The following is a 44,835-nucleotide window of genomic DNA, read 5'->3' on the forward strand; positions in this document are numbered from 1 at the left end:
TCGCAGATAAACGCGATGGCTGGGGCCGATGAGTACGATGCGACGAATCTGCCTACGCTGATGTGCGACCTGTGCGTACGCAGCCGCGGCGATGACGCCCGAATAGATGTAGCCCGCGTGCGGCACGATCAGCGCCTTGGGGGCGGGACCCGCCACGGTGGGCGCCTGTGCTAAATACTCCGATACCGAGTCGCGCAACTCGGCCGGATCGCCCGGATAGAACAGGCCGGCCACGGCCGGCGATCGAACCTTGGTGCTCACTTTTTCCGCGTTCCCCCGGTTAGCGATCGGGCGCATGATGTGAAACGCACGTATGTATACGCCGGTCGCCAGTTCGATGAAAGTTCGCCTGCCGGCCGCTCGACTCTGAATGTCCGCTTATGAAAATTCATCCTACGAAGTACTGGCATGTGTTGGAGGACGGCCGCGTTCAATGCGACGTCTGTCCGCGTGAGTGCCGCATGCACGAGGGGCAGCGCGGTCTTTGTTTCGTCCGCGGTGTCGAACGCGGCGAGGTCAAACTCTATACGTACGGACGATCCAGCGGGTTCTGTGTGGACCCGATCGAGAAAAAGCCGTTGAATCATTTTCTGCCGGGGACCTCGGTGCTGTCGTTCGGCACCGCCGGCTGCAATCTCGCCTGCAAGTTCTGCCAGAACTGGGACATGAGTAAATCGCGCGAGATGGACACGCTGGCCGACCAGGCATCGCCGGAGATGCTGGCGGCGGCTGCAAACAGGCTCGGATGCTCCAGCGTCGCCTATACCTACAACGATCCGGTGGTGTTCATGGAGTATGCGATGGACGTTGCCGACGCTTGCCGCGCGCTCGGGGTGAAGAGTGTCGCCGTGACTGCGGGTTACATGAGTGCCGCGCCACGTGCCGAGTTCTACAAGCACATGGATGCCGCCAACGTCGACCTCAAAGGCTTCACCGAGCGCTTCTACAAAAAGATCTGTGGCGCCGAACTGGGCCCGGTGCTCGACACGCTGGAGTATCTGAAACGGGAAACCTCGGTCTGGTTCGAGATCACCACGCTGCTGATTCCGGACGAGAACGACTCGGACGCCGAGCTCGATCGAATGACTCGCTGGATCATGGACAAGCTGGGGCCGGACGTGCCGCTGCATTTCACGGCATTCCATCCGGATTGGAAGATGCTGGACAAAACGCGCACGCCGGCTTCCACCCTTACTCGCGCAAGAAACATTGCGCGTGCCAACGGGCTGCACTATGTGTACACGGGCAACGTTCACGACTCCGAGGGGGCGAGCACCTACTGCGCGGGCTGTAACAAACGAGTCATTGAACGCGACTGGTACGAGCTGGGGGAATGGAAGCTCGATGCACGCGGCAAATGTTCGCACTGTGGTGCGCAGCTGCCGGGCGTGTTCGATGGAGCCGCGGGCAAGTGGGGCGCTAAACGTATGCCGGTGCGTCTGGCGGCGGGCGCCCGGTAGCGACAAAAGCCAGCAACAAAAAAACCCGCCGACATCGTCGCCGGCGGGCTGTCGCTCAGCTCTTCAGTTCAGTTCGACACGCGGCCGCTAGAAGCGCCACTGTCCCGTCAGCCAGATCGCGTTGGAATTCTCCGCATCTTCCAGATCGATCTCCTCCCACTCGAGCTTGGCGTGCAGGCGCTCGAAGAACGTAGCACCGACGCCGAAGCCATACATGAGATCCTCGCCGCTGTCGCTCGAATCGAAATCCAGGTCGGTGGGATCGTCGATGTTGGCGGTGATATCGAGATCGTAGAAATAATAGCCCAGCTTGGCCGACAGCTCGACCGGTCCGAGCGGGAACGTGCCGATCACCGACGGCGCGAAACCTGCAAGCTCCGCGCGATAGTTGCCGCTGGTACCGCTGGTGCTGAAGTCGTCTTCAGGACCGCCGTAATCGACATACGCTGCCTGCAAAGCAATATATGGATTGATGCGCCAACCCACGAATGCCTGCCATGCCGTATCGTCGTCGTCGAGACGACCCAAGGCTTCGTCGATGGTGTCCGCGCCGTTGATTTCGATATCGAACTGGCCGACGCCGCCGCCGATATACAAGCCTTCGTCGTTCTCCGGGGACTGCGCGTACGCGGCTCCCGAGCCGAGCGCCAGCAGTGTTGCCGCAATGATTACGCGATTCATGCACACTCTCCTGTGAGTATTAAAAGTACGAGCTGCCCGCCGGCCGGCATAGCAGCGTTCCGCTTTTGCAACTCGCGTGTGCAAAACGCTTTGTCGATGCGGCGGTTCCCTGCGGCGTCCGCGCTACTGACCAAATACCCAACGTATCAGTTCGGCATGCACTGCTTCACCGCTGCCGGTCTGCGCGCCGGGGTGATTGACCATGATCACCACGACGTAAGTTTTGCCTGAAGCCGCGTTCACAAATCCCGCCAGCGCGCTGACGTTGTCCAGATGACCGGTCTTCAACCGGATGCGTCCCTGCATGCCGGGCGACTTGAAACGATTGCGCAATGTTCCATCGGTCGCGGACAGCGGCAGCGAGGCGGCGAACTCGGGCATGAACGGGCTGTGCCAGGCCTGGTCGAGCATTTCGCCCAGACCGCGCGCCGTCACTCGTTCAGCTCGTGACAAGCCTGAACCGTTGTCCAGCACCAGTCCCGGCATGGTGATGCCGTGCTCAGAAAGCCACAAACGGATGGCGTTGCGGCCGCTTTGGACCGTGGCCGGCGGGCCGTACTTCTCTACGCCGAGCGTCAGCATCAAATGCCGCGCCATCACGTTGTTGGAATATTTGTTCACCAGTCGAATCACTTCCGCGAGCGGCGCCGACTCGTGTTCATGAAACAGCTTGGCCTCGGACGGCAATGTTTCGACTCGCATGCCGCCTTCCAGGACGCCGCCCGACTGTGTCCATAGAGTTCGGAACGTGCCGTACGCGTAGTCGGGCGCGGTCATGATGGCGCGGCTGATGGAGTAACTGCCGCATGCTGCCGGCAGCACTCCGCCGACCACGATCAGATTCGGATTGTCGATCGGATCAGGCGAGGCGAACGTGACACCGGAGGTGTAACACTTGCCGCCGATCAGCCGCACCTGATTCTGAATTTGCAAGCCGGCGGGCAGGGGATTGACCAGGATCATCGGTCGCGCCTGCTGCTCCTTGGCGATGAGCGTGAAGCGCGAGGTCTGGAAATTCACCATCAGCGCATCGGGGAGCACGTTGTAGCTGCGGAACGGCTGATCATCGAAATCGCCGCGATTGCCCGCGGCGGGCGCGAAGTAGGCGTTGTCGATGACGAAGTCGCCGGTGATCTTGCCGAGGCCTCGTTCACGCAGACTGTTAACGAAGCGCCACCACTGCTCTGCCGTGATGTACGGGTCACCGCCGCCGACTACGAACAGATCGCCGTCCAGTACGCCGTTGGACATACGGCCGTCGACATAGGCGCGGGTTTTCCACGTGTAGCCCGGACCGAGCGTGTCCAACGCCACATAGGTGGTCAGCACCTTGATCACCGACGCCGGGCTGCGCGGCTGATCGGCGTTCACTTCCAGGATGTCTTCGTTGGTGGCGGCGTCTCGCACATAGATGCTGAGATTCTTGGCCGGGATGCCGACGCGGTTCATTGCGCGCAGCACGGCGGGCGGCACCGATTCGCGCGCCCATGCGAGCGGATGAAAGACAGCAGCGATGAACGCGACCAGCGCGACGAGGGCTTTCAGCATTCCACATGTTCTTCTGTACGGGTACGCCGCATACTGCGCGCTTCCGGGGCTGGAGACCATTGGGCAAACGACGATGCGGCGACTGTGGAACACCTTTCTTAAAGGCCTGGCGGCGGTGCTGCCCGTGGCGCTCACCGTCTACGTCGTGTTCTGGCTGGCGAAGACCGCCGAGTCGGTGCTCGGCGAGCCGCTGCGTGCGCTGCTGCCCGAAGATCGTTACTGGCCGGGTCTGGGCCTGCTAGCCGCGTTCCTGCTGATTCTGATCGTCGGGCTGCTGGTCGACGCATACATCGTGCGGCGCCTGTTCCGCTTCGGCGAGTCGGTGCTCGCGCGCATTCCCATCGTGAAAACCATCTTCGGCGCGTTCAAGGATTTCAGTCGTTTCCTGCCCGCCGGCGGCAAGGCCCGTGATTTGAAACGTGTGGTGCTGTGGCGCTTCGGCAGCGCGCAGCTGATCGGCTTCGTCACCGAGGAGCAGGTGAATCCCAAGCTGTTTGGCGCCGCCGAACAGGACCTCGTCGCGGTGTACTTCCCGATGAGTTATCAGATCGGCGGCTACACCATGTATCTGCACAAAGACGAGCTTCGCGAAACCGAGCTGTCGGTCGAAGAAGCCATGCGCCTGGTGCTGATCGGCGGCGTGACCAGCCACGCCCAAGCCCCGCTCGCCGCCGCCGAGAACTAATGAACGGGCAGTCTTTTACACCCAACTGTGACCGCTCTCTCGGCTTGCCACTTCCTGTACAGCAACTGCCAATTCTTGTCACCCTCGCAGCGTCACTTGAACTGTGCCGGGTTTAACAATTTGAGACTCTGCCTCGCGCGGGTTGAAACCGACTGCTGTTACGATTTCGGACATACTCCTTGGAAGGTCTGCCAGCAACGGTCTGCTCGTGTCGGAAGCCAATCTTCGACAAATTCGCGTGCTGCATATCGTGAGCGCCGGTGGCGTTGCGAACAGTCTGCAGCCCTCGCTATTCATGCCTCTGCTCACGCGCTTGCCGCGTCAGCGCGTGAAGGCGCAGGTCGCGTGCTTGTCGCCGGGCGCCGTGCCTTCGGCGGTGTTGCGACAGAATGGTGTGCCGACCTTCGATCTGGCGCTGTCACGCAAACGTTTCTCGCCCACGGCGTTCGGTGAGCTGGTGCAATCGGCTCGTCACTTCCGCCCCGATGTAATCCAGGCTTGGGGTCACACCGCGCAGATTCTCTCCACCATGCTTCGCAAGCGCTGCGACTGGAAGCCGCGGCTGGTGTGGAGTCTCGCGGATACCGCTCCGCTGACCAAGAATGCGGGCTTCATCGATCGACAGAAACTCAAGTACGCGGCCAAGTTTGCTGCGCGCGCCGATCGCATTGTTTATACGTCCGAGGCCGCAGCCGCTCAGCATCGACGCGTCGGCTTCCCGGACGGCGGTCACGAGACCGTGCCCCCCGGCGTGGACGCCACCCGTTTCAAACCCGACTTCGCTGCTCGTCGCAGGCTGCGCGAGGAGTTGAGTCTGCCGGGTGAAACATTCGTCATCGGCATGGCGGCGCCGTTCCAGCCCGAGTTCGATCACTCCACCTTGCTCAAGGGGATTGGCGAGCTGGTCAAAATCAACCCCAACCTCGCGGTGGTGCTTGCGGGGCACGGCGTGCAGAAGGGCAATGCGCCCCTGATGGCGCTCATCGGCGGCGGCGCGCTGGCGACTCGCGTGCACCTGCTGGGTGAATGGTCCGACGTGAATGCGCTCTATAACGCGTGCGATGTTGTTTGCTCGAGCGCGGTGAACGATCAGTCGCGCATGAATGTCGTCATGGCGATGTTGTGTGGCGTGCCTTGTGTCGCGACTGGCATTGGCGCGCAGGGCGAGGTCATCGGGCAGCACGGTGTGGCGGTGGAGCCGGGCAATCCGGCGGCGTTCGTCAAAGGCATCACACGAGTGATGCAGTTGTCGGCCGAGAAACGGACCCACTTGGCGCAGGGCGCACGCAAGCACGCGCTCGCCAACTATGTGTATGTGCGCTCGCTGCAGAAATATCTGCAGCTTTATTACGATTTGATCGGGCGTCAGTCGCTGGTCAGCAACGATCTGCCGACGCCGGAGATCGATGCCACGCTCACGGTGCCGCCGGCCCTGCCGAGCGAAGCCGAGATGAATGCCAGCAAGCGCAAGCCCATTACAGTGGTCGACCTGTCCGATCCGGATTCGCTCGAATCCAAGGTTGCCGAGCGCGCGCCCGAAGAGTTGCCGAAGTGGCGTATCGAACAGGAAGAGGAACGCAAGAAGCGCGAGGCCGAGTTGGCTGCTCAGGTGGCGGCGAGCAAGTCGGTCGGCGATGTGTTGCAGGTGTTCGAGGTTGAGCAGGCCAAGGCGGCCAGCTCCGAAACGCCCATGACGGAACGGGCGCGCGGTGTCGCCGACGATACCGAGGAGTTGTTGTCGCCCGAGTTGCTGGCGGCCGAGGTTCCCGTTGCGCCTCGCGCTTCGCACAGTGCTGCTTCTTCCAAGAAGGCTTCCTCTTCAGCGCCGGCTCCTGCCGTTTCTGCTCAGGACGCTGCTAAACAGGCCGCTCTCAAAGCGGCTCGCATGGCCGCGCTGCAACCCATCACCCCGCCGTCACGCCCTGTCGCCGCGCCGAAGGCGCCGGCTGCGGTGACGAGGCCGCCTGCTACTAAGGCTTCGCCTGCTACTCGGCCGCCCGCGTCGCCTTCGCCTGCGATCGCCGATGATTTCGACTTCGCACTCGAGACCACCAAGCCCGCCGCAGCCGTGAAGCCCGAGTCGGCGAAGGTTGCCGCGAGCCTCTCAACGTCCGATGTGGCGAAGCCTGCCGCGAATATTTCAGCGCCTGATTTGACGAAGGCTGCTGCGAATATCCCAGCGCCCGATGTCACGAAGGCTGCTGCGAATATCCCAGCGCCCGATGTCACGAAGGCTGCTACGAATATCCCAGCACCCGAGGTCACCAAGGCTGCAGTGGGCATCCCGGCGGCCGATCTGATGATGGCTGCTGCTGCGGCAGTCAGCTCTGACCCGCCGAAGTCTCCCGCCCCTATCTCGGCCGCGGACGCCGAGCCGCTCGACATTGGCAGCACTCAACCGATCGAGATGTTGCCGGAAAGCGCGCTGTTGCAGGCGGCCACGCCAGGTGTTCCGGGCGCGCCCACGGCCGAACAAAAGGCGTCGGGCGATGCTCCGGACATGCTGCCGGACTTTTCGTTGTTGCCTGCGGCTGAGCTGAATGCGTCAACCGCCCCCGTGGACCCGTCGGTCGCCGATCTCGGCGGCACGCCGCCGCTGGACCTGCTCCCGGAAATCACACTGCTGCCACCCATCGAGTCGACTATGTCGCCCGCCCCGGCGGCCGAGCCGGTGCAAGCGGAGGCGGTCGGTTTAGAGCTGCCGGAGATGCTCCCAGAGATTGCGTTGTTCCTCGACCCGCAAGCTCACGCCATCCCTGTATCTAGCTCGGTCTCCACCAGGCAAGACTCCGTCTCGCAGACGCTCGACGAACCATCGAGCGCCCCGTCGTCTCCGCCCGCCGCCTCGTCGGTTGCCGCCGAGCCGGCTAAGAAAGATCTGCTTGCGCCGGCGGCCGAAACGCAAGCGAAGGCCGCGCCGACTTCGGCAGCCGTACCGTCGGTGGTCGCCGAGCAGGGCAAGAAAGATGTGCCTGCGCCGTCGCCTGTCGCTGAGCCGGTCAAGAAGACGGCGTTCGATAGCCCGCAGCCGATGGGAATGTTTTCGCAGGCATTGGCGAATGCAACCTTGCGACTTGCTGCGTTCACAGCGAAGGCGGCGGAGGCTTCGCAGGCTCCGTCGAACGAGCAGCCTGCAAAGGCGACTGCGACGCTCGTGAGTGCGAGACCGGCAGTGGACAAGAACGCAGCCACAAGCCCTGAATCGAGCGTCGCGCACGAGCAGGGCAGGGATAGCGCACAGGTCACAAGCACCGGGCCGACGACGAACAACGAGAGCGTCAGCGAGCTCGCATTGCTGGCGACGGGACAATGGATGACCATGCAGTGGCCCGGAGTGAAATCCGAGCCAACGCATCGGAATGGTGAGGAGCTCAGCGGTGCGGAAGCGCTGTCGTTGATCTCGACCCCGGCCCCGGACACGACGTCCGATGCGTCACGAGATCCAACGGTGAAGCTGGCGCTGCTGCAAGATCCGGCCGCCGAGCCGAAGCGCGCCGCAAACGCCAAATAAGCCCCGAAAAACCCCCAGCATCAATCGATCGTTCCGACCGAAGATGCGGCAGTGATCTATAGGCAAGCCGAGCGGCGGCTCCAACACGAGCACGCCACTCGGAACAAAGAATTACTTGGCCTTCGCCAACCCGGCAGCATCCTTGGCGAGCTGCTCGATCGCAGCCCAATCGCCCGCCCGGATCTTATCCGTCGGCGCCACCCAGGAGCCGCCCACGCACGCCACATTGGGCAGGGCCAAGAAGTCCGGCGCGGTGGCGCGAGTGATGCCGCCGGTGGGGCAGAACACCACTTCGGGGAAAGGTGCGCCGAGGGCCTTGAGCATGCCGATGCCACCGGCTTGCTGAGCAGGAAACAATTTGAATGTGTCGTAACCCCAGCCCAAGCCCGCCAGCAGCTCGGTCGGCGTCATGATCCCGGGCAGCATCGGAAACGACGCCGCCCGCGCGGCCGCCGCCATCTCGGCAGTGAGTCCGGGGCTCACGCCGAACTGAGCGCCGGCACTGCCGGCAGTAACGAAATCGCCAGGACGCGCCAACGTCCCCACGCCGACAACGGCATCCGGCACCGCCTTCCGCATTGCTTCAATGGCCGGCAACGCCGCCGGCGTACGCAACGTAACTTCCAGCACGCGCAAACCACCGGCGCACAGCGCACGTGCCAGAGGCACGGCGTGATCGATGTGCTCGATGGTGAGCACGGGAATGACGGGAGCCAGCGCGAGGATCGATCGGATATTCATGGAGGAGAGGAGTGATTGATGACTATGGAAGAGATCAAGTGCCGCCGAAAATCGAAGCAGCGCCGGCTTCGGCATCGCCGGCCGCCGCGCGGAACGTGGCGAACAACTCGCGGCCTACACCAAAAGCGTTGCGACTCAGATCGGGCTTGGGCACGGAACGGGCGCGCAACACCGCATCGGGCACGCGAACTTCGAGCATGCCGGTGTAGCTGTCCAGCCGGATGACATCGCCATCCTGCACTTTCTCGAGCGGCCCGCCGTTGAGACATTCCGGCGTAACGTGAATCGCCGCGGGAATCGCACCGGACGCACCGGACATGCGCCCGTCGGTCACCAACGCGACCTTGAATCCCTTGCTCTGCAGCGACGTGAGCGTAGGCGTGAGCTGGTGCAACTCCGGCATGCCATTGGCGCGAGGCCCTTGGTAACGAACCACCACCACGCAATCGCGCGACAACTCGCCCGCTTTGAACGCCTTGATCACATCTTCCTGATCGTTGAACACACGCGCCGGCGCCTCGACCACGCGATGCTGAGGCTGAACAGCGGACGTCTTGATGACACCGCGACCCAGATTCCCTCGCAGCACTTTCAGTCCGCCATCAGCGCCAAATGGATCTGTGATCGGCCGCAGCACTTCGGGATCGCCGCTTTGCTCCGGCGCCGGACGCCATCTCAGCCCGTCCGGCGACAGCCATGGCTCCCGCGTGTACGCATCGAGGCCCTGACCGACGACGGTCACCGTATCCTGATGCAACAACCCCGAGCCGATCAGCTGACGAATCAGGAAGCCCATGCCGCCCGCGGCATGAAAGTGGTTCACGTCGGCAGCGCCGTTGGGATAGATGCGCGCGAGCAGCGGCACGATCTCGGACAGATCGCTGAAATCGTCCCAGTTGATATTGATGCCGGCCACTCGCGCCATGGCGACCAGATGCAACGTGTGGTTGGTCGAACCTCCGGTGGCGAGCAATCCAACCATGGCATTGACGATCGCCCGCTCGTCGACGGTGTCACACATCGGCAGGTATTCATCGCCCAGCGAAGTGATCTTCGCCGCCCGACGTGCGGCCGCGCTGGTCAGCGCATCCCGCAGGGGCGTGTTGGGTGTGACGAAAGCGGCGCCTGGCAGATGCAGGCCCATCACTTCCATCATCACCTGATTGCTGTTGGCCGTGCCGTAGAACGTGCACGTGCCCTGCGAGTGATAGCTCTGCGCTTCCGACTCGAGCAACGCGTCGCGGCCCACCTTGCCTTCGGCGAACAGCTGGCGAATGCGCGCCTTCTCTTTGTTTGGAATGCCCGAAGTCATGGGACCACCGGGCACGAAGATGGTGGGCAGATGGCCGAAGGTGAGCGCGCCCATGAACAGCCCGGGAACGATCTTGTCGCACACGCCGAGACACAACGTCGCGTCGAACATGTTGTGAGACAAAGCGACCGCCGTGGCCATGGCGATCACGTCGCGGCTGAACAGCGACAGCTCCATGCCGGGCTGACCTTGTGTCACACCGTCGCACATCGCCGGTACGCCGCCCGCAAACTGCGCGACTGCACCGACTTCGCGCGCAGCCAGCTTGATCAGCTCGGGATAGCGCTCCAGCGGGCGATGCGCAGACAACATATCGTTATAAGAAGAAACGATAGCGACATTAGGCCAGCGCCCGCCGCGCAGGGTGTCCTTGTCCTGCGCGTCCATGCCGGCGAAGCCATGCGCAAGATTGGTACAAGACAGCCCGCCCCGCGTGGGCTTATTTGACCGTGCTTCGCGCATGCGCTGCAGGTAGGCACTGCGGGTCGGATGGCTGCGCTCGCGAATCCTCTCGGTTACGGAGCGCACGCGTTCATGCAAGGGTGCGCTGGTTTTCATGGGGTCTGGCTGGCTTTGGGCGTCGGCTGGGTCATGCTTGGATTCTAACGAGTTCGCTGTCGCATCGCTTCGGGACAAGCGCACACGTTATCATCCGCGCCCTCGCAATCGAATCGGATCCGCGGTGGCCACGCTCGCACCAAACAAATGTCCACAAATGTCTCGTGCCCGTATCGACTACAGCCGGCGGCGGCAGCTGAGAATCGCGCAGCCGTGGTTTGCGGGCGTCGATCCAGGACGCTAAGTTAGCGGGCGCGATCGAGGATTTCCTGCAAGGCGTCAGTATTCATGCAACCTCTCCCGACTTTCGATCTGGTCCTGTTCGGCGGCACTGGCGATCTGGCCATGCGCAAGCTGCTCCCCGCCCTATATCGCCGCAAGGCGTCCGGCCATCTGTCGCCCAAATCGCGCGTGCTCGGTGTGGCGCGCAGCGAGTTGTCGCGCGATGAGTATCTGGCGCAGGTCCAAGCCAGCTGTCAGACGCACCTCGGCAAGGATTACGACGAGAAACGTTGGGCAGAATTTTCACAACACGTGGACTACCTGAAGGTGGACGCGTCCTCGGCCGAGGATTTCGCCGGCCTCGCCACCAAGCTGAAAGGTTGTGACGATCACGTGCGCGCGTTCTTCCTTTCGACCGCGCCGGATTTGTTCGCCCCGATCTGCGAAGGCCTCGCCCAGCACGAGCTGGTGACGTCGTGCTCGCGCGTGGTGCTGGAGAAGCCGCTCGGCCACGATCGCAAGTCGTCCGCCGAGATCAACGAGCGCGTCGGCAGCATCTTCAGCGAAAAGCAAATTTTCCGTATCGACCACTATCTCGGTAAGGAGACAGTGCAGAACCTGCTGGCGCTGCGTTTCGGCAACACGCTGTTCGAGCCGCTGTGGCGGCGGGGTCGCGTCAAGCACGTGCAGATCACGGTGGCCGAAGAGCTCGGCGTGGAGCGCCGTGCGCAGTTCTACGATGAGACCGGCGCGTTGCGCGACATGGTCCAGAACCATCTTCTGCAGCTCCTTTGCATCATCGCGATGGAGCCGCCCGCCACTTCCGATCCGGATGCGATGCGCGACGAGAAACTCAAGGTGCTGCGCGCGTTGCGTCCGCTGCGCGGTCGCGACGTTTTGCATCGAACGGTGCGCGGTCAGTACAAGGCCGGTGCGGCGGGCGGCAAGCCGGTGGTCGGTTATCTGGACGAGAAAGACGTGCCGGCCAACAGCAAGACCGAAACGTTCGTCGCGTTGCGCGTCGACATCGACTCCTGGCGCTGGGTCGGCGTGCCGTTCTATCTGCGCACCGGCAAACGTCTGCAGGAGAAGCTGTCCGAGATCGTGGTGACGTTCGAAGACGTGCCACTGTCCATCTACGAGCGCCCGGACACGCCGCAGGCCCTGAACCGCCTGGTCATTCAGCTGCAGCCGGACGAGAGCATCGAGCTCACCGTGCTGGCCAAGTTCCCGGGCGAGGTGATGCGGCTGCGGCCGGTCAATCTGAGCCTGGATTTCTCCGAGACCTTCAAGGCGCCGCGCCTGGACGCTTACGAGCGCTTGCTAACCGACGTGCTCAAGGGCAACTTGACGCTGTTCATGCGCCGTGACGAGCTGGATGCCGCCTGGGAGTGGATCGACCCGATCCGCGAAGCCTGGGATCAGGCCGACGAAGCGCCCAAGACCTACACCGCGGGCAGCTGGGGGCCGGCAGCGGCCAGCGCCCTGCTGGGCCGGGACGGGTTCGCCTGGCGCAACGAGCTGTAGAAATGGTCGCAACTGGCGAGCCGTCACCAGAACTGAGATAACTGCAAATAACTGGGCATTCATGCCAATCGGGAATTCGGGACATTCCGGGGGTACCGGCGGTGAGACATCCATGAGCTGGCTTCACGAACACCGCTTTCCGGATTCGCTGGCGCTGGCGCACGCCCTGTCGGGCGAGATCAAGGTGGATCTCGAGGAAGCCATTCAGGAGCGTGGCGCCGCCAGTCTGGTGGTGTCCGGCGGACGCACTCCGGTGAAGCTGTTTGAGCAGCTGCGCACCGAAAAGCTCGACTGGTCCAAGGTGTGGGTGACCCTGGCGGATGAGCGCTGGGTCGAGACCAATCAGCCCGCCAGCAATGAAAAACTGGTGCGGGAAACGCTGCTCACCGGCCCGGCCGCGGCAGCCCATTTCGTGGGACTGAAGAATCCGGCGCCGGCGCCCGAAGCGGGTGCCGATTGGGCCGCTCGCGCGTTGACCAGAGTGCCGCAGCCGTTCGACGTGGTGCTGCTGGGCATGGGCGAAGACGGTCACACCGCATCACTGTTCCCCGGCTCACTGGCGTTGACCAAGGCGCTGGATCGCTCGGCCCCGCCGGGCTGCGTCGCCATCAACGCGCTGACGGCGCCGCATGCGCGGCTGAGCTTGAATCTGTCGGCGTTGCTGGACTCACGCCGGATCATTCTGCACATCGAAGGAGAGTCGAAGTGGCAGGTTTATCAGCGCGCCAAAGCCGCCGGGCCGGTGGCCGAGCTGCCGGTGCGCTCGGTGCTGCAGCAGAAGGAAGCGCCCATCGACATCTACTGGGCGCCGTGATTCTCAACCAAGGCCACTGCACATGATTCAATCGACAGTTCCGCCCCGCATGATCGCGGACATCGGCGGCACCAACGCGCGTTTTGCTTTGCTGGACGGCATGGAGCGACGCGATGAGATCGTGCTCGCCTGCGCCGACTATCCCGATCTGGTCTCGGCCGCCGAGGAATATTTGAAGCGCGTCGGCGCCAGCGTTCGCGGCCGGCCGCTCGAAGCGGCGCTCGCGATCGCAGGTCCCGTGACCGGCGACATCATCCGCATGACCAATCATGTGTGGCAATTTTCAGCCGCTCACACGCGTCAGCAGCTCAAGTTGCGTCGACTCATCGTGCTCAACGATTTCACCGCGCTGGCGCTGGCCGTACGTCATCTCAAAGGCAGCGATCTGGAACAGATCGGCGGCGGCAAGGCGCAGCCCAATGCACCGATCGCGGTCATCGGTCCAGGCACGGGCCTCGGCGTGTCGGGCCTGATTCCCAGCGGCCAGCATTGGATCCCGCTGCAAGGCGAGGGCGGCCATGTGACGTTGTCGGTGATGAACGAACGTGAAGTCGCCGTGCTCCAGCAGCTTCAACAGCGCTTCTCGCATGTCTCGGCGGAGCGCGTGATTTCCGGGCCGGGATTGGTGACGTTGTACGACGCCATTTGCGGCGTCGAAGGCGTCGTGGCCGAAGTGCTCACGCCGCCGGAGATCACCAAGCGCGCGCAGGAAGGCACCTGCCGCTTGTGTTTCGAAACGGTCAGCATGTTCTGCGCCTTGCTCGGCACGATGGCCGGCAATCTGGTGCTTACTCTGGGCGCGCTCGGCGGCGCTTATATCGGCGGCGGCATTGCTCCCGGACTCGGGCCGATGTTTACGAGCTCGCGCTTCCGCGATCGTTTCGAAGACAAGGGCCGCTTCACCGACTATGTGGCGCGCGTGCCGACTTTTCTGATCCGAGCCGAGCTGCCGGCACTGCTCGGCTTGGCCACTGCGTTCACCGATCCGGGGCCGCGGCTCGAAGCGGACTGACCCGCCCTGTCACAAATTGGTCAGACCGCACTGGCACACTCATTGCAACTCGGTAGGCATCGAACCCTACGCAAGAGTGAGCGTGCATCGTGCGTGTGCTCGTTATCGCTGAATCCCCCGATGGTGCGGAGATCTTGAGAGCGGGCGTACAACTCGGCGGCCATGAGTTGACCGACGTTGTGCCCCTCGATAGTGCCTTGTCGCCCGCGCTGGCGCGGAGCAAGCCCGACGTTCTGTTGCTGGAGGCGCGTTCGCCTTCCATCGACCTGCTGGATCGTTTACTCGACGCCATGGGCGACACCGCCGTGCCCTTCGCAGTGTTCGCGCACGAAGCCTCGTCGCAGGCCATAGAAAATGGCGTGCGCGCAGGCGCCGCGGCGTATGTCGTCGATGGTCTCGAAGCGGCGCGTGTGCCTGCCATTCTGCAAGTGACGCTGGCGCGTTTCGATTACATCTCCGGGCTGCGCAGCGAGCTGGGCCAGGCGCAACAGAAACTGGCCGAGCGCAAGTTCGTGGAGCGCGCCAAGGGTTTGTTGATGAAGGCGCGCAATCTGAGCGAAGACGAGGCGTATCACACGCTCCGGCGCATGGCCATGGAGCGCAATCGTCGTATGGGCGATGTGGCCAGGTCGGTGATCGAGATGGCAGAGTTGCTGAACTGACGAGCGCTTCGATCGCGTGCGAGGTCGGTGCAGTCGAAGCGCCGGCTGCACCAGAACAGCACTGCTACAGCTTCACCTGGCTGCTGACTTCGAGCAAGCGATGGCTGGGCACGCCGAAATGGATGGCCGCGAGCTGGCTGTTGCGGCCCATGAAAGCAAACAGGCGTTTGCGCCACAGCGGCATGCCGGAGCCGGTGGTGAACGTCGGATTCTCGCGGCCCACCACATAGACGGTCGACTCGGGTTCATAGGCCAGGCCTTTTTCTTCCGCCCCACGCAGCGCCGTGACCACGTTCGGAGTCTCCATGAATCCGTAACGCGCAGTGACGCGCCACAGACCTTCGCCGAGGTTCTGCACTTCGATGCGTTCCTCGGACTGCACGAACGGCACTTCCGGGCGCACGAACGTGAGCAGCACGTTGCGTTGATGCAGGACGCGATTGAACTTCAGATTGTTCAACAATGCGCGCGGCATGCCGCCGGCCTCGGCGGCCAGATACACCGCTGTGCCTTCCACTCGAAGCGGCGGATCCTTTTCGATCATCGAGAGGAAGTCGCGCACCGGCATCTGCTCGCGCGCAATCAGCCAGGCGAGGGTGCGGCGACCTTCCTGCCAGGTGCTCATCAAGACATAGATGCCGATCGCGACCAGTACCGGCAGCCAGCCGCCATCGTCGAACTTGAGCAGGTTGGAGCAGAAGAACGCCAGCTCTGCGATCAGGATCAGCGTCAACAGCGCGACCATCTTGCGGTTGTGCGGCTCCTGGCGCACGCGTAACAACATCATCACCAGAATGGTGTCGATGAGCATCGTGCTCGAGATGGCGATGCCGTACGCGCCGGCGAGCGCACTGGAGGAGCGGAAGCTGATGATCAACGTCAGCGTGCCGGCGAACAGCAGCCAGTTGACGGTCGGCACATACACCTGGCCGATTTCTTGTTCGGACGAATGTTTGACTCGCAAGCGGGGCAGGTAGCCCAGGTTCAACGCCTGTCGCGTCACCGAGAACACCCCGGAGATCACTGCCTGCGAAGCGATGATCGTGGCGCAGGTTGCGAGCACGATGAGCAATGGCAGCAGCCAGCCCGGCGCGAGCAGATAAAACGGATTGGCAACGGCCAGCGGGTTGTTCATCAACAGGGCGCCCTGGCCGAAATAGTTCAGCACCAGTGCCGGCCATACCACCATGAACCAACCTTTGCGGATCGGCGCGCGCCCGAAGTGGCCCATGTCGGCGTACAGCGCTTCACCGCCGGTCACCGCCAGGAACACGGACGCCAGCGTGACGAAGCCCATGCCACCGTTGTTGATGAAGAAATGCACGGCGTACATGGGATTGATGGCCAACAGCACGCCGGGCGATTCGCCGATGTGCAGCAGGCCCAGCGCTGCGAGCGTGAGAAACCAGGTCAACGTGACCGGCCCGAACAGGCGACCCATCGCGCCCGTGCCGTGCCGTTGCATGAGAAACAACCCGGTGAGAACGGCCACGGCCCCGGGCAACACGAAGCGCTCCAACTGCGGCGACGCGACCTCCAGCCCTTCCATCGCGCTCAAGACCGAAATCGCGGGCGTGACGAAGCCGTCGCCGAAGAACAGCGCCGCTCCGAACAAACCCACTGCGCTCACCGGCCCCCAGAGTTTCCAGTTTGGCGTGGCTGTCGAGACCAGCGTGCTCAGCGCCAGCACGCCGCCTTCGCCGCGGTTGTCGGCGCGAAGCACGATGCCCACGTACTTGATCGAGATGACCAGCACCAGCGACCACAGGATCAGCGACAGCAGGCCGAGAATGTTGGCTTCGTTCACGGCGATGCCGTGATCGGGATTGAAACATTCGCGCAGGGCGTACAGCGGACTGGTGCCGATGTCGCCGAACACGACGCCCAGAGCGACCAGCATCAGCTTGCGATCCGCGCCGTTGCGGTCGGCGACGGCGGAGTCGGACGAACGAATGCCCATGTTGTTGTTACACGCGAGGCATGGCGGCGGGGAGCCGAGGGCGCGGGATTCTAGAGGATTCCGGCGCGAGGGGCAGGAAGAGAGTCGGTTTTCGGCAGTTTACTCGGCGAGGCGGGCGAGCCAGGGCGCGACCAGCATGCCGAAGGCGGCGCCGACCACGGCCGTAATGCCCAGACGGAGATAGTCGATGGAGCTGCCGCCGAGCTCGGCGGCGCCCTGGGCCACCAGGTTGTTGGTGATGCCGGAGCTGTCCAGCCAGCTCATCAGGGCAAAGGCGAGCACAATGCCGCCGATGATGCCGGGGATCACCAGAGCCAGGGTGCGACGCCAGTTACGGGCCAGCGCCTGCGCCTGCTCCTGCCATTCCTGCTCCAGCCGGCGGCGCGCCTCGGCGCGCTGGCTCTCGTCGATGGCGTCGATCCTGGCGAACAATTGCTGATCGAAGGCCGGGTCGAGGGCCATCGGCGGCGCCGCTTCGGTCAACGCGGCGTCCAGCTCCTGGAACTCGCCAAGCTGCTGCTGGCACAGCTCGCAGCGACCCAGATGAGCTTCGAACGCGGCCCGATCGGCGTCGTTCAGCTCATCATCCAGCCAGTCCTGGAGGCTGTCGTGCCACTTGGAATGATCGCTCGGTCGCTGCATGGCTCAACTGGCGGCGGCGGTCGCCTCCGCCTCCTTGGTCAGCTCGATTAGGCGCTTGCGGGCGCGATGAAGCAAGGCTTTGACGGTCCCCAACGGCAGACCCAGGCTGGTGGCGGTCTGTTCGTAGGACTTGTCCTCCATGTAGAACAGCACCACGGCCTGGCGATACCGCTCGGGCAACTGGTCCAGCAACTGGCCGACGCTGACCGTGGCCGAATCGTCGGTTTCAGGCGCGGCCAGGGCGCTGGCGACGGGGTTGTAGCCGTCCTCATCGTCGTGCTGATCCAGCGACACCGTCGGCCGGCGTTTACGCAGCTCGGACAGCGCGCCGTTCTTGGCGATGGCGTAGATCCAGGTCGACAGCTGCGACTGCCCGGCGAACCCGGGCAGCGCGCGCCAGATCCTCAGGAACACTTCCTGAGTCGTATCCTCGGCCATGGCGCGATCGCGTAACATGCTGAATATGAGGCGGAAAACCCTATCCCGATAACGTGGCAACAAGAGCGCGAACGCCTCGCGATATTGCTTGGCCCGCAGCCGCTCCAGCAGGTCGGCGTCGGCAGGTGAAGCTGACGAGGACGTCATTGGCGGTTGGGACGTGCGGGGTGGCCGGAAGGTTGCAGTGGGTGTCACTGTAGCAACGTGAGCGGTTTATTCGTCCTAACACCGCCGCTGTCGGCCGGTTACATCCCGTTGTTGGCCGACCGCGGAGAAGAACGACCCCCGACCCACTCCCAGGACGGGAGGAGGAGCAAAGATTTGTTGTTTTTCCCATGCATGAGAAAGACATGTGCACACCCGCATCCAGTTCCGCTCCGGGCCGGCGAAGCAATTCGAGAGAACACCGCGGTTGCATGAGAATGGACGGCGAAATTTCGGCACGGGGCCGGTGCAACCTTGCACGGGGGCTGCGGCGTCTGAAGCCACAAGTGCTACGCAGTCCGGCTTTTTCGAGGCAGGTATATGGGTGATCTGGTTCCTTTGGTGGCCATCATGTTCGGAGTGGGCGTGCCGCTGTCCATTCCGATCCTGTGGATCGCGCTCAATTACCGTAAGCGGCGCCGCCTGATGGAGCTGAACCATATCGAGCGCATGGCCGCCATCGAGCGCGGCATGGAAGTGCCGCCGTTGCCGCTGGAGTTGATCGACGGCCGCAGCCGCCCCCGCAGCTCGCTGCTGCCCGGCCTGGTGTGGTTTTTCATCGGCCTGGCCATGGTCGCCGGCTCGCTCAGCATCGGCGATGACCTGCCGGTGGTCTTCGGTCTGGTGCCGCTCGGCATCGGCCTCGCTTATCTCATCTATTACGGCGTCGAAGGCCGGCACCTCGAAGCGCGTCAGCAGGAGCAGGAATCGCGCGAGCGGAACAGCCGATATTCGCAAGGCCCTGCAACCTTGTAAGCCCTTCTCGCATCTGTTCGGCAGCACTCGTTCAACAAACTGTCATCGAAAAGGATGCGCTGTCCGCCCGGGCCGGCGCAAAGGAGACGCTCGTGCTCACGATCCGGAACCTGTCCAAGTCCTATGGCAATGTGGCCGCCCTGCGCGATGTTTCTTTGCAGATCCCGGCGGGCATGTTCGGGCTGCTCGGGCCCAACGGCGCGGGCAAATCGTCGCTGATGCGCACCATCGCCACCCTGCAGGATCCCGACACCGGCACCATCACCTTCGATGGCATCGACGTGCTGGCGAACAAGCCGGCGATCCGGCGCACGCTCGGCTATCTGCCGCAGGACTTCGGCGTGTATCCCAAAGTGAGCGCGCTCGGTTTGCTCGACCACCTGGCCGTGTTGAAGGGCTATTTGAATCGCAGCGAGCGCGCCGACGTGGTGGAGGCATTGCTCCGTCAGGTCAATCTCTGGGAGGTGCGCAAGCGCAAGTTGGGTACGTTCTCCGGCGGCATGCGCCAGCGCTTCGGCATCGCTCAGGCGCTGCTCGGCCATCCGAAGCTGGTGATCGTCGATGAGCCCACCGCCGGTCTCGATCCGGAAGAGCGCAATCGTTTCCTGAATCTGCTGGCGGACATCGGCAACGAAGTGGTCGTGATCCTTTCGACTCACATCGTCGAGGATGTGACCGACCTGTGTCCGCGCATGGCCATGATTTGTCGTGGCGAAGTGTTGATGAGCGGCGAGCCGCGCGAGGCCATCGCAGCGATGCGCGATCGCGTTTGGAGCAAACTGGTTAGCAAGTCGGCGCTGCCGGAGTATCAGTCGCGCTACACCGTGCTCTCCACGCGCCTGATCGCCGGCGAGCCGCTGATCCACGTGTATAGCGAAGCGCGACCTGAAGATGGCTTCGCGGCCGTCGATCCCGATCTGGAGGACGTTTATTTCCAGCGCTTGCGCCAGCACGGCGCGATGCGCACCGACGCAGCGGCTGCCTGAGTAGGAGTCGCACATGCTCTGGGAATTTTTCCGCTTCGAGCTGCGTTACCAGCTTCGGTCGCCGCTGCCGTGGGTGATCGCGCTGGTATTCGCGCTACTGGCTTTCGCTGCGACCACCAGCGACATCATCACCATCGGGGAGGGCATCGGCAACGTTCATCGGAACGCGCCGTATGTGATTCTCACGTTTCTCGATGTGTTTTCGACGCTCGGCATGTTCGTGGCCGTGGCGCTGATGGCCCAGCCGCTGTTGCGCGACTTTGAAATGGGTACGGAAGAGCTGTTCTTCAGCAAGCCTGTGCGCAAGTCGAGTTATCTGTGGGGCCGTTTTGCAGCGGGCTGGACCATGGCGGTGATCGTGATGGTCATCACCACGCTCGGCATGATTCTAGGCTCGTTCATGCCTTGGATCGATCCGCAGCGGCTCGGGCCATTCTCGTGGCAGCCGTATCTTTGGGGCTTGGGCGTCATCGTCATTCCCAACCTGCTGTTCGCCGGTGGGTTGCTGGCCTTGCTGGCCGTGACCACGCGGCGGCTGCTGTTGGTGTTTCTGGGCGTGGTGGCCTTTCTGGTGTTGTGGTCCATCGCCGGTTCTCTGGCCGAAGACATTCAATACGACACCATCTCCGCGCTCATCGATCCGCTGGGTGGCGAAGCCATCTCGCAGGTGATGCGTTACTGGTCGGTCGCCGAACGCAATGTGCAGTTGCCGGAGGTCACTGGGCTGGTGCTGCTGAATCGGCTGCTCTGGACGGGTGTGGCCATCGTGCTGCTGGTCGCCACGCAGCTGCTCTTCAAGCCTCAGCGAAAGCGCGCGAAGCAACGTTGGTGGCAACGTTCGCGGCAGCTGGAGGATGGCGCGATCCCGTCTTCGAGCGCCGTCGCTCGATCTGCGGTGGCGCTCCCGGCGGCGCCTCGAAAGTTCGACAGCGCGACCGCGTTCGGCCAGTTCACGCACCTGGTCTGGTTCGATACCAAGGCGGTGCTCAGGAGCATTCCGTTCCTGGTGCTGCTGGCATTCGGGATGTTCAATTATCTGGGCGGCTCGCTCGCCATGGACAACATGTTCGGCACGCCGATCTATCCAGTCACGGCGCTGATGATGGAGTCCATGCAGGGCAGCTATCAGTTTCTGCTGATCATCATCGTGACCTTCTATGCCGGCGACGTGTTGTGGCGCGAGCGCGATGCCAGGATGTCGGAAGTGACCGATGCGCTGCCGGTGCCGAACTGGGTACCGTTGTTGGCCAAGCTTGGCGCGATCACGGCAGTGGTGATCGCGTTCATTTTCTTCGGCGTGCTCGCGGCCATGGGCTTCCAGCTGTGGCACGGCTACACCAATCTCGAGCCGCTGTTGTATCTGCAGGCGGCGGTCATCGACGCCTGGCCGTTCGTGCTGATGGGTGTGCTTGCGTTGTTTCTGCAGATCATCAGCAATCAGAAGTTCCTCGGCTATCTGCTGCTCATCCTGGTGCTGCTGGCGCAGATCGTGCTCAGCCAGATCGGTTACGAGCACAACCTGTATCTCTACGCCGGCGCGCCGTTCATGACGTACTCGGACATGAACGGCTATGGTCATCTGCTCGAGCCGTGGGCCTGGTTCCAAAGCTACTGGACCCTGTTTGCCGCGGTGTTGGTGGTGCTGGCGAATGCATTCTGGGTGCGTGGCACCGCCTCGAAATGGAGCACGCGCTGGCGGCAGGCGCTCAGAGAGATGCGTGGTTCGCAGAGCGCGGTGCTCGCGTCGCTGGTGATTGCGTTGGTGCTCACTGGCGGTTGGATCTTCTATAACACCAACGTAGTGAACGAATATCTGCCCGAAGACGTGGCACTGGATCGACAGGCGCACTTCGAAAAGCAATATCGCCAGTTCAAAGGGCTGCCGCAGCCACGCATCGTCGACGTGCGGGCGGATGTGGACATCTTCCCTGAACAGCGCCGGTACGAGATCCGCGGCCACTATCGGTTGATCAACAAACACGAGGCGCCGATTCCCGAGTTGCACGTTTACACCCAAGTGGGCTCACGGCTGCGAGTTACGGCGCCCGCTGGCTTGGTGGTGAAGCATGAAGACCGTGCAGCCGGCATGAGGATCTATGCGTTGCCTGAGCCGCTGGCTGCCGGCGCTGCGCTCGATTTCCAATTCGTTCTCGAACGAGCAGAGCGCGGCTTCACCAACAACGGCATGCCGGCGTCGACCGGTGCGGGCGACATGCGGTCCACGCTCAACGCCAATGGCACCTTCTTCAACAGCAACGAGCTGCCGCACTTCGGTTACGACGAATCGCGGCAGATCCTGGATCGCAACGAGCGTCGCAAGCGCGGTCTGGGTGAAGTGCCGCGCAAAGCGAAGCTGGAAGACGAGCAGGCGCGCTACAGCATGGGCATGGTCGATTCGGACTGGATCAACTTCGAAGCTACGGTGAGCACCAGCGCGGACCAGATCGCGCTTGCCCCGGGCTACCTGCAGCGCGAATGGGTGGAGAACGGTCGGCGCTATTTCCATTACAGGATGGATCAGCCGATGCTGCCGTTCTATTGTTTCCTGTCGGCTCGCTGGGAGGTGAGGCGCGGCGAGTGGAACGGTCTGCCCATCGAAATCTATCACCATCCCAAACACGCCTATAACGTCGATCGAATGATCGATGCGGCTCGCAAGTCGCTCGACTATTTCACGGTCAATTTCTCGCCGTATCAGCACAAGCAGGTGCGCATTCTGGAGTTTCCGCGCTATGCGAAGTTTGCGCAGAGCTTTGCGAACACGATTCCGTTCTCGGAGAGCATCGGCTTTATTGCCGATCTGAGAGATCCGGAAGACATCGACTATGTGTTCTACGTGACTGCTCACGAGATGGCGCATCAATGGTGGGCGCATCAAGTCATCGGCGCGGATGTGCAGGGGCAGACCATGCTCATGGAGTCGTTGTCGCAGTACTCGGCGCTCATGGTCATGGAGAAGGAGTACGGTCGCGAGCACATGCGTCGCTTCCTCAAGTACGAGCTGGATCGTTATCTACGAGGACGTGGCGGCGAGCTGATCGAAGAGTTGCCACTGATGCGGGTTGAAGATCAGCAGTACATTCACTACGCCAAAGGTTCGCTGGTGCTGTATCGGCTGCGGGACGAGATCGGCGAGGAGAATCTCAATCGGGCGCTGGCCAATTACATTCGCGACAAGGCGTTCCAGCAGGCGCCGTACACGACGACGCTCGAGCTGCTCGATTACATTCGTGCGCAGGCGCCTTTGGACAAGCACACGCTCATCGATGAGTTGTTGGCGAAGATCATCTTCTACGACAACCGCGTGGTCTCGGTCTCGGTGACTCCGCGCGATGGTAAGTTCGATGTGACCATCGAGTATGAGGCGGCCAAGCGTGAGAGTGATGGCATGGGGCGGGAGACTGACGTCGCCTTGGACGATTTCATCGAAGTCGGTGTGTTCGCTCGCGTTCCCGGCGCGAGTGAGCGCGATGAAGAGGTGCTGTACCTCGAGCGCCGCCACATCACTCAGCCTCGCGGCTCGCTCACAGTGACCGTCGACGCCATGCCCTATGACGTGGGTGTCGATCCTTACAACAAGCTCATCGATCGGTTGCCGGATGACAATCGGAAGGTTGTGAAGGCGGGGGTGGCGAGTGCTTCCTTGCCGGAGCAGCAGCAGAGTAAGAGTTAGGTCGGTGGCTTGCAGCGCCGGGGCGGGGTATCTCCTCCTCGGCACCGCTGTACCCGCCGCGCGTCGCTTGTACATCCTTGTAGCGCTAATGGGCCGACATTGCGCTTCGCAGTCCTGCTCCGCGCAAGCCCAGGGTGTCCATCCATGTACACCCGCTCGGCGGAGCGAAGCGGTGCTTCGCTGAAAGGCGCCGCCGAGCCCCTGTCGGATGCGCGGCGGTGGTATCGGCTGATCAGGTTCGCGGTGGAATCAAGCCGAAGCGGCCGCTCTGGTAATCGCGGAACGCTTGCTCGATTTCCTCGCGCGTGTTCATTACGAACGGGCCATACCTTGCCACCGGCTCGTTCAACGGCTTGCCGGAGAGAAGCAAAATCTCCGCCGGGCCGGAAGCATCACCGGCCACGCTCAGTTGTACCGAGTCGCCGGAGCCGAGCAACGCCGCCTGGCCTTCGGCGACGGCGCGCTGATCGCTGCCGATCGTCGCGTTGCCTTTGAACACGTACACGAGGCCGCTCTGCTCGGCGGGCACCGATTGCAACAACTCACCACCTGGTTGGATGGTGAAGTGAAGCATCTGAATCGGCACTCGAGTGTCGATGCGCGCAGCCTTGCCGCAAGACTCGCCGGCGATGACGCGAACGAGGACGCGGCCGTCAGGCGTTGTCGCCTGCGGAATATCCGTGGCTCGCAAGGTCTGATAGCGCGGCGTCATCATCTTGTCGACGGCCGGCAGATTGACCCAGATCTGGAAACCCTCCTGCAAACCGCCTTCGCGATGGAAGCGCTCGGTGGGCATCTCGGAATGGATCACGCCGCCGCCGGCGGTCATCCACTGCACGTCGCCCGGACGCAGTACGTCGGCGTTGCCGAACGAGTCGCGATGCTCGTTCTCACCGGCCAGCACGTAAGTGACGGTTTCGAAGCCGCGATGCGGATGATCCGGCGCGCCGATCGGGCCGCCGGGCGGCCATGTCACGGGGCCGAGGTGATCGATCAGCAGGAACGGATCGAAGTGGCTGAAGCCGGGCGTTGGAAATGGCCGGCGCACCGGAAAGCCGCCGCCTTCCAGCGTGCTCACGGACTGCACCAGTCGGGCCACGCGCCGAGGCTCGGCGGGGGAAGTCGTCGAAGCTAAGGTGTTGATGGCGTTCATGGGAGTATCCTGACACGCTTGTCGAGGCGCATCTGCGGCCTACAAGGCATGACAGTTATCACGCCGCAGCATGCATCGTGAAATCTGCGAGGCCGGCGGGCACCTCGATCCGATGGCCGTTCGCGAGCGAGTCGTCCGCCGGCGACTACTGTGTTCGGAGCGGCGACGCGTTAATCTCGTGACTTTGCTCACACATTGACCGGGCGCTCCGCCGCCGCCACTGACGAGGGTTCTCGATGACCGCCAGAATGCTGGTCAATATCGACGTTGACGACCTGGCCAAGGCCACCGACTTCTATTGCAAAGCTTTCAACCTGCACGTCGGCCGCCGCTTCGGCACTGACGCTGTCGAGCTGCTGGGCGCGACGTCGCCCATCTATCTGCTGGTGAAGCCCAACGGCACCGTGGCTTCCGCAACCAGCCGGCACCTGCGCTCCTATGCGCGTCACTGGACGCCGGTGCACCTGGATTTCGTGGTCGACGAAATCGAAGGCGCCCTGGATCGGGCGCGCAACGCCGGCGCCCGACTCGAGACCCAGGTCAAGACCAACAACTGGGGCAAGATCGCCATGCTCGCCGACCCGTTCGGCCACGGCATCTGCCTGATCGAATTCATCGGCCGCGGCTACGACGAAATCGCTACCCAGAACGATTCGAAACAGCGGTGACACCGTGGCGCCCACGGCTGGCTTAGTTTGCTGGAAATGCGGCGCTTCCCTCGCAGACCTGACGCTGCCCTTGCGCCGCCTCGAAGAATGCCGTCAATGTCACGCCGAGCTTCACGTTTGCAAGCTGTGCGAGTGGTACAGCCTCAGCGTCGCCAAGCACTGTCGCGAGACTGTGGCCGAGGAAGTCAAAGATAAGGAGCGCGCGAACTTCTGCGACTACTTCAAACCCCGCCCGGACGCCTATTCCACCAGCAACACCGCCGCCGCCACCCAAGCCCAAGCCGAACTCGACGCTCTATTCGGCCGCCCGAAACAAGCCGACCCCACACCCCAACCCTCCGCGGCCGACAAAGCCCGCGCCGAACTAGAAGCGCTGTTTGGCAAAAAGAAATAAACCGCGCTCACACCCTCTCACTCGCCATCCAAGAGGCCTGAGCAGCTCCGCAGGCCACTGACGCCTCTCTTCCGCAGGCCACTGAGGTGACAAACTAATCGCTGGGCGGCGGATAAACATCGTGCGAAGACTTCGACTCCTTCTCCAGCCACTCCATGACCCCGGCAAGCATCGGGTCATTGAGCCGGCGTGGCAGGCACACCGCGTAGATCGAGTACTCGGACTTCACTTCCGTCTCGAAGACCTTCACCAATCGCCCTGCCGCGAGCTCGCCAGCAGCGAACACTTCCGAAGCGAGCCCAACACCCTGACCCTCCAGCGTCGCCTGAAGCAGCGAATTGCGATCGCCGCAGATAATCCCGCGCCGAGGATTGACGTTCTTGGCTCCAACCGCCTCGAGCCAACGAGTCCAGCTGCGATAAGAATCATCGTGCAATAAAGTGAAGTGCCGCAGATCGTTGATGTTCTTCAACGGCGGCCCGCCCTTCAGCAGCGCCGGCGCGCACACCACGATCTCGCGCGGCCGGAACAACGGCACAACGTGCAGCCCCGGGTAATTGCCACGCCCGAAACGAATGCCGATATCGACATCTTCGCGCGCAAAGTCCACCAGCTGCGCCGTCGTAATAACTTGAAGATCCACGTCCGGGAACAACATAGAGAACGTTCGCAACCGAGGCATCAGCCAGCGAGCGTTGAAAGAAGAGAACGTCGACACGGTCAGCTTCCGCCGCACCGTCGGCGTGGATACATCTTCGAGCGCCGACGCCAGTCGGTCGAAGGCGGCACGGGTGCCTTCAGCCAAGAGGGCGCCCTGAGCCGTCAGCCGCAAGCCGCGCGGCAAACGTTCGAACAGCTTCACCCCCAGCCGCTCTTCCAGCTGCTTCACCTGCCGGCTGACGGCCGCATGGGTGACGTTCATTTCCTCCGCCGCGGCGCTCAGGTTCAGGTTCCGGGCGGCCACATCGAAAGCCCGCAGGGGGCCCACTGGGATGCGCTTCATGACGGTCGCATAAATCGCTTCTGCTGTGACTTTAAATCATAGATCGCGGTCACAAAGTATCGCTATTCGCGGGAAAACGCCAGGACTACGCTACGTCTCCATAACCGAGATGCATATCTCAATGGAGGCTTCTATGGACGAGTACCTGTTCATGACCCTGGCCAAGCTGAAAGCCGACCGACTGAAGCTGGAGCGTGAAGCGCGCCGCGCCGAGCCCGATCCCGAGCAGCTGCGACTGCAGTGGGCCGAGCCCGAGCCGCGCCGCGCGCCAGCCTCGCACCCGGTTCGGCAATCGCTTCTTGCCCGCTGGTTTTCACAGCAGCCTTTATGGAGGGAACAGTCATGAGAACGTCACTGACATTGGTCGTGGCCGTGGCCATCAGCCTCGCTACGTTGAGCGTTCTGGAGTGGAACACTTACCGGCATCTGCCCGCCGGGGAAGTGACCATCGTCCAGATCGAGGAACCGACTTCGGTCGCGCCGCTGGCGCAGGCCGAGCTCGACAGTCAGCGCGTGCGGACTGCCAACAGGCTGTAACGACTCAATCCTGGACTGGAGGGAATCGCCATGGTCTTCGTATTGATCACCTTTACCGCGGCGCTGGTTCTGGATCTGGCGGTGCTGGCAATGTTGAAGATCGGTCTGCGCGATGCTCCGGGCGGCACTGATGCCACCGGCGCGTGGGGCCACCATCAGCCGTGCTGATGGACCAGCCGACCGAGCTTCTCGATGGCGCGCTCGATGGTGGGCGTCCAAAGCATGCCGCAGCTGATGCGAATGTAGTTGCGGTAGTCCGCCTTGGCGGAGAACACCAGGCCGGGCGCGATGCCGATGCGGCTGGCGAGCGCGGTTCGGAACAACTCCGCGCCGTCCACGCCGGACGGCAGTTCGATCCACAGCACGATGCCGCCGTTCGGGCGCGACACGCGCGTCCCAGGCGGGAAGTAACGAATGATCGCGTCGGCCGCGCTTTGCGAGTTGGCGGCGAGCGTCGTGCGCACGCGGCGCAGATAGCGATCGTACCCGCCGCTCGCGTAGTAACGGGCAAGCACCAACTGTTGCAACGTCGGGCACGCGACCGACGAGAAGAATTTGGCGCGCGCGATATCGGCATGGAACTGCGGCGTCACTGCCCAGCCGATGCGATAGCCGAGCGCGATCGTCTTGGACACGGAGCCGCAGGTGATCACCATGCCCGCTTCGTCGTAGGCGCGCAGCGAAGTGGGGCGCACGTTGCCGTAATGCAGGTCGCCGTAGATGTCGTCTTCGATGATGGGCACTTCGGCCGCCGTCAGGATCGACACGATCTCGCGCTTCGCATCGTCGGGCGTGACGCTGCCGGTCGGATTGTTGAAATTGGGCATCAACACCGCGGCGGCAAGTCGCGTGGTGCGCGCGATGTTTCTGACGGCATCCACGTCGATGCCGGTGCTGGTGTGATTGGGCACTTCGACCACTTTCAGTCCGAGGTACTCGACCACTTGCAGCACGCCGAAGTAGGTGGGCGATTCCACCAGCACGGTGTCGCCAGCCTTGCACAGCACCTGCAGCGACATTGTGATCGCATCCATGGTGCCGCTCGTGATCACGACGTGCGCCGGATCGGCCGGCGCGCCCGCGAAGGTCATTCGCTTGGCGACTTGCCGTCGCAGTTCTTCGTGCCCGGGCGGCAGCAAACATTCGCCGGCGTGCGCGGGGTGGTCGCGCAGCACCTCACGAATCAGGTTGTTGAGTCGCTGATTCGGATACAAGGCAGGCGACGTGAACGCGCCGTTGAGTTGCAGGATGTCCGGTCGCGCCAATGCTTCGCGACACGTGTCGAGCGTTTCGGTCGCGATGGAAGTGGGCCGACGCGAACGAGAAACTTTGGGTCGCGGCGGTGGCACGGCGGCACGCGCCGGCGGGCGGACATAAAAGCCCGACTGCGGTCGCGCTTCGATGAGTCCGATGTTTTCGAGGTGCAGGTAGGCCTGCACCACCGTGGAAATGCTCACCTTGGCGGTGCGGCTCATGGAGCGCACCGAAGGAATGCGTTCATTTCCCCGCAACGCTCCACTGGCAATCTGCGCTTCGACCAGGCGGGCGACGCGTTCGTAGAGCAGCGGTTCTTCGACGGACATGCTCGACCTCAACTGTATTGGTCGCGGGTCAGTCTACCTGAATCTGTACTGCTTGCCAGCCTCGGCTAGAGTACGCAACCGAGTCAAAGGACCTTCCATGTCTTCCTCCAGCACCGCCCGATTGTCGGTGGGCATGCTCGCCGCTTTCGCCGCCATCTATTTCATCTGGGGCACGACCTACCTCGCCATCGCGGTCGCCATCAAGGAGATCCCGCCGTTCATCAGCGGCACGGTACGTTTCCTGATCGCCGGCCTGGCGATGTATGTATGGCTGCGCTGGCGCGATCCGCGGCCCATGGCCAACGTGGACATGAAAATGGCCGCGCTCACCGGCGTGCTGTTGTCAGGCATTGGCAATGGCCTGGTGTTGTGGGCTCAGCAGGGCATTCCGTCCGGCATCGCTGCGCTGATCGTCACCGCGGTGCCGGTCATCGTGCTGTTGTTGGATTGGGCGTTCTTCAGCAAACGCGCTCCCACCCGGCAGGCGTTGATCGGCACGACCATCGCGGTGATCGGCGTGGTCGCGATCGTGACGCACACGCGCTCGCTGTCCGGCGATGCCAATATCTGGTACGTGTTGTCGCTGCTGATCGCGACGGTCGGTTGGAGCTTTGGCACCCTGGTTCAGAAGCGAGCCGTGCAGCCCGGCACGGTGTTGAGCTTCACCTGCGCGCAAATGATATTCGGCGCGTTGTTTCAGGCGCTGATGTCGGTGATCGATGGCGAATGGACCCACTTCGAGCCGTCGTCAGTGGGCTTGGGTTCCGTGCTGGCGATCGTTTATCTGATCGTGTTCGGCAGCATCATCGCGCTGAATTGTTATTTGTGGCTGCTGACTCGCGTCGCTGCTCCGAAGGTCGCGACGTATGCGCTCGTGAACCCCGTGGTAGCGTTGCTGCTCGGTGCGCTGGTACTGAATGAGCGGCTCACGCCGCTCGCCGTGACCGCTGCGGCGCTGGTGCTGGTCGGTGTCGGCCTGGTGTTGTTCCAGGGTGTGTTCACGCCTGCGCGGTTGATGTCGTTTGTGAAGCGCGCGCCGCCAGCAGTCGCTCGCGGTGAATGACGAACAGGCCGCTCGCGACGATGATGGCGGCGCCGATCAGCATGCGAGCGCTCGGCACCGTCATCCACAGCAACCAATCGAACAGCATGCCCCAGGCAAGGGCCGTGTATTCCAGCGGCGCGACCACCGAAGGGGCCGCGAGTCGGAACGCTTCGGTCAAGAAATGTTGGCCGAGTGCGCCGCTCACTCCCATGATCGCGATGTAGTACCAGTGATCCCATAGCACCGGCACCCATGCCGGGATGGAGAGCACGCCGGCGAAAACTGCAGTGAGAGACAGCGCCCAGAACATCGTGGCGATACTGGTCTCGGTCGGTTGCAGCACGCGGATCAGCAACACGCCGAGTGCATATGCCGTGGCGGATGCGATGGCCGCCAGCCCGCCGAGAATGGCCATTCCGCCCAATTCCAACTCTGTGCCGCCGGGGCGTACCACCACGAGCACGCCGAGCATGCCCGCCGCCACCGCGGCCCAGCGCTGCCAGCCCACACGCTCGCCAAAGAAAGGCACGGACAATGCCGTGATGAGCAGCGGTCCGGACATGAAAATGGTGTACGCGTTCGCTAACGACAGCCGGCTCACGGCGTAGACAAAAAAGTACAGGGTCGCGACCTGCAGTACGCCGCGGAGCAGATGCAGTCCCCAGCGATTCGGCATGAGATCTTTCCAGCGGCCGAAGTACGCCGTCGCGATCAGGATGACTGGCAACGAAGCCAGGCCGCGAATAAACGTCACCTGCATGGCAGGATAAGTTTCGGCGAGGCGCTTCATGCAAAGATCGAGGACGCTGAACGAGGCGACCGCGACCAGCATGCAGAGGATTCCACGGACATTTTTGGCGGGCATATGAGCGCATGCTACGCGTCGCCGTGTAACGCGGCTAGAATTCAGGTTGCTATAAATCATCGAGATCGAAGTCATGCGCCAGGTCTTTATTTGCGACGCCGTTCGTACACCCATCGGCCGCTATGGCGGGGCTCTCGCCAGTGTGCGCACCGACGATCTCGGCGCGATTCCGATCAGGGCGTTGATGCAGCGGAATGCCAAAGTCGACTGGGCCGCCGTGGACGATGTTTACTACGGCTGCGCCAACCAGGCCGGCGAAGACAATCGCAACGTGGCTCGCATGGCAGCGCTGCTGGCGGGACTGCCGGATGTGGTGCCCGGTGCGACCATCAATCGTTTGTGCGGCTCGGGTCTGGACGCGGTAAATCTGGCGGCGCGCGCGATTCGTTCCAATGAAGCCGAACTGGTGATCGCGGGTGGCGTGGAGAGCATGACCCGCGCGCCGTTTGTGATAAGTAAGGCGGACAGTGCATTTTCACGCACCGCCAAGATCGAGGACACGACCATCGGCTGGCGCTTCGTCAATCCTTTGATGAAGGCGAAATACGGCATCGATTCCATGCCGGAGACGGCGGAGAACGTCGCTGCCGAATTCGGCGTCAGTCGTGCGGATCAGGATGCGTTCGCCTTGCGGAGTCAGCAGCGTTACGCCCGAGCTCATGCCGCGAAGTTCTTCGAAGCGGAGATCACGCCAGTGGACATTCCGCAGAAGAAGGGCGATCCGATCAGGTTCAGCGCCGACGAGCATCCGCGTGAGACTTCGATCGAAGCGCTCGCGAAGTTGAAAGGTGTGGTCAAGCCGGATGGCACGGTGACGGCCGGCAATGCATCCGGCGTGAACGACGGCAGTTGCGCGGTGTTGCTCGCCAGTGAAGCAGCGGCCGTAAGATTCGGCCTGAAGCTGCGGGCGCGCGTCATTGCGACGGCAACGGCGGGCGTTCCTCCTCGCATCATGGGGATCGGCCCGGCGCCGGCGACTCGGAAGGTGCTGAAGCTGGCGAAGCTCGAGATCGGTCAGATGGATGTGATCGAGCTCAACGAAGCATTCGCTGCGCAGGGTCTGGCGGTGACGCGTCAGCTCGGTTTGCCCGACGATGCGGAGCACGTGAATCCGAACGGTGGCGCCATCGCCATCGGACATCCGCTCGGTGCGAGCGGCGCACGGCTGGTGACGACCGCGCTCAATCAGCTGGAAAAAACTTCCGGCCGCTTTGCGTTGTGCACGATGTGCATTGGCGTGGGACAGGGCATCGCCATGGTGATCGAGCGCGTTTAACGCTCGCTTCGCTGTTCGCTACTGGCACGCCGCCTGGCACTGGCGCAGCTCGGTGCGACAGACGTTCTGCGCATCGCGCTCGTTGCGATAGCAGTCATACCGCATCGATGCGATGTTCTGTTGGATGACGTCGAGACACACGTCGTAGTGGTGAGTGAAGCGCGCGACGAAATCGCCTGGGCCGGTCCGGCGGCCCGGGTTCCGGAAGTAGCTACAGAAGTAGGTGTAGTCGTTATTGCGCATGGTCATGGGATCGCGCCCGCTGTTGGCGGCATTGCGCGAACACTCCTGACGGGCCTGGCGCACTTCGCTGTTGCAAGTGCCGTTGGCGAGCTCGCACTGGGTAATGCATTCCTGGCGCGCGCTCTTGACGGATGAGGTCTGCTTGGCGACGCGCTCGGGCGCGCTGGAGGTCTCGTCGGCGACGCTGACACCGAGCCACGTCAGCGCCGCGCATAAACTTCCCAACCAGACCCAGGCTTTGCCGTTCATTTTGTCGTCGCCCCGCCGTTGCTTGCAGCATCGTCGCCAGCGGGTCGTGGACCGTCAAGCCATCCTGGACGTAGGTACTAGTTAATCCTCGGGATCGGGCATCCTGCCACGACCCTCGTGCGAGACCGCAAAAGGCGCGAATTTTGCGGCTCGCCGCCGCCTGTGGCGGCGGGGCACATCCATGTGCCCGATAAAGTTCTACGAATCACGCGGGAACTGGAATGGTTAAGCGCCGGTCTGTTCCATATGGCAAGAATTCCTCGTTGCGGGCGGCCCCAGTAGTTGATCAGGGGGCCGGCCGCGTTATGCTGCTGCGTGTGTCCAGCCGCGCCTGTCACCGAAGTGCCCTCTCATGAGTCAACAGTCCGAAGAGCGCCTGCCTGAGTCAGCTTCCACTGAGCCGGCTGGTGCGCCGAGCGCGCGCATCCTGCACTTGAAGGGGCGCCAATACGACCTGCAGAAAGCCATTCAGCAGCGCGCGCAGGAGTCCGTCGAACGTGAAGCTGCCCTCGATCATGAGGAGCGTCGTCCCAAGCCGCTCAAGTGGACGGTGGCGCTGGCGATCGCCGCCATTCCGATCGTGCTGACCCTGTTTGCCGTGGACAGCTTCCTGACGGTGTTCCATAAATACCTGGGCACGGTGTCCGAGCAGATCGAGCAACAGCAGGCCTATGAAGCCGCCGAGGCTGCCGCCGCGGCGGCCGCCGCAGAAGAGGAGGCGGCGAATCAGGCCAGATCTCCCGACGTGGTGATGCTGCAGCCCATGAACATTCCGGAGCAACAGCCGAAAGCTGCCGCTCCTCAACCGCCGCCGACCGAGTCGGCACCAAATACAAAGAAATAAATGAACTGGCGTGGGCGGCGCGCGTGGGGCGCGTCGCTGATCCTTATCTTGGTCGCGGTGATCGCGGCGCTGTTCTATCGGCAGTCGCGTTCGCCCGTCGATCCTCCTCCGTCCGTCGCTGCCGTTCCAGCGGCTCGTCCCGCTGCGACTTTCGTCGATGAATCGTCCTGCGCCGGTTGCCACGCCGAGCAGGCTCAGGCCTGGCATGGCTCGCATCACGACCTCGCCATGCAGGAGGCAACCGACGCCACGGTGCTGGGTAACTTCGACAACGCGACTTTCAGCAAAGACGGGGTGCGCACGCGCTTCTTCAAGCGCGATGGCAAGTATTGGATCAATACCGATGGCGAAGACGGCCGGCCCACCGACTTCGAAGTGAAGTACACGTTCGGGGTCGAACCTTTGCAGCAGTATCTGCTCGCGCTGGAACGCGGTCGGCTGCAAGCGTTCACGGTCGCTTGGGACGTGAACGAGCGGCGCTGGTTTCACCTGTATCCGGAGGAGCGCATCGACCATCGCGATCCGCTGCACTGGACCCGACCGGCGCAGAACTGGAACTTCATGTGCGCGGAGTGCCATTCCACTGACGTGAAAAAACACTTCGATCTGAGCACGGGCAGCTACTCCACCAGCTGGCAGCAGATCGATGTGGGCTGTCAGGCGTGTCACGGTCCGGCATCGAATCATGTGACGTCGAATTCGCCGGGCAAGCAGGATTTTTCGTTGGACTTTGCCGCCGCCGATGCGACCGCGCAGATCGAGACGTGCGCTCGCTGCCACTCGCGGCGATCCGTGATCTCCAGTGACTATCGTCACGGCGAGCGGCTCATGCAGACGCATTTGCCTTCGCTGCTCACGGCGGATTTGTATTTTCCCGATGGACAGATTCGGGACGAGGTGTACGAGTACGGATCGTTCCTGCAGTCGAAGATGCATGCGAAGGGCGTTCGCTGCAGCGACTGTCACGAGCCGCATTCGTTGCAGCTGCGTCGTGAGGGGAATCAGCTGTGCACGGGTTGTCACAATGCGGGCGCGCCGGCGGCCCGGCCCAGCATTGATGTATCCGGCTTGCAGCACAAGGACTACGACTCGAAGGCGCATCACTTCCACGAGCCGGGCAAGCCGGGATCTCAGTGCGTGGACTGCCATGCGCCGTCGCGCGTGTACATGCAAGTCGATCCACGGCGCGATCACAGCTTTCGCATTCCGCGCCCCGATATCTCTGATCGACTAGGAACGCCCGATGCCTGCACCGAGTGTCATGAGAAACGATCGGCAAAGTGGGCCGCGGAGCAAGTGGCGAAGTGGTACGGCCCGGAACGGCGTCAGGAAGTGACAGTTGCGGATGCCTTCGCAATGACCCAGGGCGCGCAATTCGATGTCTCCGGCGCTGAGCGCGCATCGCGATCGCCTGCAGCACAGGCGTCGCCAGCCACGGCAGCGGTCACGCCGGATCGTGAGCTTCAACGCATCGCAAGCGATGCAAGCATGCCGGCCATTGTTCGTGCGTCCGCTATCGAACGCCTGCAGGCGTATCCGAGTGAGGCCGCATTGAATGTGCTGCAGTCCGCGACGCGTGACGCCGATCCGTTAGTACGCATGGCCGCGGCGGATGCGTTCACTCTGTTTCCGCCGGCGCAACGTGCGGCCGTACTGCCGCTAGTGAATGATCCGGTGCGCGCAGTGAGATTGGCGGCGATCACGTCCGCGCCGCCCGAGCGTTTGAACGCAAACTCGATTGCGGAGTACGAGCGGGCACAGCTGGAGAACGCGGATCAGCCAGGCGCTCACATCAACATCGGAAACATGCGCGCCTCATTGGGCCGCGTGGCTGAGGCCGAGGCTGCGTATCAAACCGCCATCAGACTCGACGAAACATTTAGCCCCGCATATGTGAATCTGGCAGATCTCAAAAGTCGTGCGGGCGACAATGGCATGGCCATCGCCGTGCTGCAGGCAGGGCTGGACGCGCAGCCCACCGAAGGTCCGCAGACCGCCGCATTACATCACTCGATGGGACTCGCCCTGATTCGTGAGCGGCGCTACGACGATGCAATCGCGGAGCTGCGGACCGCGGCCAAGCAGTCGCCAACGGATGCTCGCTACGCCTATGTGCTCGGAGTCGCGCTCTACGATACCGGCAAAAAGCAAGAAGGGATCGCCACGTTGGAGCAAGCGCTTCGCCGCCATCCCACCGATCGCGACTTGCTCGGCGCCCTGGCCGCCTACGCGCGCGACGCCGGCGACACCCAGGCTGCCGCCGAATACATGAAGCGAATGTCCGGCGCCTCGAACTGACAACCAGTTGCTGCAGTCGCGCATCGCCAATCTGCTACCCTGCGGCACCTCCCGGGACAAGGGATGCAAGCTTAATGATCGTCGATTGGCTGCCGACTCCTTCGCAGCATTTTCTGGTCAGCGCAGTGGCGCTCCTTGTTTACATTCTCACCAGTCGCGCCAGCGAGCAGCGGCGCGCGCCGACGTCGGCGATCGCCTGGGTGCTCGGCCTCTCGCTGCTGCCGTATCTCGTGTTGCCGCTGTACCTGTTATTCGGCCAGCGCAAGCTCAAGCCCGTGGCCATTCCGTATGCCGGCGTGGTCGTGGAGGGGCCGCACTGGGCGGCAGAGCTCATCGAAAGCTTTGGCCTGGCGCCGCCCTCGATTTGCAAGATTCGCATGCATGCCGATGGCGTCGAGGCGCGCGCTGCGCTGTTCAAAATCATCGACGAGGCGACTCGTACGCTGGACGTCAGCACCTTCATCATCGGCAACGATGCGTTCGGAAGTGACATTGTCGCGAGGCTCGCGCGTCGCGCCCGAGAAGGCGTGGAGGTGCGGCTCATGCTGGATGGCTTCTTCGCCATCCTCGCACCACGCCGCTACAAACGAGAGCTGACAGCCGCTGGCGCCAAGGTGGCGGTGTTTCGTCCGTTCTTCAGCTTCCGCCGCCTCGGTCCACGCAACCTGCGTAATCATCGCAAGCTCGTGGTCGCCGACGATCGTTATCTTTGGTGCGGCGGTCGCAATCTGGCCGCCGAATATTTCCTCGGCGACGCGCGGGGCAGGATCTGGCCCGACCTTTCTTTCGATCTCGAAGGGCCCGTCGCTGTTGCCGCCGGACGTCAGTTCGACCTCGATTGGAGCACCACGCATCCGCGCCTTCCGCTGCGCGAGCGCCAAGCAGTGACCGTCGAAGGCGGCGAGCTCGCGCAGTTTCTGCCGAGCGGGCCGGATCAGGTGGAAGACACCGCGCAATCGCTGTTGATCGACGGCTGTTATCGCGCGCGCCGTCGGCTTTTAATCGTCACGCCGTACTTCGTGCCGGATGACAGTCTGCGTGCGGCGATGCGGCTCGCGGCTCGTCGCGGCGTCAAGGTGACCATCGCCATTCCCCAGCGCTCCAATCATCTGCTGGCCGATTTCGTGCGTTCCAGGCCGATGCGCGATCTGGCCGCGGCCGGCGTCGAGTTCCGGCTGTTGCCGCAGATGGTGCACGCCAAGGCGGTAGTGATCGATGAAACGCTGGCGATGTGCGGCTCCATCAATCTGGACTTGCGTAGTCTGCTGCTCAACCACGAAGCCGCGGTGGTGTTCTATGGCCGGCCTTCCATCGACTGGCTGGCGCAATGGATCGCCGCGACGGCGGAGCAGGGGTACGCCTATCGTGCCGAACCGCCCAGCCTGCTGCGCGACATCGCCGAAGGCGTGCTGCTCACTGTTGCCTTCCAGTTGTAGAGCCCGAAGAGTCGTCGAACGACAGCTTCAGCCCCACCGTCTCGGCCGCGCGCACCACGTCCACCAGGCGCGTCAGTTGCAGCTTCTTCATCATCTTGGCGCGCTCCGACTTGATGGTGCGCTCGCAGGCCCCGACTTCCACCGCCACTTGTTTGTTGAGCTTGCCTTCGGCCACGCCGGCGAACACCACCCGCTCGCGCTCGGTCAATGTTTTATAGCGTTCCAGCAATTCGCGGGCTTCACGGCGCGCGATGAAGCGTTGCACAGCGACTTGGCGGGCGTGCGCGATGGTCGCGAGTAGTTTTTCCGAGGGCACCGGCTTGACCAGGATGTCCAGCGCGCCGGACTTCATGACTCGCACGCTGATGGGAATGTCGGCGAACGCGCTGACGAAAATCACCGGCAGCACTTCATCGTTCACGCGCCGCTCGAACAGCTCCAGCCCGTCGCCGTCCGGCATGCAGATGTCCAGCAGCACGCAGCCCGGCCCACCGTCCAGGTGCGCCTGCTCGAACTCGGCCAGCGTGCCATAGCCATGCGCTTGCAAGTTGTTTGCTTTGAACAGCCGCAGCAGACTGAGTCGAAAACTGTCGTCGTCGTCGACGATATGAACCGCGAAGCCGTGCGCCGCGTCGAGCCGCGGCTCGAGCTCGAAACCTCCCCCTGTATCCATGTGTCCCGTTCCCCTTCCTGTTTTGCCCCTCGTTCACGCCGTCTGCAGCGGAATCGTGAACTTGAAGACGGCGCCCCCGGCCGGGGTTCCCTCCTGCCAGATCCTGCCGCCATGAGCCTGCACGATGGTGCGTGCAATGGCCAACCCCAGCCCCATCCCTTCTTGTTTCGTACTGAAGAATGAATCAAAAATCCGTGGTCGATACGCCGCCGCGATGCCCGGTCCAGTGTCGGTGACCGTGATGGCCGCCGAGTATTTGTCATAACGGCTGGTCGCGACGTCCAGAATACGCTCGCTCGCCCCTGGAGCGGTATTGGAAGACATCGCATCCATGGCATTGATCATCAGATTGAGGAGCACCTGCTCGATGTGAATGGAGTCGCCATGGATGGGCGGGAGGGCCGGATCGAGCGCGCTGCGCACCGTCACCCGTCGTTTGCGCGCTACGGGCTGAATCAGGCTGATCGCGGTGGCCGCCACTTCGTTCAGATCGATCATGGTGGTGTGCAGCTCGCGTCGCTTCAGCAAGGAGTGCAAATGACGCACGATATCGTTGGCCCGCAGATCGTCGCGCCGGATGTCGGCGAGGATGCGGCGGACTTCTTCGAGCGGCGGGTGCGGCTGGTTCAGCAGGCTCTCGGCCGCGTCGGCGTTGGTCAGGATGGCGCTCAGCGGCTGGCTGATCTCATGCGCGATGGAGCCGGCGATTTCGCCGACCAGGGCGAGTCTGCCGGCGTGCGTGTCGGCGCTTCGCAGGCGCTGGGCCTCGCGCCGCGCCGAGCGCCGGCGACGGGCGCGCAGCGCCCAAAAGGCCAGCGCGGCGCCTTGCGCGATCACTAACAACACCAGCAATGACATCAGGATCGGCTGTCGCACGGGAAAGACGCCGCAAACGATCGATGGCGGTGTATCCGGAAATCCGCGACTTTGCCCATTCCGCGTATGTACGGCTGTGAGGATTCGGCAACAATTGCCGGCCGATAAGAAGTTAACGGCAGATTACGGCAACATAGATATTTCGACGGAGCGTTGAGCGGACTTCAGTCAGGCAAGGGAGGAGAAGCCGATGGCAAGACTGGTATTTCGGGACTTCGATGAGTTTGCCGAAGCAATCACGGGGGTAGAGGGGCGATTCATTCCGACGGCGCGTTCGACCGCGGAATGGTGGTCCGAAGCGGTGCGGCCGGGCTCCGTTTCACTACAACAGATTCAGATTGGCAGTGCGACCACGTTTGCCGGCGACGGCGAGCCCGGTCGCTATACGCTGGGCCTGCCGATGACCGACGCCACCCAGATCCGGATCGACGGACACTTCCTCGAAGAGGACGCGTTCATCGTGCTGCAGGAAGACCAGCCATTCACCTTCACTGGCCATGACGTGGTGCGTTGGGCCGGCGTCAGCGTGCCCACCGACACCCAGTTGATTCCTCTCGATCTGTTTGCGAACACGCGCTCGGGCACCGGGCCGCGCACGCGCTCGGCGCTGCCTTATCTGAATCGGCTGCGTTGGGTCACCGAGCGGGCCATCTCGAGCGACATCGATTTCAGCGAGCCGGCGGCGATCGCGGCGGCTGAAGAAGAGGTCGCGCTGTGCCTCACTCACGTGCTCGAGCGCAGCATGAAGGTGCAGGACCGGCACGTCGGCCGGCCGCAGTTTTCACGCAGCCGGGTGATCGCGCGCACTTTGCAGTTGATCGAAGCGAACGAGGGTCAGCCGCTGTTCGTGGACGATCTGTGCCGGGCGACGCAAGTCAGCGAGCGCACGCTAAGAAACATCTTCCACGAGTTCTTCGGCGTGGGTCCGATGCGGCTGCTCAAGGTTCGTCAGTTGCGTGAGATTCGCGCCGCGCTGTTGCGGGCCGATCCTCAGCGCGACACCGTGACGCGCATTGCCGCTCGGTACGGCATCTGGGATTTCAGTTTGTTCGCGCGCAACTATAAAGCGCTGTTCGGCGAATCGCCGTCGAAGACGTTGCGCACGCCGCAGAACGAGTCGAAGGCGCGCTCCTCGCTGTCCTGGCTGCACTATGCCTCGCGCATTTTTATCGATGACATGCGGGCCCCCACGCCCGACCCGCATGTCCTCGACGTGAATGGCGAGGACGAGCAGCCGCCGGTGATCATCCAGTCGGCCGAGCCGCCCTCGATGCGGGCCAAGAACTGAAGGATCGCAGCACCGGTTTAGAGGCTGGCCCGCAGGAACAGCAGCGGGCCAGCCATCTGCAGATCGACGAATCCCGGCGTGTCGACGTCGCGCGAGTCCACTTCCACGGCGAAATGGCGATAGCCCAGGCCCCACACCAGGTGCGGATTCATGCGCCAGGTGAGCGCGGCGCGCGCATCGAGCACCGAGCCGTCGACCTCGTCGAACTCGACGGACAGATATTGAACGCGCGCCTCCACCGACCAGCTGTCGTCGAAATCGAAGCGACCCTCGATGCCGGCTAGCGGCAGCGGCGTGACCCCGGTCTCCGCCTCGCGCACCACGCGACTGCGTACCACCGCGTTCGCTTCCACTTCGACCACTTGGATGCCGAAGGTGAGCGCCAGATCGAACTCTCTCAGCTTCACGATGCTGTAACCGTAAGTGAGCCCGACCAGTGTCAGGTTGAGTGTGCTGTCCACAACCTCGCCCGGCTGATAGGTCTGCTCGTCGAACACGATGGTGCGGCCAATGGCCTGCTCCTGGTTGCGACGCAAGCCGAAGCCGCTGAGCCGGAGCAGGTGACGCTCGCCCGGCAGCAAAGTGATCTCGCCGAGCGGCAGGATCTTCATGTCGTCGAGCCCCAAGTCGTCCTCGGCGCTCACCATGGTGCCGGGCGTTGCGATCGTTCGATCGATGCGCAGATCGGTGTCGATGGCGGCGCCGAGCGTCATTACTTCGACGCGAAAGCGATCTTCGACCACGTGAGGCTTGGGCTGCGGCGCCCAGTCAGGCAGCTTGTCGTTGGTGGGCTTGTTGTCGGCGGCCTGCGCGACGTTCAACGCGAGGCCCAGCAGCACGCTCGCGAGCAGATGCTGACTCAGCCTCGATCCGACATTGCGTTCAGGAATCACGTGGGCACTCCGGTTGCAGGCGTCGTCGTCGCTGAGGCCTCGGGCCCCGGCGACTCGTCAAACCATTATGCCCGTGTGCTCACGCGGTCGCGACCCAGTGATCGTCCCAGCGAATCGGTTGCGAGCTGGCGATGTTCAGAAACTGTGAACGCAGTCTGCTTTCATCCAGATCGTACGCCGTGCCGTCGCGTTGTGACGCGACGATGGAACCGTCGGCGACTCGCGACAAACCATATGTTTCCGACGCGGCGATGAAGCCGAGATAACGTTCCTCGCGCAGCGACCAACAGGCGACACCGCCGCCGTACGGGCACGCCGCTGCAATCAGGTCGTGCGCTTCGCTGATGGCGACACTCGCGACGTAACCTTGAAAACGCGGTGTTTCTTCGGGCGGCGCGGTCAACAGGCGAAACTGCGCTTGCTTGCCCGCCGCCGCTGGACGATACAGCGCGACGATGCCCGGCGCCTGTTCTTTGTTTCCTTCATATTGCAATCCCACCGCAGTAATGCCGCTGGCAGTCATCGAGACATGGCGAATGCTCAGCAGATGATCCGGCAGACGCCATTGCTCCTGGCATTCGCCGCTGGCTGCATCGAGCACACACAGCGACGGATCCATGGTGGGAATGTTCAGCTTGCGACGAAAGGTGCGCGGATGCGTCATGATGCCGCCGTTGGCGACCAGCAACGACCGATGGTCGGGCATCCAGGCGACTTCATGCGGATCGATGCCCTGGGTGTCGAGTTCGCCGACGACCTCGAAGTTGCGCGCATCGCGGACAACTACAACGCCGCGCACGCGCTCGTAGTCGTGTTCAGGCGTGAAGATCAGATCGCCATTGGCTGAATAACTGCCGTGACCGGCGAGATGACGACCGGGCTGCGTCGTGAATACGACGCGCGCTTGCATGGACGTGCGATCCAGCTCGAACGCCTGCGTTCCCGGGCGGCGCGCGAAAAACAAAACGCGATTCGGATCGGTGGGATGAACAGCGCAACCGTGAGCGCGCATGGGCACACGCGCGCCGAAAACCTTCTCATCCTGCAACGACAGGCCACCGACATATTGATCGCCGCGGGCATCTTCGAAGGCGGAGAGCAGTGTACCGGTGCGAGCTTTTCCTTCCGATGAGAACAACAATCCGCCAGCGGCAACGGCGCTCAACGAAGCGGACGCCAGCAGGAACTGGCGGCGAGAGAGTTTGGAGACAGGCATACTCGAGCCTCTCATAGAGAGTCGATGAACTTCAGCAAAGCTTCGCGATCCTGCCGGGACAGATTGCGGAATGCCTCCTTGGCGCGTTCGCCTTCACCGCCGTGCCACAGAATCGCTTCGCTCACATCACGTGCGCGACCGTCGTGGAGCAGGCGCGTGTGGCCGTTGACCGTCTTCTGCAGCCCCAAGCCCCACAATGGCGAGGTGCGCCATTCGCTGCCGCTCGCGGCGAAGTCGGCGCGACCGTCGGCGAGGCCTTCGCCCATGTCGTGCAACAGCATGTCGGTGAACGGATGGATGGTTTGTCCGCTCAGCCAGGGTTGTCCCTCGACGTTGCCCGTCTTGAACGAGGCGCGGTGGCAAGACTCGCAGCCGCTGTCGAGAAACAACTTCGCGCCGCGCTTTACTTCCGGCGCGTCCAGGTTGCGACGCACGGGCACGGCCAGCATGCGTTGGTAGCTGACCATGTGATCGAAAATCTCGTCGCTGATCTCCGGTTGGCCGCCCGTCGGTGCGTTCACGCATTCGGTTTGCACCGGCATGCAGATCTCCTGCGGACGGAACGAGGAGGTCATGCCCATTTCGCTGGAGAAGGCAGCCGCGGTTTGATGCGCGATGTCGGGCTGATTGAGTTTCCAGCCGAACCGGCCCAGCACCGCGCGGCCGACCAGCGGATCCCAAACGTAATTCGGGCGACCCGAGATGCCGTCCTTGTCGGCGTCTTCAGGATCGTTGCGCTCCAGGATCTGCTGCTCTGGAATGGCTTCCAGCAACCCCGAGCCGAACACGGCGGGAGCCACTCGCGGCGACAATTTCGTATCGGCCGCGAGCTCTCCGTAGGCCAGCTCTTCAAGCAAATATTCCGGTGCGAGCAACGTGTATGGCGTGCCGTCCGCATAGGTGCCCGCGATTTGGCGATGACGAATACGGAGCTTGCCTTCCGGGGGCACGCCGCCGATGGCGAACGGATTGAAGTTCACGCCGTAGTTGGGATCGGCCTGCGGCTCGTTGTTGTCGCCCGGGGTCGAGGTCGCGAACTGAATCACCAGCGATACTGGCTGTTCATCCTCTTTGAGTGGCGGTACACCGCGGCCGTCATTGTTGTGACAACCATCGCAGCTGCGTGCGTTGAACAGCGGACCAAGGCCATCCCGCGCGCTGGCGCTCGCAGGAGCAACCACCCACGGACTGTTGAAGAAGGCGTTGCCGATGAAAAACTCACCGCGCTGCGCGACGCTGAGGTTGGTCGCCGGGCGCGAGAACGCATGCCGCGACGACTCGCTCACCGTCATGGCTCCGCCCGAGTTCGGTTGTAACAAATCGTCCGTCGATATGCCTTTCGAACAGGCGCCGAGCAGCAGCATCGTGCCCCACAGGGCCGCGCGGGTCACCACCTAATCACCCAATCCTTCGAGATCGGAAAGGAAGATCTGAATGGCTTGTGCGCCACGCGAGAACGACAACGCCTGAGCGCGCAACGAATCGATCGCGGCTTGCATCCGTGCGCGACCTTCGGCGTTCTCGGCGAGAATCTCGCGATCGAACGGATTCTTGATTTCGGACAGCGCTTGACGTGTGCGCGCCAGACGAGCTTCGATTTCCTCAGCGGCGCGCGCGTCCTTGCCCTTCACCAGGTCTGCGAGACTGGGTCCCTTGACGGTCGAGCCATCGAGACGCTTGTAGGTGCCGAAATAAACACTTTCGATGCCGACCGCATTGGCGCGCAGTTCCTCCGCCGTCAGGTCGCTGAAGCAGGACTGTTCCTCTTCCTGGTCGGAGGACAGCAGCGGCACGTTCATGCGCTCGCCGGCCATCTCGACCTCCGACAGCGCGGCGATGCCCGTGAACATGCGCTTCATGCTGGTGTAAACGTCGCCGGTGAGGAATTCAGTTCGATAGTTCCGCTCCTTGGACTCGCGCCACTGCGCGGCCACCGATTCCAGATCGCTCAAGATCAGCGTGGACGCGGCTTTCAGATACTCGCCGCGGCGAGCATTCACATCCGTGGCCGGATCGCCTTGCGGAATGAAGTCCGTGTAGGGACGCTGGCCCGCCGACTCCGGCGGATCGTTCCAGTCCTGGCCCCACAACAGAAACTCGATGGCGTGATAGCCGCTGGCGATGTTCTTTTCGCCGCCGGCTTCGTTCTGGTCGGCGATCAGCTCGGGCGTGATTTCCGGAAACTGCTCGGGGTTGCCGATGATGTTGAGCCCGGGCGTCGCGTTGTACTTGTCCACGACCACGGCGTCGATGTGGTTCTCGTCCAGCGGCCAACCGTTGAGTTGCCCTTCCGGACCGTTCTCGCCATCGATGGGGCCGCCGTAGAAGCGGAACGCTTCCGTGTAAGCGTACGGAATGCGCGCGGCACGCCAGCGCTCGCGGGCGGCATTCAATGTTTCCTCGCTCGGATTCGCAAGCAATGCATCGATGGCAGCGTCGAGCTCGCGCGCCGTCGCGATCGTGTCTTCGTAGGTCGCCAGCACGATATTGGCGTAGTTCTCGAGCACCGGAATGCGCTCGTCCTTGGGTTCGGTGCGCGTGCAGCCGGTCACCAGAGACAAGCACAGGGCAGCCGCGGCAGCGGACTTGAAAGCGGATGCGAGCATGAGGGTCGCTTTTGTAAGAGGTAGGTGCGGCCCGCCACGGGCGGGGACACTGCGATTTTATTCGCAAACAAGAATGACTCGCAATTAAGAATGCGTCATGCCGCTGCCGCCGTCCGTTTTTAGAGGGTTTTTCCGGGCCGGCGGGGCCCTTCAGTGCGAAACACGTTTCCGCTAATGGGATGGTCCGCCCCGCTTCTCAACTTGGCGGATAAGGCCAATGATTGGGATTCCTACGTCTCAATCGGAAGCGGAGCAGACCATGAACAAGATTACCGTAGTGGGGATCGATCTAGGCAA

40 protein-coding genes (1 of these 40 cut by a window edge) are annotated in these 44,835 nt (G+C 62.9%); 21 read left to right on the top strand and 19 right to left on the bottom strand.

Annotated features, from left to right (window positions below):
• Positions 1-297, bottom strand: the beginning of a protein-coding gene (gene amrB / locus JM946_RS07260; protein WP_203166479.1) for an AmmeMemoRadiSam system protein B. 552 nt of this gene lie to the left of the window's left edge; only the first 297 of its 849 coding nucleotides appear in the window; its start codon is at positions 295-297; its stop codon lies off the left edge, out of view.
• Positions 298-380: 83 nt separating this feature from the next.
• Here amrB and amrS point away from each other — a divergent pair, with 83 nt between their 5' ends.
• Complete coding sequence (amrS, locus tag JM946_RS07265) at positions 381-1,460, top strand: AmmeMemoRadiSam system radical SAM enzyme (RefSeq protein WP_203166480.1); 1,080 nt, start codon at positions 381-383, stop codon at positions 1,458-1,460.
• Between the two features lie 87 nt (positions 1,461-1,547).
• Here the strand turns inward: amrS and JM946_RS07270 are convergent, their stop codons facing one another.
• Positions 1,548-2,141, bottom strand: coding sequence for a porin family protein (locus JM946_RS07270; protein ID WP_203166481.1), 594 nt, complete (start codon positions 2,139-2,141; stop codon positions 1,548-1,550).
• A 123-nt stretch (positions 2,142-2,264) separates the two neighbouring features.
• Positions 2,265-3,689 (bottom strand): D-alanyl-D-alanine carboxypeptidase/D-alanyl-D-alanine endopeptidase, encoded by a 1,425-nt coding sequence (dacB, locus tag JM946_RS07275; RefSeq protein ID WP_203166482.1) that lies wholly within the window; start codon positions 3,687-3,689, stop codon positions 2,265-2,267.
• A gap of 73 nt (positions 3,690-3,762) precedes the next feature.
• On the opposite strand from dacB, the gene JM946_RS07280 reads away from it, so the two are divergent.
• Both JM946_RS07280 and JM946_RS07285 read left to right on the top strand, forming a co-directional pair.
• Positions 3,763-4,374, top strand: a complete 612-nt coding sequence (locus tag JM946_RS07280) for a DUF502 domain-containing protein (protein ID WP_203166483.1) — start codon at positions 3,763-3,765, stop codon at positions 4,372-4,374.
• Positions 4,375-4,582: 208 nt separating this feature from the next.
• The gene (locus JM946_RS07285) at positions 4,583-7,885 is read left to right on the top strand and encodes a glycosyltransferase (protein ID WP_203166484.1); all 3,303 of its coding nucleotides are present in this window, start codon (positions 4,583-4,585) and stop codon (positions 7,883-7,885) included.
• 111 nt (positions 7,886-7,996) lie between these two features.
• Here JM946_RS07285 and eda read toward each other — a convergent pair whose 3' ends face one another.
• The gene (gene eda, locus JM946_RS07290; RefSeq protein WP_203166485.1) at positions 7,997-8,626 is read right to left on the bottom strand and encodes a bifunctional 4-hydroxy-2-oxoglutarate aldolase/2-dehydro-3-deoxy-phosphogluconate aldolase; all 630 of its coding nucleotides are present in this window, start codon (positions 8,624-8,626) and stop codon (positions 7,997-7,999) included.
• A 34-nt stretch (positions 8,627-8,660) separates the two neighbouring features.
• On the bottom strand, positions 8,661-10,496 hold the full coding sequence (gene edd, locus JM946_RS07295; protein WP_218042634.1) for a phosphogluconate dehydratase: 1,836 nt from the start codon (positions 10,494-10,496) through the stop codon (positions 8,661-8,663).
• A 288-nt stretch (positions 10,497-10,784) separates the two neighbouring features.
• Here edd and zwf point away from each other — a divergent pair, with 288 nt between their 5' ends.
• The 4 genes from zwf (at position 10,785) to JM946_RS31210 (ending at position 14,733) form a co-directional block, all read left to right on the top strand.
• The gene (zwf, locus tag JM946_RS07300) at positions 10,785-12,245 is read left to right on the top strand and encodes a glucose-6-phosphate dehydrogenase (RefSeq protein WP_203166486.1); all 1,461 of its coding nucleotides are present in this window, start codon (positions 10,785-10,787) and stop codon (positions 12,243-12,245) included.
• 112 nt (positions 12,246-12,357) lie between these two features.
• The gene (pgl, locus tag JM946_RS07305) at positions 12,358-13,059 is read left to right on the top strand and encodes a 6-phosphogluconolactonase (protein ID WP_203166487.1); all 702 of its coding nucleotides are present in this window, start codon (positions 12,358-12,360) and stop codon (positions 13,057-13,059) included.
• Between the two features lie 22 nt (positions 13,060-13,081).
• On the top strand, positions 13,082-14,071 hold the full coding sequence (locus JM946_RS07310) for a glucokinase (RefSeq protein ID WP_203166488.1): 990 nt from the start codon (positions 13,082-13,084) through the stop codon (positions 14,069-14,071).
• 89 nt (positions 14,072-14,160) lie between these two features.
• Positions 14,161-14,733, top strand: a complete 573-nt coding sequence (locus JM946_RS31210; RefSeq protein WP_203166489.1) for an ANTAR domain-containing response regulator — start codon at positions 14,161-14,163, stop codon at positions 14,731-14,733.
• 64 nt (positions 14,734-14,797) lie between these two features.
• Here the strand turns inward: JM946_RS31210 and JM946_RS07320 are convergent, their stop codons facing one another.
• The 3 genes from JM946_RS07320 to JM946_RS07330 all read right to left on the bottom strand — a co-directional run bounded on the left by JM946_RS07320 (position 14,798) and on the right by JM946_RS07330 (position 17,920).
• Positions 14,798-16,693 (bottom strand): potassium transporter Kup, encoded by a 1,896-nt coding sequence (locus JM946_RS07320; protein ID WP_203166490.1) that lies wholly within the window; start codon positions 16,691-16,693, stop codon positions 14,798-14,800.
• Between the two features lie 99 nt (positions 16,694-16,792).
• Positions 16,793-17,335, bottom strand: a complete 543-nt coding sequence (locus JM946_RS07325; protein WP_203166491.1) for a zf-HC2 domain-containing protein — start codon at positions 17,333-17,335, stop codon at positions 16,793-16,795.
• 3 nt (positions 17,336-17,338) lie between these two features.
• Positions 17,339-17,920 carry an RNA polymerase sigma factor gene (locus JM946_RS07330; RefSeq protein WP_203166492.1) on the bottom strand — a complete coding sequence of 194 codons (582 nt, stop codon included), beginning with the start codon at positions 17,918-17,920 and terminating at the stop codon, positions 17,339-17,341.
• A 378-nt stretch (positions 17,921-18,298) separates the two neighbouring features.
• Here JM946_RS07330 and JM946_RS07335 point away from each other — a divergent pair, with 378 nt between their 5' ends.
• The 3 genes from JM946_RS07335 (at position 18,299) to JM946_RS07345 (ending at position 23,392) form a co-directional block, all read left to right on the top strand.
• Positions 18,299-18,733, top strand: a complete 435-nt coding sequence (locus JM946_RS07335) for a DUF6249 domain-containing protein (protein WP_203166493.1) — start codon at positions 18,299-18,301, stop codon at positions 18,731-18,733.
• A 92-nt stretch (positions 18,734-18,825) separates the two neighbouring features.
• The gene (locus JM946_RS07340) at positions 18,826-19,719 is read left to right on the top strand and encodes an ABC transporter ATP-binding protein (RefSeq protein ID WP_203166494.1); all 894 of its coding nucleotides are present in this window, start codon (positions 18,826-18,828) and stop codon (positions 19,717-19,719) included.
• A gap of 13 nt (positions 19,720-19,732) precedes the next feature.
• The gene (locus JM946_RS07345) at positions 19,733-23,392 is read left to right on the top strand and encodes a M1 family aminopeptidase (protein ID WP_203166495.1); all 3,660 of its coding nucleotides are present in this window, start codon (positions 19,733-19,735) and stop codon (positions 23,390-23,392) included.
• 232 nt (positions 23,393-23,624) lie between these two features.
• On the opposite strand, the gene JM946_RS07350 is transcribed toward JM946_RS07345, so the two are convergent.
• Entirely contained in the window at positions 23,625-24,545 is a 921-nt protein-coding gene (locus JM946_RS07350; RefSeq protein ID WP_203166496.1) for a pirin family protein, read from the bottom strand.
• Between the two features lie 236 nt (positions 24,546-24,781).
• On the opposite strand from JM946_RS07350, the gene JM946_RS07355 reads away from it, so the two are divergent.
• Entirely contained in the window at positions 24,782-25,213 is a 432-nt protein-coding gene (locus tag JM946_RS07355) for a VOC family protein (protein ID WP_203166497.1), read from the top strand.
• 4 nt (positions 25,214-25,217) lie between these two features.
• A complete protein-coding gene (locus JM946_RS07360) occupies positions 25,218-25,607 on the top strand; it encodes a hypothetical protein (RefSeq protein WP_203166498.1) in 390 nt (129 codons plus the stop codon).
• A gap of 94 nt (positions 25,608-25,701) precedes the next feature.
• Here JM946_RS07360 and gcvA read toward each other — a convergent pair whose 3' ends face one another.
• Complete coding sequence (gcvA, locus tag JM946_RS07365; protein WP_203166499.1) at positions 25,702-26,610, bottom strand: transcriptional regulator GcvA; 909 nt, start codon at positions 26,608-26,610, stop codon at positions 25,702-25,704.
• Between the two features lie 133 nt (positions 26,611-26,743).
• On the opposite strand from gcvA, the gene JM946_RS07370 reads away from it, so the two are divergent.
• From JM946_RS07370 to JM946_RS07380, 3 genes are read left to right on the top strand one after another with little or no spacing between them, the layout of a single operon-like run.
• Positions 26,744-26,956 carry a hypothetical protein gene (locus JM946_RS07370; RefSeq protein WP_203166500.1) on the top strand — a complete coding sequence of 71 codons (213 nt, stop codon included), beginning with the start codon at positions 26,744-26,746 and terminating at the stop codon, positions 26,954-26,956.
• Entirely contained in the window at positions 26,953-27,147 is a 195-nt protein-coding gene (locus JM946_RS07375; protein ID WP_203166501.1) for a hypothetical protein, read from the top strand. The genes JM946_RS07370 and JM946_RS07375 overlap by 4 nt, the downstream gene beginning before the upstream one ends.
• Positions 27,148-27,177: 30 nt before the next feature.
• Complete coding sequence (locus JM946_RS07380) at positions 27,178-27,315, top strand: hypothetical protein (protein ID WP_203166502.1); 138 nt, start codon at positions 27,178-27,180, stop codon at positions 27,313-27,315.
• On the opposite strand, the gene JM946_RS07385 is transcribed toward JM946_RS07380, so the two are convergent.
• Complete coding sequence (locus JM946_RS07385; protein ID WP_203166503.1) at positions 27,303-28,730, bottom strand: aminotransferase-like domain-containing protein; 1,428 nt, start codon at positions 28,728-28,730, stop codon at positions 27,303-27,305. The two genes, JM946_RS07380 and JM946_RS07385, sit on opposite strands and share 13 nt — an antisense overlap.
• A 97-nt stretch (positions 28,731-28,827) precedes the next feature.
• Between JM946_RS07385 and JM946_RS07390 the strand changes: the two genes are divergently transcribed.
• A complete protein-coding gene (locus tag JM946_RS07390; protein ID WP_203166504.1) occupies positions 28,828-29,793 on the top strand; it encodes an EamA family transporter in 966 nt (321 codons plus the stop codon).
• Here the strand turns inward: JM946_RS07390 and JM946_RS07395 are convergent.
• Positions 29,729-30,754 carry a DMT family transporter gene (locus JM946_RS07395; RefSeq protein WP_322110908.1) on the bottom strand — a complete coding sequence of 342 codons (1,026 nt, stop codon included), beginning with the start codon at positions 30,752-30,754 and terminating at the stop codon, positions 29,729-29,731. The genes JM946_RS07390 and JM946_RS07395 overlap by 65 nt on opposite strands.
• Between JM946_RS07395 and pcaF the strand changes: the two genes are divergently transcribed.
• Positions 30,714-31,916 carry a 3-oxoadipyl-CoA thiolase gene (pcaF, locus tag JM946_RS07400; protein WP_203166506.1) on the top strand — a complete coding sequence of 401 codons (1,203 nt, stop codon included), beginning with the start codon at positions 30,714-30,716 and terminating at the stop codon, positions 31,914-31,916. The genes JM946_RS07395 and pcaF overlap by 41 nt on opposite strands.
• An 18-nt stretch (positions 31,917-31,934) precedes the next feature.
• Here pcaF and JM946_RS07405 read toward each other — a convergent pair whose 3' ends face one another.
• Positions 31,935-32,408: a hypothetical protein gene (locus JM946_RS07405; protein ID WP_203166507.1), complete on the bottom strand. Its 474-nt coding sequence runs from the start codon at positions 32,406-32,408 to the stop codon at positions 31,935-31,937.
• Positions 32,409-32,760: 352 nt separating this feature from the next.
• Between JM946_RS07405 and JM946_RS07410 the strand changes: the two genes are divergently transcribed.
• The 3 genes from JM946_RS07410 to JM946_RS07420 all read left to right on the top strand — a co-directional run bounded on the left by JM946_RS07410 (position 32,761) and on the right by JM946_RS07420 (position 36,986).
• On the top strand, positions 32,761-33,252 hold the full coding sequence (locus tag JM946_RS07410; RefSeq protein ID WP_203166508.1) for a hypothetical protein: 492 nt from the start codon (positions 32,761-32,763) through the stop codon (positions 33,250-33,252).
• Entirely contained in the window at positions 33,253-35,550 is a 2,298-nt protein-coding gene (locus JM946_RS07415) for a tetratricopeptide repeat protein (protein ID WP_203166509.1), read from the top strand.
• Between the two features lie 74 nt (positions 35,551-35,624).
• Complete coding sequence (locus tag JM946_RS07420) at positions 35,625-36,986, top strand: phospholipase D-like domain-containing protein (RefSeq protein WP_203166510.1); 1,362 nt, start codon at positions 35,625-35,627, stop codon at positions 36,984-36,986.
• Here the strand turns inward: JM946_RS07420 and JM946_RS07425 are convergent.
• Entirely contained in the window at positions 36,964-37,659 is a 696-nt protein-coding gene (locus tag JM946_RS07425) for a response regulator transcription factor (RefSeq protein WP_203166511.1), read from the bottom strand. The two genes, JM946_RS07420 and JM946_RS07425, sit on opposite strands and share 23 nt — an antisense overlap.
• 33 nt (positions 37,660-37,692) lie before the next feature.
• The gene (locus tag JM946_RS07430; protein WP_203166512.1) at positions 37,693-38,535 is read right to left on the bottom strand and encodes a sensor histidine kinase; all 843 of its coding nucleotides are present in this window, start codon (positions 38,533-38,535) and stop codon (positions 37,693-37,695) included.
• Between the two features lie 190 nt (positions 38,536-38,725).
• On the opposite strand from JM946_RS07430, the gene JM946_RS07435 reads away from it, so the two are divergent.
• Positions 38,726-39,823 carry a helix-turn-helix domain-containing protein gene (locus JM946_RS07435; protein ID WP_203166513.1) on the top strand — a complete coding sequence of 366 codons (1,098 nt, stop codon included), beginning with the start codon at positions 38,726-38,728 and terminating at the stop codon, positions 39,821-39,823.
• Between the two features lie 17 nt (positions 39,824-39,840).
• Here the strand turns inward: JM946_RS07435 and JM946_RS07440 are convergent, their stop codons facing one another.
• The 4 genes from JM946_RS07440 to JM946_RS07455 all read right to left on the bottom strand — a co-directional run bounded on the left by JM946_RS07440 (position 39,841) and on the right by JM946_RS07455 (position 44,538).
• Positions 39,841-40,716: a porin family protein gene (locus JM946_RS07440; RefSeq protein WP_203166514.1), complete on the bottom strand. Its 876-nt coding sequence runs from the start codon at positions 40,714-40,716 to the stop codon at positions 39,841-39,843.
• 79 nt (positions 40,717-40,795) lie between these two features.
• A complete protein-coding gene (locus JM946_RS07445; protein WP_203166515.1) occupies positions 40,796-41,932 on the bottom strand; it encodes a DUF1513 domain-containing protein in 1,137 nt (378 codons plus the stop codon).
• Between the two features lie 11 nt (positions 41,933-41,943).
• The gene (locus JM946_RS07450; protein WP_218042636.1) at positions 41,944-43,326 is read right to left on the bottom strand and encodes a di-heme oxidoreductase family protein; all 1,383 of its coding nucleotides are present in this window, start codon (positions 43,324-43,326) and stop codon (positions 41,944-41,946) included.
• Positions 43,327-44,538, bottom strand: coding sequence for an imelysin family protein (locus tag JM946_RS07455; protein WP_203166517.1), 1,212 nt, complete (start codon positions 44,536-44,538; stop codon positions 43,327-43,329).
• Positions 44,539-44,835 lie beyond the last annotated feature (297 nt).

It is taken from the genome of Steroidobacter gossypii (assembly GCF_016801985.1).
Lineage (GTDB): Bacteria > Pseudomonadota > Gammaproteobacteria > Steroidobacterales > Steroidobacteraceae > Steroidobacter > Steroidobacter gossypii.

What these genes read in the sequence shown, in the direction of transcription:
- JM946_RS07280 (WP_203166483.1), top strand. Translation starts at nt 3,763, where the DNA reads ATGCGGCGACTGTGGAACACCTTTCTTAAAGGCCTGGCGGCGGTGCTG.
- JM946_RS07320 (WP_203166490.1), bottom strand. Translation starts at nt 16,693, where the DNA reads ATGGGCATTCGTTCGTCCGACTCCGCCGTCGCCGACCGCAACGGCGCG.
- JM946_RS07415 (WP_203166509.1), top strand. Translation starts at nt 33,253, where the DNA reads ATGAACTGGCGTGGGCGGCGCGCGTGGGGCGCGTCGCTGATCCTTATC.
- pcaF (WP_203166506.1), top strand. Translation starts at nt 30,714, where the DNA reads ATGCGCCAGGTCTTTATTTGCGACGCCGTTCGTACACCCATCGGCCGC.
- JM946_RS07375 (WP_203166501.1), top strand. Translation starts at nt 26,953, where the DNA reads ATGAGAACGTCACTGACATTGGTCGTGGCCGTGGCCATCAGCCTCGCT.
- JM946_RS07390 (WP_203166504.1), top strand. Translation starts at nt 28,828, where the DNA reads ATGTCTTCCTCCAGCACCGCCCGATTGTCGGTGGGCATGCTCGCCGCT.
- JM946_RS07350 (WP_203166496.1), bottom strand. Translation starts at nt 24,545, where the DNA reads ATGAACGCCATCAACACCTTAGCTTCGACGACTTCCCCCGCCGAGCCT.
- amrS (WP_203166480.1), top strand. Translation starts at nt 381, where the DNA reads ATGAAAATTCATCCTACGAAGTACTGGCATGTGTTGGAGGACGGCCGC.
- JM946_RS07330 (WP_203166492.1), bottom strand. Translation starts at nt 17,920, where the DNA reads ATGACGTCCTCGTCAGCTTCACCTGCCGACGCCGACCTGCTGGAGCGG.
- JM946_RS07270 (WP_203166481.1), bottom strand. Translation starts at nt 2,141, where the DNA reads ATGAATCGCGTAATCATTGCGGCAACACTGCTGGCGCTCGGCTCGGGA.
- JM946_RS07425 (WP_203166511.1), bottom strand. Translation starts at nt 37,659, where the DNA reads ATGGATACAGGGGGAGGTTTCGAGCTCGAGCCGCGGCTCGACGCGGCG.
- JM946_RS07310 (WP_203166488.1), top strand. Translation starts at nt 13,082, where the DNA reads ATGATTCAATCGACAGTTCCGCCCCGCATGATCGCGGACATCGGCGGC.
- JM946_RS07370 (WP_203166500.1), top strand. Translation starts at nt 26,744, where the DNA reads ATGGACGAGTACCTGTTCATGACCCTGGCCAAGCTGAAAGCCGACCGA.
- JM946_RS07445 (WP_203166515.1), bottom strand. Translation starts at nt 41,932, where the DNA reads ATGCCTGTCTCCAAACTCTCTCGCCGCCAGTTCCTGCTGGCGTCCGCT.
- JM946_RS07380 (WP_203166502.1), top strand. Translation starts at nt 27,178, where the DNA reads ATGGTCTTCGTATTGATCACCTTTACCGCGGCGCTGGTTCTGGATCTG.
- dacB (WP_203166482.1), bottom strand. Translation starts at nt 3,689, where the DNA reads ATGCTGAAAGCCCTCGTCGCGCTGGTCGCGTTCATCGCTGCTGTCTTT.
- JM946_RS07455 (WP_203166517.1), bottom strand. Translation starts at nt 44,538, where the DNA reads ATGCTCGCATCCGCTTTCAAGTCCGCTGCCGCGGCTGCCCTGTGCTTG.
- pgl (WP_203166487.1), top strand. Translation starts at nt 12,358, where the DNA reads ATGAGCTGGCTTCACGAACACCGCTTTCCGGATTCGCTGGCGCTGGCG.
- JM946_RS07420 (WP_203166510.1), top strand. Translation starts at nt 35,625, where the DNA reads ATGATCGTCGATTGGCTGCCGACTCCTTCGCAGCATTTTCTGGTCAGC.
- gcvA (WP_203166499.1), bottom strand. Translation starts at nt 26,610, where the DNA reads ATGAAGCGCATCCCAGTGGGCCCCCTGCGGGCTTTCGATGTGGCCGCC.
- JM946_RS07355 (WP_203166497.1), top strand. Translation starts at nt 24,782, where the DNA reads ATGACCGCCAGAATGCTGGTCAATATCGACGTTGACGACCTGGCCAAG.
- JM946_RS07410 (WP_203166508.1), top strand. Translation starts at nt 32,761, where the DNA reads ATGAGTCAACAGTCCGAAGAGCGCCTGCCTGAGTCAGCTTCCACTGAG.
- JM946_RS07435 (WP_203166513.1), top strand. Translation starts at nt 38,726, where the DNA reads ATGGCAAGACTGGTATTTCGGGACTTCGATGAGTTTGCCGAAGCAATC.
- zwf (WP_203166486.1), top strand. Translation starts at nt 10,785, where the DNA reads ATGCAACCTCTCCCGACTTTCGATCTGGTCCTGTTCGGCGGCACTGGC.
- JM946_RS07395 (WP_322110908.1), bottom strand. Translation starts at nt 30,754, where the DNA reads ATGGGTGTACGAACGGCGTCGCAAATAAAGACCTGGCGCATGACTTCG.
- JM946_RS07405 (WP_203166507.1), bottom strand. Translation starts at nt 32,408, where the DNA reads ATGAACGGCAAAGCCTGGGTCTGGTTGGGAAGTTTATGCGCGGCGCTG.
- eda (WP_203166485.1), bottom strand. Translation starts at nt 8,626, where the DNA reads ATGAATATCCGATCGATCCTCGCGCTGGCTCCCGTCATTCCCGTGCTC.
- edd (WP_218042634.1), bottom strand. Translation starts at nt 10,496, where the DNA reads ATGAAAACCAGCGCACCCTTGCATGAACGCGTGCGCTCCGTAACCGAG.
- JM946_RS07325 (WP_203166491.1), bottom strand. Translation starts at nt 17,335, where the DNA reads ATGCAGCGACCGAGCGATCATTCCAAGTGGCACGACAGCCTCCAGGAC.
- JM946_RS07335 (WP_203166493.1), top strand. Translation starts at nt 18,299, where the DNA reads ATGGGTGATCTGGTTCCTTTGGTGGCCATCATGTTCGGAGTGGGCGTG.
- JM946_RS07385 (WP_203166503.1), bottom strand. Translation starts at nt 28,730, where the DNA reads ATGTCCGTCGAAGAACCGCTGCTCTACGAACGCGTCGCCCGCCTGGTC.
- JM946_RS07345 (WP_203166495.1), top strand. Translation starts at nt 19,733, where the DNA reads ATGCTCTGGGAATTTTTCCGCTTCGAGCTGCGTTACCAGCTTCGGTCG.